The 57245-nt window shown below is 56.5% G+C and carries 58 protein-coding genes (1 of these 58 only partly in view); 36 read left to right on the top strand and 22 right to left on the bottom strand.

Annotation, left to right across the window (positions count from 1 at the left end):
• The first annotated feature begins 144 nt into the window (after positions 1-144).
• Entirely contained in the window at positions 145-1482 is a 1338-nt protein-coding gene (locus A6F49_RS03025; RefSeq protein WP_067605530.1) for a PhoH family protein, read from the top strand.
• Positions 1483-1722: 240 nt separating this feature from the next.
• On the opposite strand, the gene A6F49_RS03020 is transcribed toward A6F49_RS03025, so the two are convergent.
• The 5 genes from A6F49_RS03020 to A6F49_RS03000 all read right to left on the bottom strand — a co-directional run bounded on the left by A6F49_RS03020 (position 1723) and on the right by A6F49_RS03000 (position 6799).
• Positions 1723-2229 carry a DUF2071 domain-containing protein gene (locus A6F49_RS03020; RefSeq protein WP_052499931.1) on the bottom strand — a complete coding sequence of 169 codons (507 nt, stop codon included), beginning with the start codon at positions 2227-2229 and terminating at the stop codon, positions 1723-1725.
• Positions 2230-2300: 71 nt separating this feature from the next.
• A complete protein-coding gene (locus tag A6F49_RS03015) occupies positions 2301-2843 on the bottom strand; it encodes a hypothetical protein (RefSeq protein WP_150119368.1) in 543 nt (180 codons plus the stop codon).
• Between the two features lie 71 nt (positions 2844-2914).
• Complete coding sequence (locus A6F49_RS03010; protein ID WP_150119367.1) at positions 2915-3517, bottom strand: hypothetical protein; 603 nt, start codon at positions 3515-3517, stop codon at positions 2915-2917.
• The gene (locus tag A6F49_RS03005) at positions 3514-4059 is read right to left on the bottom strand and encodes a hypothetical protein (RefSeq protein WP_150119366.1); all 546 of its coding nucleotides are present in this window, start codon (positions 4057-4059) and stop codon (positions 3514-3516) included. Before A6F49_RS03005 ends, A6F49_RS03010 begins: the two co-directional genes overlap by 4 nt.
• 82 nt (positions 4060-4141) lie before the next feature.
• Positions 4142-6799 (bottom strand): alpha/beta hydrolase, encoded by a 2658-nt coding sequence (locus tag A6F49_RS03000; protein WP_043055444.1) that lies wholly within the window; start codon positions 6797-6799, stop codon positions 4142-4144.
• A 292-nt stretch (positions 6800-7091) separates the two neighbouring features.
• On the opposite strand from A6F49_RS03000, the gene rpsF reads away from it, so the two are divergent.
• The 4 genes from rpsF (at position 7092) to rplI (ending at position 8801) form a co-directional block, all read left to right on the top strand.
• Positions 7092-7394 carry a 30S ribosomal protein S6 gene (rpsF, locus tag A6F49_RS02995; protein ID WP_043055445.1) on the top strand — a complete coding sequence of 101 codons (303 nt, stop codon included), beginning with the start codon at positions 7092-7094 and terminating at the stop codon, positions 7392-7394.
• Between the two features lie 41 nt (positions 7395-7435).
• Positions 7436-8002 carry a single-stranded DNA-binding protein gene (locus tag A6F49_RS02990; RefSeq protein ID WP_043055446.1) on the top strand — a complete coding sequence of 189 codons (567 nt, stop codon included), beginning with the start codon at positions 7436-7438 and terminating at the stop codon, positions 8000-8002.
• Positions 8003-8076: 74 nt separating this feature from the next.
• Positions 8077-8313, top strand: coding sequence for a 30S ribosomal protein S18 (gene rpsR, locus A6F49_RS02985; protein WP_043055447.1), 237 nt, complete (start codon positions 8077-8079; stop codon positions 8311-8313).
• 23 nt (positions 8314-8336) lie between these two features.
• Positions 8337-8801 (top strand): 50S ribosomal protein L9, encoded by a 465-nt coding sequence (gene rplI, locus A6F49_RS02980; RefSeq protein WP_043055448.1) that lies wholly within the window; start codon positions 8337-8339, stop codon positions 8799-8801.
• A gap of 215 nt (positions 8802-9016) precedes the next feature.
• Here rplI and A6F49_RS02975 read toward each other — a convergent pair whose 3' ends face one another.
• The 3 genes from A6F49_RS02975 to A6F49_RS02965 all read right to left on the bottom strand — a co-directional run bounded on the left by A6F49_RS02975 (position 9017) and on the right by A6F49_RS02965 (position 11714).
• Positions 9017-9220 (bottom strand): cold-shock protein, encoded by a 204-nt coding sequence (locus A6F49_RS02975; RefSeq protein WP_043055449.1) that lies wholly within the window; start codon positions 9218-9220, stop codon positions 9017-9019.
• A 528-nt stretch (positions 9221-9748) separates the two neighbouring features.
• Positions 9749-10654, bottom strand: coding sequence for a LysR family transcriptional regulator (locus A6F49_RS02970; protein WP_043055450.1), 906 nt, complete (start codon positions 10652-10654; stop codon positions 9749-9751).
• Positions 10605-11714 (bottom strand): MBL fold metallo-hydrolase, encoded by a 1110-nt coding sequence (locus tag A6F49_RS02965; RefSeq protein WP_201120218.1) that lies wholly within the window; start codon positions 11712-11714, stop codon positions 10605-10607. The genes A6F49_RS02970 and A6F49_RS02965 overlap by 50 nt, the downstream gene beginning before the upstream one ends.
• Positions 11715-11891: 177 nt before the next feature.
• On the opposite strand from A6F49_RS02965, the gene A6F49_RS02960 reads away from it, so the two are divergent.
• Genes A6F49_RS02960 through A6F49_RS02945 form a run of 4 tightly spaced genes read left to right on the top strand, consistent with a single transcriptional unit; the run spans position 11892 to position 15326 of the window.
• Positions 11892-12887, top strand: coding sequence for an ABC transporter substrate-binding protein (locus A6F49_RS02960; protein ID WP_043055451.1), 996 nt, complete (start codon positions 11892-11894; stop codon positions 12885-12887).
• Positions 12888-12930: 43 nt separating this feature from the next.
• Positions 12931-13695: an ABC transporter permease gene (locus A6F49_RS02955; RefSeq protein WP_043055452.1), complete on the top strand. Its 765-nt coding sequence runs from the start codon at positions 12931-12933 to the stop codon at positions 13693-13695.
• Entirely contained in the window at positions 13696-14502 is an 807-nt protein-coding gene (locus A6F49_RS02950; RefSeq protein WP_043055453.1) for an ABC transporter permease, read from the top strand.
• Between the two features lie 29 nt (positions 14503-14531).
• Positions 14532-15326 carry an ABC transporter ATP-binding protein gene (locus A6F49_RS02945; RefSeq protein ID WP_043055454.1) on the top strand — a complete coding sequence of 265 codons (795 nt, stop codon included), beginning with the start codon at positions 14532-14534 and terminating at the stop codon, positions 15324-15326.
• Between the two features lie 28 nt (positions 15327-15354).
• On the opposite strand, the gene A6F49_RS02940 is transcribed toward A6F49_RS02945, so the two are convergent.
• Entirely contained in the window at positions 15355-16689 is a 1335-nt protein-coding gene (locus A6F49_RS02940; RefSeq protein ID WP_052499934.1) for an aminotransferase class I/II-fold pyridoxal phosphate-dependent enzyme, read from the bottom strand.
• 73 nt (positions 16690-16762) lie between these two features.
• Here A6F49_RS02940 and A6F49_RS02935 point away from each other — a divergent pair, with 73 nt between their 5' ends.
• The 11 genes from A6F49_RS02935 to A6F49_RS02885 all read left to right on the top strand — a co-directional run bounded on the left by A6F49_RS02935 (position 16763) and on the right by A6F49_RS02885 (position 29692).
• The gene (locus tag A6F49_RS02935; RefSeq protein WP_043055458.1) at positions 16763-17503 is read left to right on the top strand and encodes a YggS family pyridoxal phosphate-dependent enzyme; all 741 of its coding nucleotides are present in this window, start codon (positions 16763-16765) and stop codon (positions 17501-17503) included.
• Between the two features lie 1107 nt (positions 17504-18610).
• Entirely contained in the window at positions 18611-19966 is a 1356-nt protein-coding gene (dnaB, locus tag A6F49_RS02930) for a replicative DNA helicase (RefSeq protein WP_235604837.1), read from the top strand.
• A 33-nt stretch (positions 19967-19999) separates the two neighbouring features.
• The gene (locus A6F49_RS02925) at positions 20000-21199 is read left to right on the top strand and encodes a pyridoxal phosphate-dependent aminotransferase (protein ID WP_043056869.1); all 1200 of its coding nucleotides are present in this window, start codon (positions 20000-20002) and stop codon (positions 21197-21199) included.
• Between the two features lie 113 nt (positions 21200-21312).
• Positions 21313-21531 carry a CsbD family protein gene (locus A6F49_RS02920; protein WP_043056870.1) on the top strand — a complete coding sequence of 73 codons (219 nt, stop codon included), beginning with the start codon at positions 21313-21315 and terminating at the stop codon, positions 21529-21531.
• Between the two features lie 120 nt (positions 21532-21651).
• The gene (locus A6F49_RS02915) at positions 21652-22215 is read left to right on the top strand and encodes a YbhB/YbcL family Raf kinase inhibitor-like protein (protein ID WP_043056871.1); all 564 of its coding nucleotides are present in this window, start codon (positions 21652-21654) and stop codon (positions 22213-22215) included.
• A 38-nt stretch (positions 22216-22253) separates the two neighbouring features.
• Positions 22254-22970, top strand: a complete 717-nt coding sequence (locus tag A6F49_RS02910) for a ubiquinone/menaquinone biosynthesis methyltransferase (protein WP_235604836.1) — start codon at positions 22254-22256, stop codon at positions 22968-22970.
• 19 nt (positions 22971-22989) lie between these two features.
• On the top strand, positions 22990-23550 hold the full coding sequence (locus A6F49_RS02905; RefSeq protein WP_043056873.1) for a 2'-5' RNA ligase family protein: 561 nt from the start codon (positions 22990-22992) through the stop codon (positions 23548-23550).
• 293 nt (positions 23551-23843) lie between these two features.
• Positions 23844-25622, top strand: a complete 1779-nt coding sequence (locus tag A6F49_RS02900; protein ID WP_052504676.1) for an N-acetylglutaminylglutamine amidotransferase — start codon at positions 23844-23846, stop codon at positions 25620-25622.
• Positions 25623-25660: 38 nt separating this feature from the next.
• Complete coding sequence (locus tag A6F49_RS02895; protein WP_235604835.1) at positions 25661-26788, top strand: glutamate--cysteine ligase; 1128 nt, start codon at positions 25661-25663, stop codon at positions 26786-26788.
• Between the two features lie 240 nt (positions 26789-27028).
• Positions 27029-28831, top strand: coding sequence for an RNA-binding domain-containing protein (locus A6F49_RS02890; RefSeq protein ID WP_043056874.1), 1803 nt, complete (start codon positions 27029-27031; stop codon positions 28829-28831).
• Positions 28832-28948: 117 nt separating this feature from the next.
• Positions 28949-29692: a helix-turn-helix domain-containing protein gene (locus A6F49_RS02885; RefSeq protein ID WP_043056875.1), complete on the top strand. Its 744-nt coding sequence runs from the start codon at positions 28949-28951 to the stop codon at positions 29690-29692.
• 2 nt (positions 29693-29694) lie between these two features.
• On the opposite strand, the gene A6F49_RS02880 is transcribed toward A6F49_RS02885, so the two are convergent.
• From A6F49_RS02880 to A6F49_RS02870, 3 genes are all read right to left on the bottom strand, one after another.
• Positions 29695-29958, bottom strand: coding sequence for a hypothetical protein (locus A6F49_RS02880; protein ID WP_043056876.1), 264 nt, complete (start codon positions 29956-29958; stop codon positions 29695-29697).
• Positions 29959-30123: 165 nt separating this feature from the next.
• Positions 30124-31338, bottom strand: a complete 1215-nt coding sequence (locus tag A6F49_RS02875) for a globin domain-containing protein (protein WP_043056877.1) — start codon at positions 31336-31338, stop codon at positions 30124-30126.
• Between the two features lie 220 nt (positions 31339-31558).
• Complete coding sequence (locus A6F49_RS02870; protein ID WP_043056878.1) at positions 31559-32686, bottom strand: hypothetical protein; 1128 nt, start codon at positions 32684-32686, stop codon at positions 31559-31561.
• Positions 32687-33432: 746 nt separating this feature from the next.
• Between A6F49_RS02870 and A6F49_RS02865 the strand changes: the two genes are divergently transcribed.
• Positions 33433-33717 (top strand): hypothetical protein, encoded by a 285-nt coding sequence (locus A6F49_RS02865; protein ID WP_043056879.1) that lies wholly within the window; start codon positions 33433-33435, stop codon positions 33715-33717.
• A gap of 90 nt (positions 33718-33807) precedes the next feature.
• Here the strand turns inward: A6F49_RS02865 and A6F49_RS02860 are convergent, their stop codons facing one another.
• Positions 33808-34395, bottom strand: a complete 588-nt coding sequence (locus A6F49_RS02860; RefSeq protein ID WP_043056880.1) for a TetR/AcrR family transcriptional regulator — start codon at positions 34393-34395, stop codon at positions 33808-33810.
• Between the two features lie 142 nt (positions 34396-34537).
• On the opposite strand from A6F49_RS02860, the gene A6F49_RS02855 reads away from it, so the two are divergent.
• From A6F49_RS02855 to A6F49_RS02830, 6 genes are all read left to right on the top strand, one after another.
• Positions 34538-35308: an electron transfer flavoprotein subunit beta/FixA family protein gene (locus tag A6F49_RS02855; RefSeq protein WP_043056881.1), complete on the top strand. Its 771-nt coding sequence runs from the start codon at positions 34538-34540 to the stop codon at positions 35306-35308.
• 14 nt (positions 35309-35322) lie between these two features.
• Positions 35323-36270, top strand: coding sequence for an electron transfer flavoprotein subunit alpha/FixB family protein (locus tag A6F49_RS02850; protein ID WP_052504677.1), 948 nt, complete (start codon positions 35323-35325; stop codon positions 36268-36270).
• Positions 36271-36275: 5 nt separating this feature from the next.
• Positions 36276-38099 (top strand): cytochrome b/b6 domain-containing protein, encoded by a 1824-nt coding sequence (locus tag A6F49_RS18380; RefSeq protein WP_235604834.1) that lies wholly within the window; start codon positions 36276-36278, stop codon positions 38097-38099.
• 9 nt (positions 38100-38108) lie between these two features.
• Positions 38109-39269, top strand: coding sequence for an acyl-CoA dehydrogenase family protein (locus A6F49_RS02840; protein WP_043056883.1), 1161 nt, complete (start codon positions 38109-38111; stop codon positions 39267-39269).
• A 122-nt stretch (positions 39270-39391) separates the two neighbouring features.
• The gene (locus tag A6F49_RS02835; protein WP_067605510.1) at positions 39392-39829 is read left to right on the top strand and encodes a hypothetical protein; all 438 of its coding nucleotides are present in this window, start codon (positions 39392-39394) and stop codon (positions 39827-39829) included.
• Positions 39826-41526 (top strand): DUF5671 domain-containing protein, encoded by a 1701-nt coding sequence (locus A6F49_RS02830; RefSeq protein ID WP_043056885.1) that lies wholly within the window; start codon positions 39826-39828, stop codon positions 41524-41526. Before A6F49_RS02835 ends, A6F49_RS02830 begins: the two co-directional genes overlap by 4 nt.
• A gap of 503 nt (positions 41527-42029) precedes the next feature.
• Here A6F49_RS02830 and A6F49_RS02825 read toward each other — a convergent pair.
• Positions 42030-42710 carry an Abi family protein gene (locus tag A6F49_RS02825; RefSeq protein WP_043056886.1) on the bottom strand — a complete coding sequence of 227 codons (681 nt, stop codon included), beginning with the start codon at positions 42708-42710 and terminating at the stop codon, positions 42030-42032.
• A gap of 347 nt (positions 42711-43057) precedes the next feature.
• On the opposite strand from A6F49_RS02825, the gene A6F49_RS02820 reads away from it, so the two are divergent.
• Positions 43058-44704, top strand: a complete 1647-nt coding sequence (locus tag A6F49_RS02820; protein ID WP_043056887.1) for a long-chain-fatty-acid--CoA ligase — start codon at positions 43058-43060, stop codon at positions 44702-44704.
• Between the two features lie 6 nt (positions 44705-44710).
• Here the strand turns inward: A6F49_RS02820 and A6F49_RS02815 are convergent, their stop codons facing one another.
• The 3 genes from A6F49_RS02815 to A6F49_RS02805 form a co-directional block, all read right to left on the bottom strand.
• Entirely contained in the window at positions 44711-45196 is a 486-nt protein-coding gene (locus A6F49_RS02815) for a GNAT family N-acetyltransferase (RefSeq protein WP_043056888.1), read from the bottom strand.
• 127 nt (positions 45197-45323) lie between these two features.
• Positions 45324-45503 (bottom strand): dodecin, encoded by a 180-nt coding sequence (locus A6F49_RS02810; RefSeq protein WP_235604843.1) that lies wholly within the window; start codon positions 45501-45503, stop codon positions 45324-45326.
• A 150-nt stretch (positions 45504-45653) separates the two neighbouring features.
• Positions 45654-45956, bottom strand: a complete 303-nt coding sequence (locus A6F49_RS02805; RefSeq protein WP_043056889.1) for a Dabb family protein — start codon at positions 45954-45956, stop codon at positions 45654-45656.
• 258 nt (positions 45957-46214) lie between these two features.
• On the opposite strand from A6F49_RS02805, the gene A6F49_RS02795 reads away from it, so the two are divergent.
• Positions 46215-46703: a Gmad2 immunoglobulin-like domain-containing protein gene (locus tag A6F49_RS02795; RefSeq protein WP_043056890.1), complete on the top strand. Its 489-nt coding sequence runs from the start codon at positions 46215-46217 to the stop codon at positions 46701-46703.
• Here A6F49_RS02795 and A6F49_RS02790 read toward each other — a convergent pair.
• The 4 genes from A6F49_RS02790 to A6F49_RS02775 are packed head-to-tail and all read right to left on the bottom strand — an operon-like array spanning position 46700 to position 49863.
• Positions 46700-47491 (bottom strand): oxygenase MpaB family protein, encoded by a 792-nt coding sequence (locus A6F49_RS02790; RefSeq protein ID WP_235604833.1) that lies wholly within the window; start codon positions 47489-47491, stop codon positions 46700-46702. The genes A6F49_RS02795 and A6F49_RS02790 overlap by 4 nt on opposite strands.
• Positions 47482-47853 carry an iron chaperone gene (locus A6F49_RS02785; protein WP_043056891.1) on the bottom strand — a complete coding sequence of 124 codons (372 nt, stop codon included), beginning with the start codon at positions 47851-47853 and terminating at the stop codon, positions 47482-47484. Before A6F49_RS02785 ends, A6F49_RS02790 begins: the two co-directional genes overlap by 10 nt.
• Positions 47831-49030: a hypothetical protein gene (locus tag A6F49_RS02780; protein ID WP_043056892.1), complete on the bottom strand. Its 1200-nt coding sequence runs from the start codon at positions 49028-49030 to the stop codon at positions 47831-47833. The genes A6F49_RS02785 and A6F49_RS02780 overlap by 23 nt, the downstream gene beginning before the upstream one ends.
• Before the next feature lie 53 nt (positions 49031-49083).
• Positions 49084-49863 (bottom strand): aspartate dehydrogenase domain-containing protein, encoded by a 780-nt coding sequence (locus A6F49_RS02775; RefSeq protein ID WP_043056893.1) that lies wholly within the window; start codon positions 49861-49863, stop codon positions 49084-49086.
• Positions 49864-49981: 118 nt separating this feature from the next.
• Between A6F49_RS02775 and A6F49_RS02770 the strand changes: the two genes are divergently transcribed.
• Complete coding sequence (locus tag A6F49_RS02770; protein WP_052504678.1) at positions 49982-50590, top strand: cysteine hydrolase family protein; 609 nt, start codon at positions 49982-49984, stop codon at positions 50588-50590.
• A 119-nt stretch (positions 50591-50709) separates the two neighbouring features.
• A complete protein-coding gene (locus A6F49_RS02765) occupies positions 50710-51663 on the top strand; it encodes a LysR family transcriptional regulator (protein ID WP_043056894.1) in 954 nt (317 codons plus the stop codon).
• 122 nt (positions 51664-51785) lie between these two features.
• On the opposite strand, the gene A6F49_RS02760 is transcribed toward A6F49_RS02765, so the two are convergent.
• A complete protein-coding gene (locus A6F49_RS02760; RefSeq protein ID WP_067605522.1) occupies positions 51786-52697 on the bottom strand; it encodes a LysR family transcriptional regulator in 912 nt (303 codons plus the stop codon).
• A gap of 214 nt (positions 52698-52911) precedes the next feature.
• Here A6F49_RS02760 and A6F49_RS02755 point away from each other — a divergent pair, with 214 nt between their 5' ends.
• The 5 genes from A6F49_RS02755 to A6F49_RS02735 form a co-directional block, all read left to right on the top strand.
• Positions 52912-53139, top strand: a complete 228-nt coding sequence (locus tag A6F49_RS02755; protein WP_043056895.1) for a hypothetical protein — start codon at positions 52912-52914, stop codon at positions 53137-53139.
• Positions 53132-54706 carry a sodium:solute symporter family protein gene (locus A6F49_RS02750; protein WP_067605503.1) on the top strand — a complete coding sequence of 525 codons (1575 nt, stop codon included), beginning with the start codon at positions 53132-53134 and terminating at the stop codon, positions 54704-54706. The genes A6F49_RS02755 and A6F49_RS02750 overlap by 8 nt, the downstream gene beginning before the upstream one ends.
• Before the next feature lie 75 nt (positions 54707-54781).
• Positions 54782-56374, top strand: coding sequence for a 4-hydroxyphenylacetate 3-hydroxylase family protein (locus A6F49_RS02745; RefSeq protein ID WP_067605500.1), 1593 nt, complete (start codon positions 54782-54784; stop codon positions 56372-56374).
• 28 nt (positions 56375-56402) lie between these two features.
• Entirely contained in the window at positions 56403-56819 is a 417-nt protein-coding gene (locus tag A6F49_RS02740) for a RidA family protein (protein WP_043056896.1), read from the top strand.
• Positions 56820-56826: 7 nt separating this feature from the next.
• Positions 56827-57245: the 5' portion of a DUF1028 domain-containing protein gene (locus A6F49_RS02735; RefSeq protein ID WP_043056897.1), read on the top strand. 253 nt of this gene lie beyond the right edge of the window; 419 of the gene's 672 nt are visible here — the first part of the coding sequence; it begins with the start codon at positions 56827-56829; its stop codon lies off the right edge, out of view.

The raw sequence follows: 57245 nt of genomic DNA, 5'->3' as shown, positions 1-57245 counted from the left end.
GCTCCAAAACCACTGGGCGCTGACGCTGAATTCGACCTTGGGGAAGAGTTTCGAATCCGATGCACTCGTCCACAGTTTTGGCACCGGACCTGCCGCCGTCTTCGGTCTGGAGACACCGTGGCCCCGCTCAATACACCAACTGGCATTCCTGAAGACGAAGTTGACGCCGCCGTAAAAACGGCCGTGGCGCAAAAGTCTTATGTCATCGACACTTCCGTGCTGTTATCGGACCCCAAGGCCATCCTGCGCTTTGCCGAACACGAAGTGATCATCCCCATCGTCGTCATCACCGAGTTAGAAAAGAAACGCCACGACTCAGAACTGGGCTACTACGCCCGCTCCGCGCTGCGCCTACTCGACGATCTGCGCATCCGCCACGGCTCGCTGAACCAGCCGATCTCACTGAACGACGACGGCGGCCACCTCCTAGTGGAACTGAACCACATCACCGAAACCGTGCTGCCGGCAGGCTTCCGCCAGGGCGACAACGACTCGCGCATTCTGGCGGTGGCCAAGAACTTCGCCGACGAAGGCCGCACCGTCACCGTGGTTTCCAAGGACCTGCCCATGCGCGTCAAGGCCGCAGCCATGGGTCTGGACGCCGATGAGTACCGCAACGAGTGGGTCACCGATTCCGGATGGACCGGCCTGGCCGAGATTGAAGCCACCGAAGAGCAGGTCGCCAATCTCTACGATGGCGAGCACATTGAGCTCGACGACGCCACCGACCTGCCCACCAACACGGGGCTGATCATCTCATCGTCCAAAGGATCGGCCCTGGGCCGGGTCAAAACGGATGCAACGTCGAACAAATATGTTGAGGTTGTGCGTGGCAACCGAGAAGTCTTCGGTGTCCACGGCAGGTCGGCCGAACAGCGCCTAGCCATCGACATGCTGCTAGACCGCAACATCGACATCGTGTCCATGGGTGGTCGCGCCGGGACCGGCAAATCCGCACTGGCCCTGTGCGCCGGCCTGGAAACCGTGCTGGAACGCCGCGAACACAAGAAAATTATCGTGTTCCGCCCGCTCTACGCCGTCGGGGGTCAAGAACTCGGCTACCTGCCCGGCACCGAAGAAGAAAAAATGAACCCCTGGGCCCAGGCGGTCTTCGATACCCTGGGTGCGTTGGTCAGCGAGAACGTGCTCAAAGAGGTCATGGCGCGAGGCCTGCTCGAAGTCCTGCCGCTTACCCACATTCGCGGCCGCAGTCTCCACGACGCCTGGGTGATCGTGGACGAAGCCCAGTCCCTGGAGAAAAACGTGCTGCTGACGGTGATGTCGCGCATGGGCCAGAACTCGAAAATTGTCCTCACCCACGACGTCGCCCAGCGCGATAACCTGCGAGTCGGTCGGCATGACGGCGTTGGTGCCGTAGTCGAAATCCTCAAGGGCAACCCGCTGTTCGGACACGTGACGCTCACCCGATCCGAGCGCAGCCGCATCGCCGCCCTGGTCACCGAACTCCTCGAAGAACCCTAAACCGCAACCGTGAACCTACGCCCACCGAGGCAACCCGAGCCGGGCGTGCACCGCATTTGCTGCGTGCACGGCCGGTTCGCCGTCGGGCTCCGGTAGGCCCGCCCAGCGCAGCGCGCAGCGGTGCGGTGAGATTTCCGACGGCGCTCGCAGAGCACAGTTCCCACGGATCGTGGTACACAGGTGTCCCCCACAGAATCCCGGCACGTTGGTGAAACGCCGTCCACCGTCCAGTTACACTTTCTAGCCACGGTGTCCGATCCGCTTCGGCCAGCCGCCCCCCACCTCGACGGAAGCCGAAAACCAGTCATGATGAGTTAGCCGCATCGGATGCGGGGTGTCGAACCGATACTTCCAGTGGGATCCGTCGGCAGAAACATGTGAGGATGACCGTTGATAGGGCAGCCCAATGCTGCGTGCTGCAGCACTGAAACTCAATCGCGGTACCAATAACCCCAGAAACCAAATGCCGTCGCGCCCGTGGGCCGTGCGCACATACGTCCGAATATTCAGCTCCGGAAACGACCGCCAACTCGGTAGCGCCGGGAGTCCAGGCAGGCGGATGTCGGTCATGCGAAATGGTGTAATACCGACCCAGGTTTTGCCGTCCCACTGTTGAACGGTGAGTCCATTGGGTACTAACGCTTGGATGGTCGCCGGAGCATAGGCCCAGTGCAGGAACGTGAGGTACTTCCAGGTTTGGAAGTTCACCGGGAACCGGACAAATCGATCGGGAATGCGTCCGCTCATCACTGGCTCCTTACCGGGTCCGAGTGGTCGTACACTACGTACCCCAGCCTAGCTAGGAGCCATTGGTACTGCTATTGATTTCTGTAGACGTCGTCGACATTTTCTTCGGGCACATACTCATCGCCGGGGAAGCGTTCACCGTCTTTGCGACCTTCGTTGGCTTCACGCTTCAGTTCGATAGCATCGCCAGGCGCACACTTAGCGATCGCTCCAATCCGATAGGTCTCACCTGCCGCATCGGTGCTGAAAGAGGCTCGTAGTACGGGTCCACCTGTGCCGTAGACGACTGGCGATCCGCCGTGGTCTACTACGCGGGTTGAAGTTCCTAGCGATTCCCAATATTCGACGATTTTTTGAGCGTCAGCCGCGGGATCATCTGAGCGTTCTGGGGACCACAACTTAAACGTGTAAGCGGCACCCTCCTCACCATTGTCCAAAGTGCACCCTTGTGGCGATGCTGTGCCAGTGTTAGCTTCCCAATTCCCAGCGGTTAATTGCTCAGTGGTATCCACCACGAAGCTGACAACAACATCGCGCTGTTCGATGACATCCATGACGGATTCTTGATTCGAAGCTGCGGTGCAACCGGTGGCCAACAGCAACGTCGTCAGCATACCCGCCCCCATAGCAGTGCAGCGCAGTGAGCTTGCAAGCAGGAGGCTTCTTGGAGAATTCTTGCGATGGGTCATTTATGTTCTTCGCTGACGTTTTCTTTAGGCACGTACTCATTGCCGGGGAACCGCTCGCCGTTTTTGCGGCGTTTATTAAATTCGGTCTTGAGTTTCGCTGCATCACCTGGGGCACAGTAGGCACTTGCTCCGACCTGATAATGGTCTTCGGCGGCATTGGTTGCAAAACTGGCGCGTTGCACCGGGCCCCCGGTGGGATATACCGCAGGATAGCCGCCGTGATCCACCACGCGGGTTTCCATCCCGAGCGATTCCCAGTATTTGACGATGCGCTGTGCGTTTTCCTGGTGCTCTGTCCCCGGTTCAGCCCACAGTGTGAATTGGTACGCTGCGCCTTCGTCCCCGTTGTCGAGGGTGCAGGCTTGAGCGCGGGCGGCACCGTGACTGGCCTTCCACCCGTCAATATCCAAGACCTCGGTGGTGTCAATGACGAATTTCACCACAGCATCACGCTGTTCGATGACGTCCACAACAGATTCCTGGCTCGTTGCGGTGCAACTCGTCGTCAAGAGCAATGTCGCCAGCAGACCAGCGCTCATAGCAGTGCGGCGCAGGGAGGTGGCTAGTAGGATTCTCGGATTCTTTCGAGTGGTCGTCACTTATATTCGTCGCTAATGTGTTCTTCGGGAACGTACTCATCGCCGGGGAACCGCTCGCCATTTTTGCGGCGTTCATTAAATTCAGTCTTGAGTTTCGCTGTATCACCCGGGGCACAGTGCGAGACGGCGAGCACGCGATAGCTTTCACCGGCAGCCATGGTGTCGAAGGTGGCGTGTTGGACGGGGCCGCCGGTGCCATACACCACGGGGTAACCACCGTGATCCTCGATACGGGTGTCCATTCCAAGGGATTCCCAGTATTCGACGATGTGCTGGGCGCTGGCTTCATGGTCTGTTCCTGAATCAGCCCACAGACTGAATTTATATGCTGCACCTTCAGTGCCGTCCATCATGGTGCATCTTTCGGAGGTGGCAGCACCGTGGCTGGCTTCCCAGCCTTCGACCTCGAGTTGGTCCGTGGTCTCAATGACGAGATTGACAACAACATCGCGGTGTTCGACGGCATCCTTGCCAGATTGTTGAGCTGTCGTCAGAGCACAGCCTGTCGCAATAAGTGCCGTCGTGATTAACGTAGTACTCAACACTGTTTTTTGACGGTAGGTTTGCAACACTCTTCTCCCCAATCGTCGACGCAGCTGGTCGCTCTGGACAGCTGGCGATTCATTACTGAGCAAGACTTTCGTCTGGTACGTACTCATCGCCTGGGAACCGCTCGCCGTTGTTGCGGCGCTCGATATACTCCATTTTGAGTTCTCCAGCATTGCCCGGGGCACAGTGTGCAACCGCCCCCACCCGGTAGGTTTCGCCGGCCGCATCGGTGGTAAAGCTGGCCCGTTCGACAGGACCGCCGGTTGCATAAACGGTGGGATACCCGCCGTGATCCACCACGCGGGCCTCCATGCCCAACGACTCCCAGTACTCCACTACCTGCTGTGCGTCTACCTCGTGTGCGGTCCCCCGGTCTGCTGACAGGTCGAAATGATATGCCGCACCTTCCTCCCCGTCCTGGCCGTTGCAACCTTGCGCACTGGCCACACCGTGACGGGCCTCCCATCCCTCGACGTCGAGTTGTTCAGTGGTGTTGATGACGAAGTTCACCACGGCATCGCGCTGTTCAATAACATCCATGACGGGCTCCTGGGTCGAAGTTGCTGTGCACCCTGTAGAGAGAAATATCGCGGAGATGAGACAACTCACGGAGATCACCAGAGGACGATAGCGTGGCTGACTTCGCGGTGACGAGTTTTTACGGGACATATAGTGCTCCTGGACCAAGCAATGACCGTTGAAACAGCGTAAGTCCCTTCTCAACGTGTTCGCTCTTTTTTCCGGTTCGCCTCGCAGAATGTAGCCGATATTGCGGAGGGATTCGGAATGCCGCTCATAATAGCCGGTGACGTCGTCGTCGCGCGCACTGTGGGTAGTCACCGGATCTCCTACCCCTTCTGCCTCAGAGTCAGTCCCGAAGGTAATCGCATCAAAATCATCATCTATGGGGTTGACACCGTGACCAGAACTGAAATCGCGTCCCATCCATGCCCACTGATCACCCCCGTCGCTATCGATGTACGGGTAGACATCTCTGGCGTGCCCGGCGTAGACCGTGTCGGCGTTCAGCTCGTCGGCATTGCGAATGTGATCTGGCAGTCCCGCAGAGCCCACCAGTATCAGGTTGTCAACGGCAATGTCGGGTTGCGACATGGCGAAAGCTGCCGTCGTCGTCCCATATGAATGTGCCATAACGTTTACTTGGGGATCATCCGGGCCTCGGACGGCGTCCAGCCCCCGAAGCGCCTTGGTCAGGTTATCTCCCCCGGCTTGGCCCTTGTCATTGTGTAAAACACCCAACGAGCCTGGTGGAGACACCGGGGCTTCATAGCCTATCCAAGCCACAGTGGCCGCGTCGCCTCCGGCATGAACTTCATCGTGAATGTTCTGGGTGGAGTCCGTCCAGCTTTCCATAGTTTTTGTACTGCTGTTTATACCTGCAACCGAGTACGTGACATTCGTAGAGGTGTCTAGATCACCGATGGAGACTGCAGCGAGTGGAGGGTGATCATTCGTCAACGAGATCAATTGTCGTGGCGCCTGACCACCCTCAGCCTGAGCCGAGCGATAGATTTGCTCGAGTATTTCTAATTGTGCGTTGAGTTCTCGTTCTTTGGCGAAGACTGGCAGAAGCACAGACTGCGGACGAGTCGGAGAGTGACCAGCATTCTGTAGAGCTTCTCGCCGATCGGAGGCGAGAGCGCTCAGCTGTGCGTTCAGATCCCGGATGTTTCGTTTGAGTACTCGTTCGTTCGCACTGTGACGGATGTGGTAGGGAATCCCTTCGAGATTGCCGAAGACTTCTGGCAGTGTTTCCCACAGTACTGTTTGTTGATTGGATGCAGGCGTTTCGGCTAGCCGGTGCCACCATGCATTAATGGTCCCAGGGTCCATCAGCTGCAGCTGATGGGTCAAAGCCGGTGAGCTGTTCATGAGCTTTGCCAGTTGCGTACGGTCAGCGGTCGCCAGCGTTTGTAGCAGCTGGGTGTTACTCATCGCTGTGGTATGAAGTGCCGGAGCAAGTGCGTCGAGCATGTCATTGGAGAGTTCACCGGTGCCAGCCACTTCGAACGCATCGGCGATTTGGCTGATCCAACGAGCCTCCAGTCTGGCATGTTCGAGGTACTGGGCAAGCGCATCGAATAGTGTGAACGTCTCGATGATGACCCACGAACAGTTACTGAGAAAACTGGGCCACGCCGTCCGCAGGGTTTCTAGCTCTTCTTCGACGATGCCATGGCAGCGTTCGGCAATTGCCACGAAGCTACGGAGGTTTGACGGTGATGCCGAGCTGACGGCGTCAGCGCTACCCGAGCTCACGCGGTCCCGGTCCCGAACCGCCACCTCCGACTGGATCGTGGGACGCCGGGTGGGCGTCTGCGATGGTTTCGACCACATGAGCCCGCCGTATTGTGGGTCCGTGAACGACCTCCACCATGCGGGGTCAGAATCTGCATCCGCTTGCCACACGGCGTAGCGCTGCTCCCAATCAGTCACAGCGGCTAAACGTTCTTCTTCTGCTCTGGCGTCTTCCTGAGCGTACTGGACTTGTCGGAGTACATTTAGCAGGTGGAAACAGACCTCGGAGCGGTCGCGTTGTTCACTCGATGCATTGCTACTGAATAACCTTGAGTACGCGCCATCGAATTCATCCTTTGCGGTGTCGACGGCGTCAGACCACGGCATGCTTTGATGATGAACCCGCTCATCGGCAGATTCTAACGCGCTGATGAGAGCCTGAGCAGTGGCATGGTCAAAGGCTATAGATCCCACCCAGATGCACCTCGAAATACCTAGTCAACACAACTCAAAACAGTCCTATTCCACAGACTGCTCCAAGGTGGCGTCAAGGTCCTGAGGCTCGAAAGTTGAAAGTTCACGTAGTGGGAACCCGGCGTCGTCGTTGGAGATAGTGTGCAGCGGCCCACGCGAGTTTAGTTTTTGACCGGGGCTCCGCTATAATGGCGAGGTTGCTGTCTTGACTCCAGATGGGTTGAGACGCTTGCACTAAGAACCTCCTGTTACGGAAATCCCGTGACCACCAGTCCAGAGGAGGTGGGTTCGCATGCGTGCATATGAACTAATGGTGATGCTCGATCCAGAACTAGACGAGCGTACTGTTGAACCAACTTTGCGTAAATACCTTGACACCGTGATCAAGGATGGCGGAACCGTTGACGAACTCGATGTTTGGGGTCGTCGTCGCCTAGCTTACGAAATCCAGAAGAAAAACGAGGCAATCTACGCCGTCGTCAATTTCAACACTACTCCTGAGCAGGCTCAGGAACTGGATCGCCAGCTGGGTCTAAACGAGTCCGTTATGCGCACCAAGATCATCCGTCCGGAAGATCAGAAAATTACCCTCTAAGTTTTAGTACCACGACCTGCTACTTGCATTAGGAGCGCTTCATGGCCGGAGAACCATATATCACTGTGGTAGGCAACCTCGCTGGTGATCCTGAACTGCGGTTTACCGCATCGGGTCACGCGGTTGCTAACTTTACGATTGCTCAAACTCCACGATCGTTTAATCGCGAATCCAACCAGTGGGTGGACGATGAAACCCTGTGGGTGCGTGCTTCCGTATGGCGTGAAGCGGCCGAAAACGTAGCAGAAACGCTGACCAAGGGTATGCGCGTTATTGCGCACGGTCGGTTGAAGGCTCGCTCATTCGAGACCAAAGATGGTCAACAGCGGACCAACTGGGAACTCGAAGTAGACGAGATTGGCCCATCGTTGCGCTGGGCTACTGCACAGGTCAACCGTGCACCACGTTCTGGTGGTGGCGGCGGATTTGGCGGCGGTGGCGGCCAGCAGCAAGGCGGCTCCGGTGGAAACTGGGGTGGCGGCGCACCAGCCGGAGGCGGCTGGGGTGCACCAGGCGGCGGTCAGTCTGCACCGAGCAACGATCCGTGGGGTGGCGGTGGATCAGCCGGATCTTGGGATCAGGGCAACGATTCCCCACCACCGTTCTAAAACAAAAATATTCATTAACGACCATCCCGCTTATTTTAGCGGGCTCCAGGTTACAGCTATAAAGGAGCACCAAGATGGCTAAGGCAGAAGTTCGTAAGCCGAAACCAAAACCGAATCCGCTCAAAACAGCGGAAATCGAATACGTCGATTACAAAGACGTTGCTTTGCTACGCAAATTCATCTCCGACCGCGGCAAGATTCGTGCCCGCCGCGTTACCGGTGTCACCGTCCAACAGCAGCGTAAAATCGCGCAGGCTATCAAAAATGCCCGCGAAATGGCGCTGCTGCCGTACTCCGGTTCCGGCCGCTAAACGCTGATCAAGGGAGAGAGATCATGGCAAATCAAAAAGTCATTTTGACCCAGGAGATCCCGAACCTCGGTTCGGCCGGCGACGTCGTCGAAGTACGTAACGGTTACGCTCGCAACTACTTGATCCCACGCGGCGAAGCCGTTCGTTGGACCCGTGGTGCGCAGCAAGAAGTTGAAACCCTGCGCGCAGCCTCCGCTGCTCGCACGGCACGCACCCTGGAAGCCGCACAGGCCCAGGCTGCACAGCTGGCAGAAGCACCAATTTCCATTCAGATGCAGGCCGGTGACAACGGACGCCTCTTCGGTTCCGTGACCACCGCTTCCATCGCTGAAGCAATCAAAGAAGCCGGTAAGGGCGACGTTGATCGTCGTTCCATCATCGGCGCCGGTGACATCCGCGCACTGGGTACCTACCCAATCCAGATCCGTCTGCACGAAGACGTTCTGGCTGAAGCACGCGTGTCTGTCATTCCAGCACCGAAGAAATAAGCTTCTTCACGCTCATCCGGGGCGGATCCTCTTCTCTGAGGGTCCGCCCCGGATGTGTTTAACGACAATGATTACAGATGCCTACAAGGCGTTTCCGCGAGGCCAGCACTGCTAGGGAACCGGCCCCGTAAACGTTGTAGGCATACAAAAACGGCGGGGTCCGACACAATATCTGTTGATATCGTGCGGTATCCCCGCCGTTAGTGCAAAAAGTTTTAGAGGCCGCGAATGTTCGACGCCTGTGGACCTTTTTGACCCTGCTCAATGTCGAATTCGACCTTCTGATCTTCTTCCAGGTTGCGGTGACCGGAACCCTGGATAGCAGAGAAGTGTGCGAAGACATCGGCGGAGCCGTCATCTGGAGCGATGAAGCCGTAGCCCTTGTCAGAGTTGAACCATTTTACTGTGCCTGTGGCCATAACGTTATTCCTTATTTCTTAGTTCTGGACCACCGGTGTGATCCTTGTACCCGCGATGACGTTGTCAAAGCGGAATTTTTGGGGGTCAAATAGTACCCCGGCGCATTGCCGCGGGTGCGGTAACGTGCGGTAGTTGATGGAGCGGAGGAGAATACGAGAGATCGGATATCAATCAGCGGTGAATTCACGCAAGATTATGATTCGCGATGAGTGCAACACGGCCAGAAGGGCGGTGTTAGAGGTAATGCAGTGGTGAAGATAAAACCCAATTCGTTCAAAAGTCGTACGTCCCGGGGATCCGGGGCTATTCATGCGTGATCCAAGGAACACGACCGCTTATCATCGTACAGGGTAAAAACCATCTAGTGAAGATACAAGCGACTTGAATGCTAAAAGTAATCTTAGACGCTGGGCTGACAATTACCTAATCGGCCAAAATGCGCCGCCGGATGGAGGCTAAGAATAATGTAACTGTTCGCGGCGAGGCCTCTTTGGAGTGTTCGTTGCTATGGCGAGGTCAGTCTGATATCAGACGTGTGTTCGGATAAGTTTGCGTAGATAATCCGTGATAAGAGTGAGATTGCGACTGGCTTTGCCACTCTGGAGTCTTGCAAGAGTTATCTGACGGAAGCCGGTCTCAAAGTTCAGTCGACGGTGCACCATGCGATGTCCTTCGACACTTTGATCACCGTAGGGCTTGATTCCGGAAATCGCCAAGCCTAGTCCTCGGGCGACGAGTGCACGCATCGTCTCGTTTGACTTCGTCGTCAACGCAGGAGGCGAGTCGTCGCCAGCCGATTGGTAAATGCGCTCAACAAGGTGCGTCATAGGTGCCATATCAAGCAGAATATATGGATGCCCTGATAGGTCAATTGGATCGATCTCTTCCTTGTCCTGGAGTTCGTGACCTTCTGGCATGATCACGTACAGCGGCTGCGTCCCAATATCAGTGAAGACAAGATCACCCGACAGATACTCCTGGTAACCAAGAATCGCCTCAACCTCCCCGCGTCTTAGCGAGGCGTCGATTTCAACGTAGTTGCCTTCTATAACCCGCAGTTCGATCTCAGGATATTCGTCCTTGAGATACTGCGCTAATGGCGGCAGTAATGGAACGGACAAAGCGTGAAGGCACCCGATAGTTACCTCACCGCCGATGGTGTCTCCCATATTCTTGGCGTTGTTTTCGAGTTCACGCAATTGCCGTAAGACCTTATTGATCGTTTCATTCACGCTCCGACCAGCGTTTGAGAGAACAAGATTCTTTGCTTTTTCCCGAACAAAGAGTTGCACGCCTAATGAGTCTTCCAACTGGCGGATTGCAGAAGAGAGTCCTGCTTGAGATACGTGACAAGCGCGAGCAGCTTCGGTCGCGCTCCCATGCTCAACGATCGCTTGAAAATACTCCAGCTGACGAATTGTCAGGTTGATCATCCAACAATGATCCTCTCGAATTATTCATAGGTGACGGCCGTACAGCATCGACAGCGATCTCGTCTAAATCACGAGCAATAATGAGCTCCCCTTCGAAGTGTACGCCAGCTTCCATCCAATCGGTGCGAGGGGCGGAAGCCGGAGCAAAATGGTGCAGAACCAATTTGTTAACACCAGCCCGCTGAGCAATCAGACCCGCGTCGGCAGGCGTGGTATGTGCTCGCTCGTGATGGTCCATAATGGCTTGAACAAGTTGAGGGTCGCCCACTTCCTTCTCAGTTCTGGCGCGAATTGGCTCGAGACTGATGACTTCGTGGAACAGAATATCGCACCCTTGAGCAATCCGAATGGTGTTGTCGCAGTACCCGGTATCTCCCGAAATGACGACCGAGCCATATTGGGAATCAAACCGAAATGCAAATGCAGGAGCGGTGGGATGATGATTGACCAAAATCGCCGATACCACCACGCGCTCATCTTCGTAGACCTTAAACGGTTCCATGGGTGGCGCAACGTTGGTGTCAGGATCGAAACCGATGTCTGTTGGAATTTCGATGTCGAAAGCCGGGAACTTCGCGGTTTGAGGCTGGGAGCCATAATCTCGAGCCCGGTCATTCAGATCGTGTGCGTAGGCTGAAAAAAGCCTGCGAATAGTTTCTTTGATGCCGGGGGTGGGGTCATGCGGATCGATGACCTCTGGCTCAGTGTCTGCCTGGTCCGTCAGGGGAGCAAGTTTTCCACGGTCTCCAGGGCCGTAGATTTCTATACGTTCGATATCGCGATGGGAAAATAGCAGCAGGCCAGGTAGATCCACTGTGTGGTCGGAATGCATGTGCGTTACAAATAGTGCGCGAACATTCGAGAAATCCAGCCCGGCTTTACGCACCTGCCTACCAGCCCCATAGCCAAAATCGACGAGATAAACCGCCCCATCGACGACGACGGCTGTCGCAGTACCGGCGTCAAAGCCGCTTCGCCCCCACCACTTAGGGCCACCAGCTGTGCCAAGTGCAACAGCATACATACCTGGTGAGTCGTTTTCTCGTCTCTGCACAGTCACCGACAACCTCCCGAATCAAAATGTGTGTTCCAACACATCATGGCTGACAGGAAGGGCATGCTCAATCAGCAAAAAGTTATGGCAAGCATAACTATTATGTGATTTTCAATAGTTGATGAATTCCATAACATCGAGACAAGTGAGATTCGCATCACAACTTTGAAGGTGGATAATAAAATGAAGTCGTATTTGCATAAGAGCCTATGGGTAACAGCTCTAACAGGGGCGCTCGCCTTGACCGCCTGTGGTGACGGCGACGGAGATGCCGCAGATACTGCAGCGGCAGATACCATGACAATTCGGATGGCCACCGATGGTACCGCCACCGGCTCAGCTGTTTCATTAGGGGTAGAGCAAGGTTTCTTTGAAGAAGAAGGTCTAAACGTTGAGCTCTCCGCAAGTGCTAACCCTCCAGCAGCTGTCGCAGCATTGCAAAGTAACGAACTGGACGTTGCTTCTATTCCGGTGATCCCTGCCCTGAACGCCCAAAGCCAATCGATCAACATTAAGTCCATCGCGCCAGCAGCCGGATTCCCAGATGACCCAGAAACCGCTCATGATTATGATGTCCAAGCAGTCATGGTCATGCCCGATAGTGGGATTGAATCCCCCGCAGACCTGGAAGGCAAAAATGTCGGCGTTCCAGCACGTCAGGCAATTTTTGAAGCCTTCATTATCGATGCAATGAAAAGCGAAGGCGCCGATCCAGACAAGGTTGAATGGATCGCACTGGATTTCACCTCACAGATTGAGTCACTGCGAACGGGACGAATTGACGCAGCAGCTGTACCGCTGCCATTTACCGTCGAAGCTGAAGAAAACGGGGCAACTGTCTTGTGGCGTCCAGGTTTGGAGTTCTACGAAAGTGGCCAGACCAGTACCTGGTTGGTCAGCCCTGAAGTACAAGAAAACACCGAGCTGGTGGCGAAACTGCAGCGTGCCATCCGGAAGTCGAATGAGTATGCCAATGAGAACACAGACGCTGCTATTGATGCTGGGTCTGAACTGACCGGAATTGATCCAGAATTGTTGCGCGCAAGCGAACAATTCAATTATTTCCCCTCAGAAGTCGACGTTGATGCACTGAAACTGGCCAACGACAAGCTCGTCGACATGGACTTCATCAACCAATCGGTCAATGTCGACGACTTTGTCATACTCCCAACGGAGTGACTCACAATTTAGTTCTGAAGCAACGTGATGGTGGTGGATTTCTATGCGTAAATATGTGCTTGGCATTGTCGGAATAGTCGGTGCCGTGTTGACCTGGCAGTTACTCTATGTCGGGCCGTTGCGCGACACACCACTCCCAGCACCAACTGAAACCGCTCAAGCCGCACTCGCTTTACTAGCTAGCGGTGCCTTCTGGTCGGCTCTGTGGGTCACTATTGAAATTGCAGTCGTTGGATTCGTTGCGGCAGCGATCGTCGGCATCATTATCGGTTTGCTGTGTGGCTGGTACCCGACAATTGGCAACGCGTTTAAGATCATCGTGGAGTTTCTCAAACCAATTCCCCCTATCGTCATCTTGCCACTAGCAATCCTGGTATTTGGACCAACCGAAGAAATGGGCAGATTCTTGGTCTTCTACGGCTGTGTCCTGCCTATCCTGTATCAAACCACCAACGGTGTTCGTGAAACCGATCCGATAGCCATTGAAACCAGTCGGTCCTACAGCATTCCTCAATACGACATTTTGTTGCGGGTCGTGCTGCCTTCCACATCAGCCTTCATTGCCACTGCTATCCGAATTGCCATACCTGTGTCGCTTATCGTCACGGTTGTGGCAGGTCTAGTCGGTGGGGGACCAGGTTTGGGGCAATTGATCCAACAGTCCTCGCAAAGTACAGCATCCGCGTCCACGCTTTACGCACTAGTTATTCTGCTGGGTCTGGTGGGACTTGCTGCTCAGCTGCTGAGCGAAAAAGTCGAGAATGCTGTGTTGCACTGGCACCCGTCACATCGAAAGGTAGCGAACTAGATGACCGTACAGACAAAAAAGTCGGCGAATGGTTCGAAGCGTTCACTCGGCTGGCTCATCCAGATCGGTGTGCCGGTCCTGTTGCTAATCGCCTGGTGGTTCTGGTCAGATGCTCAAAATAGTGCTTTCTTTCCATCGCTGCGTGATATTTTGGTCGAGTTCCAAGCGTTGTGGCTATTTGACCATTTCTTGAGCGACGTCGTGCCAAGCCTCGTGACCCTGGCGGTTGGCTTTTCGATCGCAGTCGTATTGGGGGTGGTCACAGGTCTTTTGTTTGCGCTATTCCCGCCGCTTGCGGAATTATTTTCGCCAGCGATTCATCTCTACCGCGCGATCCCATCGGTCGCCGTCGTGCCGGTTTTCATCAGCTTATTTGGTTTTGGCGATGAGGTGCGTTTGATGATCATTGTGCTGGCAGCGTTTCCACCAACCTGGATTGCAACCATTGACGGTGTGCGAGCAGTAGAGCCGCAGCTTCTCGAGATGGCACGCGTGTACCGTATTACCCCACTGGAACGGGTTTTAGGCATCCAATTGCCCGGAGCTCTGCCACAGATCTTTTCGGGTTTGCAGGTGAGTCTGCAGTTCTCCTTCGTGGTGCTTATTGCTACAGAAATGCTTGGCGCCTCCCGGGGAATCGGTGCGATGACCATTCTGGCCCAACAAAGTTTCATGAGCGTCAGCATGTGGGCGGGCATCATTTTGCTTGGCATTATTGGCTTCGGTGCGAATTTTATCCTCGAGATGATTCGCAAGCCGTTACTGCGTTGGTATGACAAGTCTCGGGCAGTCCAGCTGGCTGAATAGGCTGTTCGTTTTAATTCTTAGGAGTTTCCATGAGTGAAAATACCCCATTACTGGCTGTGCGAGACGTTTCGAAACGTTATGGTTCCGGCCCAGAAATCATCACGGACTTGAATTTGGACGTCTATGACGGGGAGATCGTCTGTCTTGTTGGTCCTTCCGGCGTCGGAAAAACTACCCTGTTAAAATCTCTGGCCGGGCTGCACCCGATCACGACAGGCACCATCCACATCGGTGATCGCATAGTGAATGGGCCGCCCGAAGAACTGGCCCTAGTATTTCAGGATTACAGCAGGTCCCTTATGCCGTGGCTGACGGTGCGGAAGAATATTGCTTTCCCGCTACGACACCTCAAATTGTCTAAAAACGAGATACGACGCCGTATCACTGCAGCACTGACAGAAGTGGGATTGCCGGACGCTGGTGACAAATATCCGTGGGAACTGTCCGGTGGGATGCAACAGCGCGTAGCGATAGCACGTGCTCTAGCGTATAAGCCCGGCATCTTGATCATGGACGAACCATTTGCTTCCGTTGATGCTCAGACGCGTTTTGAACTTGAAGACCTGACACGAAAGATTCGTAATGATCTTGGTATGACCATCGTGGTTGTTACGCACGACATTGACGAGGCCGTGTATTTGGCCGATCGGGTCGTGGTATTGGGCGGTAAACCAGCAAGTGTCATCACAACACTGGACGTTCCGCTGTGTAGAAATCGCGACCAGGTTGCTACGCGCAATGAGTCCCAGTTTGCCGAGTTGCGTACAGAGGTCTTGCAATTGATCCGCACAGCTACAGAACAGATGACGCAGCCGGTTGCGTGAGGTGTGTGAGGGGCATGATATTACGCAGTTAGACGTCTAGGGCAGCTACCAAGTCGGAGACAAATTCGTCTCGCTGGGCAGGTGTTAACTGATGAATTGTGACTCGAATGTGGTTTACGGCGTCGTCGGTACTGTCGAGAGAGAATTCGGCACCATCTCGCACTAACCAGCCGCGTGCGGCCAAGGCCTCAACCACTGGAGCTGCCTTTTCATGAAGGTTGATCCAGACATTGACCCCGTCAGCGGAGGTGGCTGATATTTTCGACGTTGCTAGCGCCTCAATGAGCTGCGCATTGGCGCGAGCATATTCCTGCGAGGCATGCGCTAACTGTGCGGGAGTATCGGGGTGGGTTGTCAACAGGTAGGTGAGGCGTTGTAAGAGGTGGGAGACCCACATGGCCCCGGAGCGAATGTGTGAGGCAAGGCGGGATGCGGTGAGTTTGTCCGATCCGACAATGCCCACACGCAGATCTGGTCCAAGCGACTTCGACACCGAACGCACAAGCGCCCATCGGGGGTGGTTTGCGGGGATGATCGAGCGATAGGAGTGGTTGGAAACCTGCCAGAAATGGTCATCTTCGATAATCAAGACGTGTGGATGATCCGCCAGTAATGCCGACAGGTCTTGAGCGCGCGCTGCTGAGATCACAGCTCCGGTGGGGTTGTGGGCTCGCGGTGTAACCACGAGTGCACGGATACCCTCGTCCAATGCGTTCTGGAGCCCTTCAACGGTGAGCCCTTCTGCATCGACTGGCATAGGTATTGGACGGTAGCCGGCGGCTTGGGCCGTTTGAATAGTGGTGAGGAAGCAGGGCTGTTCAAAACCCACAGCATCTCCGATGGTTAATGAGTCCGCCAGGAGTCGTTGGACTGCATCAGCCGAGCCGGCAGTGATGGTGAGTTCGGCTTCGCCAACGTCCTGTACGAGCATCTCGCGCGCCCACTGCGCCAAATCTGGGTCGATGACGGGTTGACCATAAAGCACCGGTTCGTCGGCTGCTAATTGCGCTAACGCTTGGCCTGCAGCAGGTAGCAGTGCTGGGTCTGGGTTCCCCGAAGCGATATCGACGAGTCCGGTTACATTTGAAAAGCCTTCTTGGGGGAGTGGCTGTAGGTCAACGATTTTTGTTCCGGCACGTCCGCGTGTCACGGCCACCCCGGCTTGGACGAGTAATCCATATGCGGCGACGACGGTATTTCGGTTTACCTCTAGGTGCTCCGCTAGGGCGCGTACCGGTGGAAGGCTGGCCCCAGGTGCGAGCTGGCCGGCATCCACCAGGTCTCGAACCGCTTCAGCGATCTCGGCGGCTGTTTTAGCGGTGATGGATGCGATCTGATCCGATATGGCAGACGACTGGGGCACTAAAACTCCTGAATACCCTCCGATAAGAAGGATGAAAGGCTTACAGAATCTCTTCTTATGTTACATTTTGGTCATGTCCACGCTTGAGAATACGCCACGCGTAGCTGTTACTGCAGAAGACTTCCGCCAAGCTCTCGCAGAGATTCACGACAAGATTCGTGCCGCTGCACAACGTGCCGGTCGAGATCCCAGTGAGATACGGCTACTGCCGGTCTCTAAAACCGTTTCCGAAGAACGGATCCGAGCCGCCCATGCTGCAGGCATGCAACAATTTGGCGAAAACAAGGTGCAAGAAGCCCAACATAAAGCCACCGATATGGCAGATTTGGGCATCCACTGGGCAATCATTGGCCCGCTGCAGTCCAATAAGACCCGTGATGTCGCGGAATTCGCGCATGAGTTTCAGGCGTTAGATCGCATTCGGATTGCTCGGCGTCTAAACACCCAGCTCAAAGAGAACGACCGTACGTTAGATGTTTACGTACAGGTCAACGTTTCAGGTGAAGAGACGAAATCAGGCCTTGAGCTCGGGGAAGTCGAAAATTTCCTGGAGCAACTCCTCGAATTCGACGCCCTCAATGTCAAAGGGCTGATGACGATGGCTATTCATACCGGAGACGAGGCAGTCATTCGTCACAATTTTTCAGTGCTGCGCCGACTACGGGATGACCTGTTGGAACGTCGACCCGAGCTCATCGGCGAGGCCGGCTTATCGATGGGGATGACGAACGACTATGAGATCGCCATCGAAGAAGGCGCGACAGTCGTACGGGTCGGAACGGCTATCTTCGGCGAACGCGATTACTCGGAATAGGCTACTTATCCACAAGCCTTTCCACACGTGTGCACAAGTTACACACATGTAATTTGAGGTTATCCACGAGACGCGAGTCACAGTTTGCGCCTGTGAAGGTGAGTTTTCCTTGACCAGAGTCGAGAGATTGCCATGACGGTGCAGTGATTGATTTCTGGAGTTCCCTTGACTTTAGGGTCGGGCTCGCGTGCCGTCTGGAGTGGCGGCGCGGCGTACTGCTCGAGTGCCATGATGGACCTGGAGCGTCGTGCCGTCGCCACTGTCCGCATACGGAGAGCAGGCAGCAGCTCTCACAACCACTCAAGGCGCTTCCCTGCAGTCGCTTGAGTCTTCAGCGTTGCTTGAGGGCTTGGTAGTCCGTGAAAAACTGCCTGCACCGTGAGCCGCGGGGAGGTGTGCCGGTTTGGCGTCGCACGCTCTTGCTGCGGTAGCCTCCCCACCCAGCATTTGAGCTGAATTCGATTTAATCGTGATCGGTGAACAATCTTGTGACGGCATTTTGACGTCTCGTGAGCAATTTTTTCTTCTATTCAACTCGGTTTAATCGCGCAAAATTTGCTCCGATTTTCATGTGATCGATCGAACCACGAGCTACTTGCAATTTTCGAAATAACTCTATTTTAAACTCCGGCTTTTGCGACATGCCGGAAATCATGCCGAAGTGTTCAGGAATGACATGAATGTAATTTACCCACAAGATGTGCATAACTTGTGGATAACTTTTGTTGCAGGTGTGAAAGGAGTTAGAATCTCTTAAATTTTGCGTTGTCAAATCCCAAATAATAGGGGTAAAAAACTTCCTATCCACAGGCTGTGGGTGTTAAACATCCAAGTCAGAGCAGGGTTTGTGGATACTGTTGATAAGTATTCCACGGCTCATCCACATCCTGTGCAAAGTAATCCACAAGTTATCCACAGCAGGGGAGTTATCCCCAGTTGATACACGCGAATCTGGGAGGTAGCGTCATCCGGTACTAGCTCGTAACAGCCGATATTGGCATCAGGGCAAGAATGCGTGCATCGGCTGTTCACGAGCTTGAGTTGCAGCATTCTGCTGCCGGGGCAGGGGAGGGTACTTTAAACGGAACGATGGCACACTTTAATGCGATGGAAACTGTAAATGGTGTCTCAGCCAATCCCCGAACTCCGCCTCAAGACCTTGACGCGGAGCGTTCTGTACTGGGCGCAATGATGTTGTCGACCGATGCGATCGCTGAAGTATCGGAAATTCTGCGTCCAAATGATTTTTATTCACCGGGTCATGAACTGATCTACACAGCAATTACCGACCTCTTTGCTGCTGGTGAGCCGGCGGATGCGATTACCGTGACGTCGATGTTGGACCGGCGCAAAGAATTGTCCCGGGCAGGGGGAGCCGCCGAGATCCACACCCTGGTGCAGGCAGTTCCCACCGCAGCGAATGCGTCCTTCTATGCCGAAATCGTCGCGGAGAAAGCCATTTTGCGTCGTATCGTCAACGTGGGCGCAAAAATCTCGCAGATGGGCTTTAATGCCGAAGGCGAGGTCGAAGACATCGTCAATGAGGCCCAGGCCGAGATCTATAAGGTGGGCGAGAACCGCACCGGTGACGATTACGTCGCTCTCGGGGATATCCTGGCCGAAACGATTGACGAAATTGAAGCCGCCTCCACCGCAGGGGACGGCATTTCCGGCGTGCCAACAAACTTTGATGAATTCGATGAGCTGACCCAGGGCCTGCACGGCGGCCAGATGATCGTCATCGCTGCCCGCCCGGCCGTCGGTAAATCGACACTTGGGCTGGACTTTGCTCGTGCCGCAGCCGTGGGGCACGGGATGACCTCGGCATTCTTCTCATTGGAAATGGGCAAGACCGAGATTGCTATGCGCTTACTGTCGGCCGAGGCCACTATCTCGCTGCAGGATCTGCGCAAAGGCACCTTGGACGAAGGGCAGTGGCGAAAGATGGCGTTGACTCTGCAAAGACTCAACGAAGCCCCGTTTTTCATTGACGACTCCCCGAACATGTCGATGATGGAAATCCGTGCCAAATGTCGTCGTCTCAAACAACAGCACAACCTCAAATTAGTTGTGCTGGACTACCTGCAGCTGATGAGCTCAGGCAAACGCGTGGAATCCCGACAGCAAGAAGTGGCGGAGTTCTCCCGTGCCCTGAAACTGTTGGCCAAAGAACTCGAGGTGCCCGTCATTGCACTATCGCAGCTGAACCGTGGTTCCGAGCAGCGTACCGATAAGCGTCCTCAGGTTTCGGACTTGCGCGAATCTGGTTCGATTGAACAGGACGCTGACATGGTCATCCTGTTGCACCGTGAGGATATGTACGACAAGGAATCCCCACGCGCTGGAGAAGCTGACCTGATCGTGGCCAAACACCGCAACGGTCCAACCAAGACCATCGAGCTGGCCTTCCAAGGTCACTACTCGCGCTTTGCCAATATGGCACCATCCGACGGCGGCTTCTAACCGTACACCGGTGTGATTTGGCATACTGGGGGCATGGCAGCTTCACAGTTCTCCCCCAGTCGTCGTTCTGCAGTCGCTCGTTTTCAAGTCATGGATATCGTCGGCGACGTCGATGCAATGAAAGCCCAAGGCATCGACGTCATTTCACTTGGTGCCGGTGAACCCAGCGGGGGAGCGCCCGCGGCAGTCAACCGGGAAGCCGCCCGGTTGCATAACCTCCAAGCCCCGGTATTCAACTACACCCCGTCACTGGGGATTAAAAAACTGCGCCAGGCCATCGCCGATCACTATCGGCGCTGGTATGACCTCGACATCGGGTACGAATCCGTGGCCGTGACCACCGGTTCCTCCGGAGCTTTCGTGGCCAGCTTTATCGCGGCTTTCGACGTTGGCGATCGTGTCGGTCTGGCTCGACCGGGGTATCCGGCCTACCGAAACATCCTCAGTGCGCTCGACGTCGACGTCGTCGATTTGCCCGCCGGACTGGAGACAAATTTCCGGTTCAATGTGGAGAAGTTAGCCGAATTTCACGCCGAACAACCCCTCGACGGGCTGATCCTAGCCTCTCCAAATAACCCGACCGGCACGATGGTGACTCGCGACGACATGCGCCAGTTAGCCACCTGGTGTGGCGAAAACGGGGTGCGGTTGGTCTCGGATGAGATCTACCACGGCATTACTTACGGCCAAGACCGCGGGACGTCGGCGTGGGAGTTTGATCGCAATTCGATCGTGATTTCCTCGTTTTCTAAATACTGGGGGATGCCCGGGTGGCGTTTGGGCTGGATGCTCATGCCTGAAGATCTGGAGCCGGCCGTCTCCGGGCTGGCCGGCTCAATTTCTCTGTGCCCGCCTGCCGCCGGGCAGCACGCTGCGATCGAAGCATTTAGCGCCGATGCCTACACAGAATCTGACGCCGAGGTTGCCGAATTTGCGCGCACCCGTCAGCTGGTGTTGGACAATGTTGACCGGCTGGGCTGGCGCAATGCGGCTCCTGCCGACGGCGCGTTCTATTATTACGCGCAACCTTCCGAACAAGTCCTGGCGCGCTACGGCAATACCGTGGCCTATGCTGCTGCGGTGCTGGAACACGCTCATGTCGCCTTGGTTCCCGGCGTTGACTTCGATGGTGTGGACGGCGGTCAGTACATTCGGATCTCGTTTGCCGCAGGCTACGACAACGTGGCCCGAGCCATTGAGCGCATTGTGGAGTTCAACGCGACCATCGGTTAACGGCCAAAGGATTGCTGGTAGTTGGCTCAGAGTTCACTGAAATTGGGTGACATTTCAACCAAATCCCGTTAGCGTCGTTAACGAACCTGTCCCCGATGAACCGAGGTGAATGCATGGGTTTCAATGAAAAAGCAGATGCCATGAAAGATAAAGTCGTTGGCAAGGTCAAAGAAGGTGCCGGTAAGGTAACCGGTGATCCTGATACCGAAGCCGAAGGCAAGGGCCAACAGGTGCAGGGCAAAGTAAAAGAAGGTATTGAAAAAGCCAAAGACACCGCCCGCGACGCCGGCGAACGAGCCAAGGGCTTTACCGAAGGCTACAAAAAAGACTAGCTAATCAATTCTTAACCTCAGAACCCGGAACGGTTGCGCACCAGCGTAGATCGGTCCGGGTTCTTTGTTGTGCACCTCCGCTAGGCTGAAGGATGCATCCCCGTGAATTTAAGGAGCAACATGGTTGATATCCAAGAACTCGCCCGCATCGGCAACGACAAATTCGCCCGCTTAGAAGAAGTCCCAGAATTTACCGTCACCTCCAATACCGTGCGCCACGGCCAAGAATGGCCGCTCGCCCAGTACTCGGGCGCCATGGGGGTCCCCGGGGGCCAAGACATTTCCCCGCACTTGGAATGGGCCGGCGCTCCAGAGGGCACCAAATCCTATGCGGTCACCATCTTTGATCCAGATGCGCCAACCGGCTCCGGTTTCTGGCACTGGTCGGTCGGTAATATCCCGGCCAACGTGACCGAACTGGCCGAAAATGCCGGGGCACCCGATGGCTCTGGCCTGCCTGCAGGCGCCTTCCAGCTCAAGCACGACGGCGGCGGCCGCGGCTTCATCGGTGCCGCCCCTCCCGCCGGACACGGCGCGCACCGCTACGTCATCACCATCCACGCCCTGGGTGTGGAAAAACTCGACATCCCCGAAGATGCCTCCAACGCATTCTTCGGGTTCAACCGCTTCGGCAACACCGTTGGCCGAGCCAGCCTGACCGTCTACGGCCTCATCGAAGACTAGAATCCGCGCGGTGCCCGTGGGTGTTAGGCTTAGAGATTGTGACGACACATCATGCAGCCGTAGACGCCCACGGTGCCACCGTGGCGGATATGTTCGACAATATCGCCGACCGTTATGACCTCATGAACCTGGTCATGACCTGGGGCCAAGAACCCCGTTTTATCCGCGATACCATTGACGCCGTCAAACTCGGTCCGACCCCCAAAGTCCTAGACATCGCCACCGGTACCGGCGACTTAGCATTCGAGGCCGCCAATCAGCGCTACGGCGCCGAAGTCCACGGCCTCGACATTTCCACGCAAATGCTCGACGTCGCACGCCTGCGCCCCGGCGGCAGAAATATTCACTGGGCCACCGGCGACGCTATGGACCTGCCCTATGCGGACAACACGTTCGACGCCGTGACCCACGGGTATCTGCTGCGCAACGTCACCGACATTGCCAAAACCCTTGAAGAACAATTCCGGGTGCTCAAACCCGGCGGCATGATGGCCAGCCTGGAGATGTCCCCGGCCCCGCGCAACGTCGTCAAACCATTTTCCACCGCATACATCAAATATGTGGTGCCGCGCCTGGCCAACACCATCACCCAAAACCCCGACGCCTACGAGTACCTATCGCGTACCTCACGCGCCTTCCACACCGCCGACCGCATCGAAGCCATGATGCAAGAAGCCGGCTTCGTTGCCACCGGATACCGAACCTACATGTTCGGCACCATGGCCATTCACTGGGCACAAAAACCCGCCGACTAACGGATCAGGCCCCAGGAGCATGACACGCTATTTCATCGGGCTCATGCTCCCGCCGCCCGTCCAGGCTCACCTCACCGGCCTGGTCAACACCATCCGGGCCGCCCTGCCAGCGCAGCGCCCGTTGAAGGTTTCCTGGAATCATCCAGCTGACCTGCATTGCACGCTGGTATTTATCGGACATTCCCACGACGAACACCGCCTTGTCATCTCGATGACCGAAGTCGCCGCCCAGCTACCGGCCACCACGTTGACACTTGCAGGCGCCACCCACTGGTTGGGCCGAAACAGCCTCGCGGTGCCCGTCAAGGGCGCGGACGAGCTGGGGACGGCGTTCATTGAACGCATGGGCCAGCTCTCGTCTGACCGCTGGGCTGGTCGGAGACCGTTTCACGGCCACGTGACCATCGGCCGGGTACGCCCTAGACCCCGCCCGGCCGAGGATCTCTTCACCCAGCACATAGTAGAGCCGGTGGCTTGGCAGGCCACGCAGGTTCAGCTTGTGCGTGGTACCGATGCCAGCAGCGGGCCACGCTACCGCGTCGTTGCACATGCGCCCTTGGCAGGGCCCCTGAATATTTAACGGTTCCTTTTGCAGCTTCTGCCAGCAGATTCTCAGGGCGGATCAATACCGTGAAATGAAAGACGCAGATGCAGTGCACTTGAGCCGCCCTTCAGAAGACACCCTGCCTGCAGGGACTGGTTCTTTCCGTTTTGGCAGCGGTAGCCACGAGTCATAGTCCACCGGTTGGCAACTGGTTGCCACGTTCGGTCACTGTGAGGGTCGGTGACCACAAAACCCTTGGACCTGGCTCGTAGATTAAGCACAAAGGAAGAACAGAACACCAAAATATTCATGAGGACGTTAGATCATTTATGTTGACTGCTATTGCAGGAGAAGTTGCATTCAAAACAACCCGAGCCGAAGAACAACCAGTGTCCGCCATGCTGGAACACCTGGCGAAGGCCTCGACCCACGAGCCCGTGGTCAGGCACCAAGGATGGCTCACCTTCGGGCAAGTGCGTCTGGACGACGACGCCGAGGACGCCCCGAAACCGATCATAGATACCGAACGAGAACTTGCCGTGCTGTTCGACGGGCGCCTATTCAACCGCGACGAACTCCACGCTCAACTCGCCCCGCACTACCGTTTCCGCACCGGCTCACCGGCCGAAATGGTCCTGGCAGCCTATAGTCACTGGGGCCAAGATTTTGTCACCCACCTGCACGGAAACTTCGCCATTATCGTGGCAGATGAACGACGAAACCGCCTCATCCTGTGCCGGGACCGATTGGGCATCAAACCGCTCTACCTGGCCGAACTCAACGGCCGGCTGCGTTTCGCGTCAACGCTTCCCGCCCTGGTGGCCAGCGGTGGCATCGATACTTCGTTGGACAAGGTCGGGTTGCACCACTATATGAGTTGGCATTCCATCGTGCCAGCGCCCCGCACCTTACTGGCCGGGATCACCAAACTGCCCCCAGCCACCATGCGCATTCTTGAAGCCGATGGCCAATCCCACGATCGAGTGTATTGGCAACCCGATTACGCTCGCGATACAGCGCGTCAGCATTGGAGCGCCAGCCAGTGGCAAGAGGCGATCCAGCAACAATTAGCGGCCGCCGTCCAACGAGGCATCGTCTCCAAGGAACGAATGGGCGTACTGTTATCCGGTGGCCTGGATTCAAGCCTGCTGGTGGCGCTGATGGCGGACGCCGGTGTCAAAGATATTGCCACCTACAGCGTCGGCTTCGAGTCCGTGGGCTCCCACACCGGCAACGAATTTGAATACTCCGATCGTGTGGCCCAAGAATTCGGCACCGATCATCACACGCTGCAGTTGCGCAGCACCGACCTCTATGCGGCGGTCGGCGATGCGATCACCGCAATGCCCGAGCCGATGGCCAGTCACGACGTCGTCGCCTTTTACCTGCACTCCCTGGCGGTCGCGGACTGTTCCAGTGTGGTGCAGTGCGGTCAAGGTGCCGACGAGATTTTCGCTGGATATAACTACCACCGCCAAGCCGAGGATGTCTCGCGCGACGCCGCACTAGCGCCATTCCTGGAGGCTTTCGAAGACCGCAACCACCAGGATTTAGCAGCGGTGCTGGCCAAAGAATGGATGACCGAGACCAATGTCAGCCGCGAGCTGTTGGACGGTTATGTGAACGCACCCGGGGCAGAGACTGCCGTGGACGCCGTCTTGAGGCTTGAAACCCAACTAATTCTGGCCGACGATCCAGTCAAACGGGTCAGCAGCATGTCGATGCCCGCCGGGCTCGAGTCGGTTTTACCGTTTCTGGATCACGAGTTCGTTGAATTTGTGGTGACCTGCCCGCCAGAGCTGCGAACCGCGCAAAACGGGAAAGGCATTTTGAAAAACATTGGACGCCAGCTGCTCCCGACACAAGTTGTAGATCGCGCAAAGGGCTACTTCCCGGTGCCAGCGCTCCAACATCTCGAAGATCCCATTCTTTCTCGGGTTACCGAGGCACTCCGAGCCCCTGAAGCACGCGAACGCGGCCTGTTTCGTGATGATTTTGTTGACGAGCTGTTAGCTCATCCCAACGATCATTATGTTCCCACCGGGGGCAACGTGCTGTGGCAAGTCGGGCTGCTGGAAATGTGGCTACAACAGCACGGTGTTGGATAACCAAACTCAGAATACTTTTTGGATAAGAAAAGGACGTGATGATGCGTACATTCGGGGTGGAAGAGGAACTCCTGTTGGTTGACGCCGAGTCGCTGGAGCCACTGCCACGGGGAATGTTGGTGGTTGCAGCCCAAGGCAACACTGTTCCCAGCGGCCACAGCCTGACCACGGAATTTAAACAGGAGCAGGTGGAGGTGAACTCGCCACCCCAGTACACACTGGCTGAGCAATTGGAAGCCATCCGAACCGGGCGAACGCTAGCGGAAGAGGCCGCTGCGCTCGCGGGCGGAACAGTTGTGGCACTGCCTGTGGACCCCGGGAATCACTCCACGCATATCGTGCAGGGGGAGCGCAATCAGCAGATCACGGAACGCTTTGGTGCTACCGCCTTTGCTCAGCTGACCAATGGGTTTCACATCCACGTGGCCATCAACTCCCTTGAAGAAGCCGTGATCGCGGTGGATCGCATCCGTGTCTGGCTGCCGGTATTGCTGGCCTTGAGTGGTAACTCCCCGTTTGCCAAAGGGGTCGATAGTGGCTTTGCTTCGTATCGGTATCAAAAGTGGACCCGTTGGCCGAACTCTGGACCCACAGAGATTTACGGTAGCGCGGCAGCCTATAAGGCCCAGTGCCAAGCGCTCTTCAATAGTGGAGTGCCGCTGGATGCTGGCATGTTGTACTTTGACGCTCGCCCCAGTGATCATCAGCCGACCCTAGAAGTCCGAGTCGCAGATGTCTGTTTGAAGGCTGAGCATGCCGCCGTCATCGCTGCCATCACCCGTGCACTGGTGGAAACGGCCATCAGAAATCAGGATCAAGAGCCACTGCCGGTTCCGGTGACTGTCCTGCGATCCTGGACGTGGCACGCAAGCAGATATGGGGTGGAGTCAGAGCTCATTCAGCCGCACACGGGCAAGCCCGCACCGGCTGCAGAGGTAGTGGCCCAACTCTTGGATGGTGTCCGTGAAGTTCTCACGGAGTATAACGAACTCAGCACCGTTGAGACTGTGGTGGCTGATATTTTGCAAGCTGGCTCTGGTGCACGCATCCAACGGGCCGCCTATGCGCAGCGCCACAATTTTTATGACGTGATGCGAGCTGCACTGGATGCCACGCATGAGCATCGAGATCCCAAATCCATCGTCCAGGGGTCGCCAGTAGAGTGAGACATGTCTTTGCTCTGAGGCTGAGTGCGTCGGGTGGGGCGCACCGCGTCTAGTTCACGTAGCAGGGCACCAGTCCCCTTAGAAGTTTTTATGGATACGTTTGAACTCTGAGAGTTTCGCTTTGCTTATCGTTAGGATGCATGCTGCGCTTAGATTCCTGATGATTACAGGGCTAGAAAGAACATTCAAAGTTAGTTTGCCAAAGTAGATGTCTAACTACTTGAGATAGACTCTGGAACTATGATTACTTCGGCTTCAGAGTTTCATCATGTCCTCCAGGCGTTGCAAACTGGGACCGGTTCACCGCTGACCGTTGCCCTCTGTGACACCGTAGACGAGACGCTGGTTGAGACACTGTGTGCTTTCGCAAATATGCCAAGTGGTGGGTCCATCCTGATCAACCTGCACGATCGAAGTGCATCACAATCCAATGACGGCATCCAGACGGAAACACTTGAAGCCGAGATCCAAGCGTTGGCTCAGCATCGAATCAACCCAGCTGTCCCGGTACAGCTCTTTCGGGCCAGCTTCGAAGACCAAAGCATGCTGGTGGTCAATGTTCCCGGACCGGACACGACCGTTCTTCCATGTCGGGTAACGGCAACACATCAGGCGTACGTGCGGTCCGAATATGGCAATCACCCGCTTGGTGTCTCAGAGATTCAACAACTCCAAGATGCCCACCAGGCAACGCCACACGATCGTCACGTCATTTCCGGATCAGGGCTAGAGCACCTCGATCAGACGCTAGTTCAAGAATTTGTCGAAGCCGTTCGACAGGAGTCCGAGTACCTACATCAAGCCAGCGACGCAGACATCCTCCAAGCAAAAAGTGTCACGTCGCACGACGGTCTGCTGACGCTCGCCGGGCTCTACGCACTGGGGCGGTATCCACAACAGTTCTTCCCCAACCTCCGGATCACCGCCGGCTTGCGAGCCGCAGGAAATGATCCAGATGTTGAGCAGCAGCGTTTTGAAGGTCCCGTGCCTGTGATATTGGAGGACGCCGTCCGCTGGGTCATGCGCCAAGCAAGGCAGTCACGGCCAAGCCCTGAACAGCAGGCTCATCCGCGAAGCAGTACCATCCCAATCGTCGTCATCCGAGAAATCCTCACCAATGCGCTTGTCCATAGAGATTTGAGCCCGCATACCGCTGGGCAGAGCGTGCATTTGGAACTGCACGAAGACGAGCTGACTGTAAGGAGCCCCGGCGGGTTACAACGGATCAACCTGGACCAGCTTGGTCGTGAGCCTCGTGAAACGGCCGTGAATACTTCGCTATATGAAATCTGCCGATTCGTCTCGGTCAGCGGCGGCCACAGAATCGTCGATCCAGCGCGCCATACGCTTCGAGACGTGCAATGGGCGCTCCGCCGAGCAGGGCTATATGCGCCGACCTATACCGATTCCGGACTGCATTTCACCGTCGGTGTCGGCCGGCGCTATGCATTGGCCGACACCGACCAACAGTGGCTGGCCAGCTTGCCGTCACATGAGCATTTCACAACCCAGCAGCGCTACCTGCTGGTGTCGATGAGCGACGGTACGCGATGGAGCCCAGAAGCTTTGCAGCGCGAATACGGTCCAACGGGTGCTAAAAGTGCGCTCCGTCAGTTAGATCGCCTTGCCGATCTGGGCCTGGTGCGGGCTCTGGTCAGTCTCAACTCGACGAGCTACCGACTCGACGACGCATGGCTCCGTACGGATACACAACGATTCGGTCGAACTGTCGAGTTTCAGCCCGCCCCCGACGCGGGTGCGCCAGTTCAACCCGTGCACACCGTTGAGGCCGGTGCGCCGGAGCCACGCGGTAATGACGATCATGACCTTGCTGTCCGGGCAGCCGCAGCGAGTAAACACGGGGCCACATTGTGGAACGTTCTGGGGGAGGAAACCATGAACATCCACGACATTGCTGAGGCCGCGAATTTGAGTCTGTCCCAAACCCGCTACGGAATCCAACGCCTGGTATCGGAAAGCATTGTGAATCGTCAAGGCGGGCAGGGACATCGCGAGACTGTATATCGGCGCGCACAAGGCTGAAATGTGCTGCGGCATTTAACCGCTCAGGGACCAAAGAGTCTGAGGTATCACGAGCCCGGTCCCGCCCATCGCGAAGTAACTGGCCAGTAACGTAGCGGGTGTCCCTAAGATAAAGGCATGCCTCGCAGAGTTACCGATTACCGGGGACTGACGGAAGGCAGCAGACTGAAACTGCTCCACGCCATCCAACGGCAGCCCGGCCAGACCCTTAAAGCGCTCGCCGCAGCCGCCGAGATTCACGTCAACACCGCACGTGATCACCTGCGAGTGCTCGAAGACGAAGGGTTCATCACCGCAAGGCCCATCGATACCGGCCGCCGCGGTCGACCTCCCATGGAATATCATCCGGTCGAAGACGCCGACCACAGCCCCACCGCCCGGGAACGCGCCGAAGAGGCTGGCGCTCGCGGCCAACTGCTACGTCGGCTGAGCCCCGAACTGGATCATGGCCAAGACCTGTCTGACGACGCGCGGCACCAGTTAGATGTGCTCTATGAACACCTCGACGACGTCGGCATGGAACCCGTGATCGATAACGACCAGCTGACCGTCGACGTCAAACCGTGTATCTATCAGGAACTGTTAGAAGCAGACCGTCCGGCGGTGTGCTCGGTGCACGCCAAGCTCGTGCGCCAGCAACTTGAACAGGTCGACGGTCCGCTGAAGCTGCGTCGTCTGCACCCATTTACCACCGCACACAGTTGCTTACTGGTGCTGGGGTTAGAGGATGAGAAACCAGCGGTTAACGCAACAGTGCCCGGCATCGATGGTCACCGCACCGATGCCGAGCTTGCGGAATTCGCTCTTGCCGCCCAGCAGCGCGTGGCTGCTGAAGCAACCGAAACTGACTGCCCTGTCTAGGGTTAGTACTTTTCCTTCCCCGTGGAAATCCTGACGATGCGCCGAACGGCAAGAATGACGCATACTCCAGCCAGCGCAAAGGCTCCGTAGGCCCACACGGCTGACTGGTCAGGAATGCTCAAAAAAGTGACCCCAATACCAATGAGGATCACGGCGCCAAAGAAGAACACCAGAACCATAAAAAATCCCATACGGGTTGCCGAACGGCCCTGTTCCGGATCAGGGCGTTGCGGATGCTGGTCGGGTGGAATGTTGCCACGCCCCATGACTGCCACCTTTCGCTGGTCATGGCCACCAAGAAAACTTGGTCCTCGTGGTTCTTACGCTACCCCCTGAGGCCTCTGCTCGCTATGGTGATTCCTGGCTGCCTGAGCTTTCGGCCGCCCCAGCAGCGTGCTGCCGAGGCGGCCGAAACCGCGAGCTTGCCAGGTCTAAGCGTTGGCTGGGTTCTGGGCCCACATATCCGGGCCGAACACCTCGTAGTGAATCGATTCAGACGGCACACCCTGGTCCATCAGGGTCTTGCGTGCGATCTGCATGAACGGTAGCGGACCGCACATGAACACCTCGGCGTTCTCGGGCAGTTCGACGTCGGATAAATCCATGAATCCGGGACGCGCAGGGTGCAGGGTCGGAGCCTCTTCTGCGCCCTCCTCGTACCAGTTCTGCGCGCGAGCATCCGGCATCGCAAGCACCTGACGGCGCAGCCCGTCATACAGTGCGTGGTGAGCGTGCGTTTTATCCGCGTGGAATAACCGGACCGTGCGCTCGGGTTGACGGCGCGACAAATCCTCCATGATCGCCGCAACCGGCGTAATACCAATCCCCGCCGAGACCAGCACGAGTGGCTTGTCGGTTTCATCCAAAATGACGTCGCCGGCCGGCTGGGAGACATCCAGAATCGTGCCGGGGGTCGCGTTTTCATGCAGCCACCCCGACACTCGACCATCGGGAGCACCGTTGACGCCGCGCACGCGTTTGATGGTGACGCGCAGGGAGTCGCCGCGCGGACCGGAAGAGATCGTGTACTGGCGCGGTTGACGACGACCGTCTGGCAGATCCACAGCAATCGAAACATACTGTCCCGTGTAGTGGCCAGGCACAACGCCGTCGACGGGGGAGAGCAGCAGTGAAAAGACCTCATCGGATTCCTCAAAGCGCTCCACCACACGATACGGGCGGTAGGGAACCTTCGGATCGGTTCCGGCATTGGCATACAGGCGGGCCTCTTCGGCAATCAGGGCGGTGGCAAACAGCCAATAGACCTCATCCCAAGCGGCGGCAATTTCTGGGGTTGCGGCGTCGCCGAGTACTTTGGCCACGGCACCCAGCAGGTAGTGCCCAACGATCAGATATTGTTCGGGGCTGATGCCCAGCGAGACGTGTTTGTGGGCAATGCGCTGCATGATCGGCGTGAAATCCGGGGCATCCGGGTTAATGAGGTGCACCGCAAACGCCACCACCGAAGCCGCCAGGGCCTTGGGCTGCTCGCCGATCGCTTGGTTGGCTACGTTGAAGACATTGAGCAGTTCGGGGTGTGCCTCGAACATGTCGCGATAGAAAATCACGGTGGCATCATCGGCAATTTCTGCGACGACGCCGGCGGTTTCTTTGACCACTGCTTCAGATTCTGGTGACAGTTTCATGGTCGGTTCAGCTCCTTTTGGACAATGACCCGTGGTGCGGGGTTCGAACGTAAGATCATTGTCATCCAGGAGCCGGTTTCCTTGCAGCCGTTTCCACCGTGTTTAATCCCGCGGTTCTCAAACCGCGATGTCAGCTCAGGCTTGGGTTTCCTGCGTTCTTCGACAATCTTCGAAAAATGCTGGCACAGTCTGCCCCGCCCAGCTGGTAGCTCTACCGCGGTCAGCTGATGGATTCCACGTAGATTGACGGGGCAATCGAATGATTGCAGCCCGGTTCTGGATCTCCGGGACAGGAGGCCAGCCAGGATTCACCGTCACGCTCCCAGGAGAAGTTGGGTTTGCCCAATACGCGTTGGAGAGCCTCTTGCGATGTTGGCAGGTTCTCGATGATGAGGCGATGAAGAAGCCACTGGGGGATGTCGGGGTCTTGGAGATATTCGGTCAGTATGTCCAGGTCGGAAGTTGTTGCCGCGTTGCCGTCGTGTAGTGCGCGGTTCACGTCGTCAAGCCTGACATAGAACCCGAACCCTGCAATCGGGTGGCTGACTAACGTGACCTGGGGTTCGTCAACAAGGTGTGATTCTGTGATCGTGCGACGCGACATGTCCCGAGCGGCAGCCAGGGCGTCTTCGTCGGCAATACCGTCTATGACACTTGCCTCAGCATAGAGTTCCGCTAATTCCTGGCCGGTCGTTGACACCATGTCCGAGGCGTGCAGGTCGATAAACCGTTGGTGCAACTGTTCCGTGTGCTCGAGTGCCTTGCGATATCGCTCCGGATTGCGGTAAGTCTTCCAGGGTTGCTCAACTGCTAATTGAAGGGCTGCTTCTGCCATCTCAGGGCGTGCCGAAGCCGGTAGCAAGGCCGTGTCACCACTGGGTGTCCACAGATCAGTGCCAGCAACGGGGTTGAGTCGTCCGACTAAGAATGTGCCAGGGGCAAGGTTCTGCATGGCGTCTTCTAGCGTTGGGGCAACCCGATGCTCCAAATCGGAGACACAGCACCGAACGGTGAAATCCCGCGGACTCTGTGAACGGTCAGGCAGCACTTCATAGATGCTGTCAACACCTGCAGCGAAGCCCTGGATCATCTCGCGCTTGCTGTCATTGAGCGAACTTTCCTGAAGAAAACGATCGATGACGGTCGTGCCATCGTCAAATTCATATTCAAATAACAGCTGCTCCATCGCCGCGACACCGAGTTGATCTGGGGAGGTGTACTGACCGGCCACGCTCCGAAGGCACTTGCGTAAGTGTCTAGCCAATTTGTCAGAGAGACCGAATTCGACGAGGTCGTGCTTAACGGCGGCTGCGAGGTCTAGTGCAGCATTTTCCTCGGCAGTTATCACATTGGCCTTTCATCAGCATTCTGCGTGTCCTGTGGGCTATTTTCTCACAGTGACGGCTCGCTCACGATCATCAATCACTAAGATTTCCCTTGAGATCCAAGGTTAAGTCTTGCAACGACTCGAACATCCAGTTTTCATATGCGCTCAAAGTTGCCAGCTAACTCATGATCTGTCGTTTTAGCGCCTACGCTACCCTTGCCAAGCTCCTACGCTACCATTTGCCGGATGTTATGAGATGGTATGAATATTTATGTGCTGTTTCTTCATGTTTTAGCCAGCAGGCTCAGTGACCGGTGTCGTTATCTACGCGCTCTGCGACCTCGAGGTCATGCTGAGATAGTGCCGAGCATGTGTGCGGTGAGGCAACCGAAAACAGCTTTCCGGCTTGAGGTCACGCTAGATGCGCCCTGTGAACAGGGTGCACGAAACTTCCGCGCAGTACATAGTGCATCGCCCGGAAGTGGGCAGATGTACCGAAGCCTTCATAGGCGTAGCGGGATTTGCGACGAACAATGAACAGTTCTACTTAGCTCCGGGTCTTGGGCGAAATCGGGGGCCTCCGGGTTCATGAGGTGCACCGCAAGCGAGACCACCGATGCTGCCAGGACCTTGGGGTGCAGGGTCTTCTGGCCATATTTACTCCACTGTCAAGAGGTGTGCACAACGTTCTGCACAGACCTCTTCACACAGTTGGCCATACCCGTTAGCGTGGGGCCAAGGGCATCCATTGTCTGGAGGTGAGACCTATGAGTTCCCATGAAGAAGAAGACACAGTATCGCCCCATGACAACACCACATCACCCCAAGATCCCGAGCGCGGGCTATCCGCCACCAGATTAGGGTATTTCGGCATCCTGGCCGAAACAGTTGGATTTCTCCTGGTGCTATTTGTCGGCGTCAGGTTTCTGATAGCCGGGGGCCAACCTGATTTCATTGCCTGGATATCGTTTGCCATCGCAGTAGTGCTCCTTGCGGATCTGCTGCGCCGCATCATTCGTGCAATGCGCCGAGACCGCAGAGCCCGGGCCTAATGCAACCTCGAGCGCGAGATGCCGCGCGTAACAAAGTGTTGATGCGAAACCCAGTGGAATAACCACAGTTGTACTGTTTCAGCGGTAAGTTTATGCGCTGCGGGTCTTGCGCAAACTGAGTTGATAGCGCTGCGGATCGCGATCTAAATTCCCGGCAATCTGATCAACAAACGGTTGCATTAGCACCTGGCCGAGTTGCACGAGCATGACCTGCATGACTTGGTCTTCCGGTTCGCGCGACGTCGAAGCAATCCCACGACGTCGCAAATCCTGAATCTGTCGCAGTGCCAGCCGGGTGAAGCGTTCGGTCAGATCTGATCCGGCCCCATTGCCCTCGATGAGCATCATGCGGCGCAGATATGCGGCAACCAGTGGGTTGTCGTCAATGTGGTCTAGTAGTCGTTGGTCGAGTTTTCTGACGACGCCGTCCACACTTTCATCGGATTCTTGATAGGCGATCGCGTTGGCAATACCATCCAGAAGATCGTCCTCGACGGCTTGAATGAGTCCAGCTTTGGTCCCGAAGTGGTGGGTAATGAGCCCCACGGTCACCCCTGCCCGTGATGAAATGGCTCGCATAGAGGTTCCGTCAGAACCGTTGAGCGCAAATAATTCGAGGGCGACCTGGCGAATGCGAGCTTTGGCCGTCAGATCTGCGTTGATAGCGGGATTGGACATGCGGAGACCTTTGTAAGATGGGTGTTGGGAGTCACGCGGAAGGTAACTCTCGAGCTCTTCTGGACGTCTAAATTGTACGGTATATTGTACGAATATACAGTCCCAGTGAACGTCGTCACTCTGTCATCATGATGAGGTGTAAATGAAAGTTGTAGTGCTCGTCAAGCAGGTGCCGGACACCTATGAGAAGCGTCAGATCGCGTTGGATACCGGCATGTTGGCTCGGGAAGCTTCTGAGAATGTCGTAGATGAGATTGATGAACGGGTCGCTGCAGTGGCTGCCGAGCTGAAGAAGGATGGCACGGCTACCGAGGTGGTGTCGGTGACGATGGGTCCGGCCGGTGCGGATAAGGCGATTCGTAAGGTCTTGGCGCTGGCTGCTGATCGGGCGGTGCATATTGTGGATGATGCTCTGGCGGGGTCGGATATGGTCCAGACCGCGCGCGTGCTGGCCGCAGCAGTCAAGGATGCTGATCTGGTGTTGTCCGGTGCGGCTTCCACGGATGGCGCCGGTGGGATGGTCCCGGCGATGATGGCCGAGATGCTGGGGCGCCCGCATATTGTGGCGGCTGATTCGCTGGAAGTGACTGACGGTACGGTGACGGCGGTGGCTAATACCGAAGCGGAAAAGCTGACCCTGTCGGCGCCTACGCCGGTGATTGTGTCGCTGACGGAAAAGGCCGGGGAGCCCAAGCTGCCAAACTTCAAAGCGATTCGTGAGGCCAAGAAGAAAGACATTACCGTGACCACGGCCGAACAGCTGGGCTTGGCTGCGGGTCCCGAGGCGGCCTATGTGCGCAATGTGATGGTTTCGGCCGCGGAGCGTCCGCCGCGGGAAGCCGGACAAAAGGTGTCCGGCGAGACTGCCGCTACCGAATTAGTCGATTTCCTCGCCGCCCGGCATCTGATCTAAGGAGAGTCTGTATCGTGTCGAAAGTGCTAGCGCTTGTAGCCAACACTGATCCTGCCGAAATACTGGGTGCCGCCGCTACCATTGGTGACCCGGTCGCTGTGGTGACTGCCACCCCGGATGCCGAGACCGTTGCCGCCCTGGGGGCGGCCGGTGCTACCGAAATTTTTGTTCACCAAGGCCCGGCCGATCAGCTGGGTACGGCTGATGTTGCTGCTGGTGTTGCCGCGGTGCAGCACTATGGTGCCTCGCTGCTGCTCACCTCGCATACCCCGGTCAATGCCGCGATTGCTGGGCGGCTTGCCATTGCTGCCAAGGGCGCGGTGGCCGCCGATGCCACCGGGCTGTACTGGGACGCTGACGGCCAAGAACCCGTGGTGCAACATGCGGTATTCGGTGGCGATTACAACACCGAATCCACCGTGGAAGGCGGGCTGATGATCGCCACGATCCGTCCGGGGGCGATCGCTGATCGCGCCCAAGCTGTGGAGAGCCCACAGGTGGTGACCTCGGATGCGCAAGTGACCACTGGACCAGGGGCGTCGATCGTGTCGATCGAAGCAACCGATGCCGCATCTGATCGTCCGGCATTGACGGCTGCTTCGGTGGTGGTCTCGGGTGGTCGTGGGGTGGGATCGGAAGAGAACTTCCAGCTCATTGAAGACTTGGCCGATCAGTTCAATGCGGCCATCGGGGCTTCGCGTGCCGCGGTGGATTCCGGGTATGTGCCGCATAACCTGCAGGTCGGCCAGACTGGGGTCTCGGTGTCCCCGGACTTGTATATTGCCGTGGGCATTTCTGGTGCCATCCAGCACCTCGCCGGGATGCAAACGGCCAAAACCATTATTGCGATCAACAAGGACACTGATGCGCCCATCTTTGATGTGGCCGACTTCGGTGTGGTCGGTGACCTCTTTGAGGTCCTGCCCAAAGTTGTTGACGAACTCAAAGCCCGTAAAAGCTGATACCCATGGCAAAACGTCGCATGCTTGGATGGCAGCCACTGGCCGTCGAAAACACCGACGCCCCAGCGCAGCCCACGCCCGCAGTTGAACCTGAACCCGTTACCTCGGCTGCCACACCTGTCGCAGAACAACCTGTCGTCGAACAGCCAACCGCGGCACCACCACAAGCTGCTGTGCCCCGGGCCGAACCAGTCCAGACCAACGGTGTCATCCAGGATGAACATATCCCGCGACGTCGCATGGCCGGCTGGCAACCGCTGACCGTCGCCAACACGGCAGCTCCAGTAGCTGCTGCGCCGGCGCTAACTCCTACAGCTCAGACGTTCGATCCAACGACACCGAGTGCGCCAGCAGTCGCCGACGCCGACGTTGCCGCCTCGTCCGAGACGGTTGCACCTGTCCCAGCGGCCGCGCCAACGGGTCCGATTCAGGATCCGAATGTGCCACGTCGTCGGATGGCTGGTTGGCAGCCGTTGACCGTTGCACACGACACTGCCGTGACACCTGCTGCGGTGAGTGCCGCTCCAGCAGAAGCCATTGAACAGCCTGTTGCTGCTGTGGGTGAGCCGACAGCACCGGTAGCCGCTGCACAGGCGGCGCCTGCTCCGGTGACCGAGGATCTGCCGCGTCGTCGCATGGACGGTTGGGAACCCCTGAAAGTCGGTCACCCAGCCACTGCACCTGCCGTGGCGCAAGCGCCAGCACCCGAACCAGAGGCAGTACCCGATGCTGCCGCGGTTGCTGAACCCGTTGCCGAGCAGCCCGCTCCCAAACGCATGGGCGCACCAGCTGCCTCAGCGCCGAAACGTATGGGGGAACCCGCTGCAGCACCAGCGCAGCCGCAAGTCAAAATGCCAGAACCGGTAGCCCCGGCGGCCAAGACTGCCGAACCGGCCGCTGCCAAGCCTGCGAAGAAGGAACTGTCGAAGGTCACCAAAGTGGTGCTGACGTTGTTGGGCGTTGCGGTGGTGGCCGCCGGCCTGGTCCTGCTCGCCCAGTGGCTGCGCACCTTGGATCCTGTCGCGGAATTTATTGCCACCTACGAAGGTACACCGACCCATCCGGACGGGGTTCAGGCCGGGATTCCCGGTTGGGTGGGGTGGCAGCACTTCTTTAACTTTTTCATTATCGTGATGGTCATCCGCTCCGGATTGTTGATCCGCAACCAGGAACGCCCCGAGGCCTACTGGACAGCCAACCAGGGCGGATTCTACTCGCCGAACAAAAAGAACACCCCGGCCAAGGTGTCCATCCAGCAATGGATCCACCAGTCGTTCAACGTCTTGTGGGTGCTCAACGGGCTGATCTTCTATGTGATGGTGTTTGCCACCGGGCACTGGATGCGCATTGTGCCCACCAACTGGGATATTTTCCCCAACCTGGTCTCGGCAGGCATCCAGTACGTGTCATTGGACTGGCCGGCCGAAAACGCCTGGATCTATTACAACGCGCTCCAGATCATGACGTATTTTGTCACGGTATTCATTGCCGCCCCGATCGCGGTGCTCACCGGATTGCGCATGTCGACCTGGTGGCCACAACAAGCCCAAGGCATTAATAAGGCCTTCCCATTACCCGTGGCCCGCACCATCCACTTTGCCACCATGGTCTACTTCATCCTGTTCATCATCGTGCACCTATTCTTGGTGTTCACCACCGGAGTGCTACGCAACCTGAACATGATGTTCACCGCCCGCGACGCCGGCGACTGGATCGGCATTGCCGTGTTCGCCGTGTCGGTCGCGGTCACCGTCGGAGTCGCTTGGCTGATCAAACCGATTGTTATCTCCCCAATAGCCGAAAAGACCGGAACGGTCTCAACCCGCTAAGGAACAGTTATGATATTGGACAACTACAATCCGATTTGGGAAACCGAAGAACACTCCGATCTGCGCGAAATGGCCCACGAATTCATGGCCACCGAAATCACACCGCACGCTGAACGCTTCGCCGAAAACCACCAGGTCGACCGGGACCTATGGAATAAGGCCGGCGACAACGGCCTGTTATGCATCTCCGTACCGGAAGAATACGGCGGCGGTGGCGGCGACTTCAGCCACGAAGCCGTCGTCTTATACGAACAAGGCCTGGCGGGCGATGACTCCTGGGGTTATGCGATTCACTCGACCATTGTGGCCCCGTACATTGTGGAATACGGCACCGAAGAACAAAAACAGCGCTGGCTACCCAAACTGGCCTCCGGGGAAATGGTCGGTGCGATTGCTATGACCGAACCGACCACCGGCTCGGACCTGAAAGCTATCCGTACCAACGCGACCCGCGACGGCGATGGCCTGATCATCAACGGCTCCAAGACCTTCATTACCAACGGCACCCAAGCCGGGCTGGTCATCATCGTGACCCGCACCAGCGATGCGCCGGGTGCCCGCGGTATCTCATTGGTCGTAGCAGAAGTCGACGGTCTGGAAGGTTTCGAACGCGGTCGCGTGCTGGCCAAACTCGGTGCACACGGCCAAGACACCCGCGAACTGTCCTTTACCAACATGCGAGTGCCAGCCGCCAATATTCTGGGTGGCGAAGCCGGTGAAGGCCAAGGTTTTATCCAACTGATGCAGCAGTTGCCGCAAGAACGTTTGGCCGTGGCGATTTCCGGCGTCGGACAGGCAGAAGCTGCCGTTCGCCAGACCATCGCCTACACCAAAGAGCGTCAACTGTTCGGGCACACAGTCATGGATTTTCAGAACACCAAATTCGTGCTGGCCGAATGCGCCACCGAAACCCTGGCCGCCAAGACGTTCATTGACTACTGCATCAAAGAACACGACGCCGGCCGGTTGACCAGCGAACAGGCCTCGGCCGCAAAGTACTGGGCCACGGACGTTCAAAACAGCGTCATCGACCGCTGCTTGCAGCTGTGGGGCGGCTATGGATTCATGATGGAATATCCGATCGCCCGCATGTACGCTGGCGCCCGCGTCCAACAGATCTACGCCGGCACCAACGAGGTTATGAAAGACCTCATCTCCCGCGAATTCTAATCCTAGTCAACGACCCATCCCGGCCCTGGGCAACCCCACCGTTGCCGGAGCCGGGATGCGGCGCTTAAACCGTGACCTTCATACCCTTGCCAACCGGCTCTCACAGGCTGATACTTAATGTTATGAAGCAGGTGTCCAACGTAGTGCTCGCCGTCATCACGGGCCTGATCGTGATCGTGGCGATTCTTGCTGCGATCTTTGCCAATCGCGACCAAACCGCCCGGTGGGCACCTGACTCACCAGAAGCCACCGTACAAAGCTACGTTCAGGCTGTCGTCGACCAAGACTATCCGGCAGCCCTGCGCCACCTAGATCCCGCCCTGATGTGCAACGTCAGCCATTTTGAGCAGTCCTACTACCCGCAGGACACCGCGATCTCGCTCTTCCAAGCAAACATCGACGGCGACCGCGCGACCGTATCTGTGGAAATCGGCAGCTACGGCGAACCATTTTTTGATACCTTTGTGCACCAAGAACAATTTGACCTGGTCCAAGCCGAGAGCGGCTGGTTGATCACCGGTAGCCCATGGCCCGTCTACATTTGTGCAGGCATGCTATGAGCATCACGATCCTACTGCTCGCCCTGTTGGTCGGGGCCATCGGATTCATCGTCGTCGCCGCACGGCGTATGCAGGGCCAAAGCCTCACCGGCCAAATGTTCCGCCGCGCCTTCCAATACATGCTGCTCTATGCCATGCTCCTCGTGGTAGCCAACGGCGCCGCCGCCCTGTTGGCTCGCGCATTTGGCAGCACACCTGACTTCGACGAACCCCTGCTATTTGCCCAGTCCGTAACCGCCGTCGTCATTGGACTACCGATCACCGCGTTGTTGATCTGGTGGATCGTGCGGGCCCACCGCAAGGAGCCGGAAGAACGCGAATCACTGATCTTTCAGGCATATTTGACCACCTCGGCACTGACCGGTGCGGCCATGACAGCGGCCAAACTTACTGAAGGTCTCACCTCGGCGCTAGGGTCACAAATTTTCGACGGCGACGCCCTAGGACACCTGATCATGTGGCTGATCGTGTGGGTTGTCCACTGGCGCGTCATTCGACGAACCCTGGGACAAACCAATGCGGTGGCACACCTGCTGCTGGGCTCCACCATCGGACTGGTCCTGGCAGCCGGCGGGCTCATAGACCTGTTGGCGACGTCGTTGGAGATGCTCACGGGCACCCAGATTCTGGTCGGGTCCTTCGTCCCGCTGGGTTCGGCAGCCGGACTGTTCGTTAGCGGTGCGCTGCTGTGGATTGTCTACTGGTTGATCTCGGCCAGCAAACTGCCGCGCGGCACCACCTGGCACGCCTACGTTCTGTTGCTCGGAGTCGCAGGCGGCCTGCTGACCGGACTGGTCGGGGCCCAAGCCCTGCTGTGGCGCGGGCTGGTCAACTTGCTGGGCGACCCAATGCCCTTTGTCACCTGGTTTGAATGGCCGCAGGCCCTTGCTGCCCTGATTATTGGCGCGATGATCTGGTGGTATCACCGCGACCTGCTCGATGCGGCCACTCATACTCCGTTGCACCGGGTGTATCAGTACCTGGTGTCGGGCATCGGGGCAATTGCCGCGGCCGCCGGCGTCGGGCTGCTGGTCGTGGCCCTGGTGGATTCGATCACACCGGCCCAACTGTCCCACGAGCCGATCAATACCCTGCTGGGAGGCCTAACGCTGATCATCGTGGGTGCCCCGCTGTGGTGGTCGCACTGGCGGTTGGTCCAGCGCGCGGCAGCCGAAGACCCCGGGGTTGAACTCACCGCGACCCCACGCCGGATTTATCTGATCGTGCTGGTGGGAGCCGCCGTCATCACAGTGGTTATCGCCCTGATCGCCGCGGTTGCTGCGCTGATGGCTGATGCCATCGAAAACCAGCTGAGCCTCACCACGCTGTACGATGTGCGCACCGAACTGGGGTATCTGACTGCCGGCCTGACCATCATCGCTTATCACGCTGCCGTGCTACGCCAAGATAGTCGCAACGCGCCCGCCAAAACTGAGACCACTACGCCCGATGTCTCCTCAACGAAAGCCGGACGGCTGATCCTGGTGGGACCGCTCGATCCGACCCTGGCAACCACGGTGCACAAACGTTTCGACCGGCCCGTGGAGTTTTTAGCCAGTAACACCGGCGAGACGTGGAATGCCGACGCCGTCCTGGCGCAAATCGAGGCCCACAATGCCGACGACGACCTGCTGATTATCGCGCGGGAACAAGGTCTGGAAACTCGTCCGATCAGCGAAGTGCGCAACCTGCAATAGCCCTGTCAGGTCTACTTCACTGTGGATAGGCTTGACGAAACTGTTTATCCGGGATGACGTCTCGACGGTTATTGTGCGCATCTCGGGCGATTCGATGGAGGGTACTGGGGTCTACGATGGCAATTAGCTGATTGTGATCGTTCGATTGAACCACGTGACGAGCAGGTGGTCACTGTCATCGAACTCTGGCCGTAGCGTGCTTCATCATCCACTGAGGCTACGACGACCGAAAGCGTGCTGTAAAAGCAGGCTTGAGTCTAGAGGTCCTATTAACGCAGTTTTGCATTCGTGAGACCACGTTAAAGATCTGACTGGACACATAGTGGCCCAAGATCGAGGGCTGGGATACCTTGATAGCAACCTTGCTTGCTAGGTTGCTATTTGACGGCAGGGATTGTCAGATCCAGCGAGGGCTAGGGTTCTTCGCTTTCGAGGAGACGCCAGCTAGAGAAGTGATTGGCGGGAAAAACAGGCCGACACGCTATGGAATTAGGCTCTAGGTTTCAGGGCTTAGTTTCAAGTGCTGTACGAGCCTTGGACTTGCCGGCCACGTAGGTATGCACTGGTGGGGCGATCAGTTCAAGGCAGTGCATTAAAGCTTCGTGAGCTTGTGTGGGATCAAGCGTTGCGGTGAATAAGGGCTCGTGGTGGGCAATGCGATTGCGCAGATCATTGATAGTTTTGATTTGCGCATCGACAACACTGCGGTCGGTCCCATGGGGAAACGCTTTATGCAGGTAGGGCACCCACATGCTTTTTTCCATGGCTTTGGTGGTCAGCTGCCGCCAGAACCCGAACGAGAGCTCCGCGATGACCTTGCCAGAGGTGGCGTGTTTATAGCCGCTGCGCTTGATCGCATCATCGACATTCTTGCGGGTGAGGAAATTGACGTCGGCGCCGCGTTTGATGCCATTGATGGTTTTCGTCCGCCAGATCGGCATGACTGCGGGGGATTCTGGGTGTAACAACCAGTGGGTTTCATGGGGCCAGTTGGCGGAGATCGCGGCATCGTAGGTATTACGGAGGGCCACTTCAAAATGTGCGATATCGTGCATGAGGATCTGACTGGTCTCGACGTTCCATTCGTACAGGGCCAGCGCGCGTACTCGGTCCCCATCAGCGGCATTGAGGTATCGCTGAAAACGCGCTTCGCCCAGCCAAGCTTCGACCCAGGTATCAGACATAGGATTCAGCATGTCAAAAAAAACAATGCCCCGGCGACATGGTCGAGACCAGCGGTCCACACGGGGCTTACAGCTCACACTCTACGGGAGAACTCATCGAGTCGCAAACATCATTTAAGTTCGATGCGACCCTGCGCAGGTCGGAGCCTGAGCCTCAACGATTAGCCCTTTAATATCGCATATACCAGCGGTTATGTTGCTGCGAAGAGTAGGCGTACTTGTGCCGTCTTGTGGATGTGTGCCATCCACTTCACAGCGCTAGGCAACTTCGATAATGTGACCTATAACACCCTCATGGGGGGTGTTCACCCTCGAGCTCCGTTCACTCCGCCAAGCGAAGGACCATCATGGCTAGTGTCGTACACGGTTATCCATCCACCATGCAAGACGATTACCAACTCACGATGGGCCAGCTGATCCGCCAAGCGGTGCGTTCGTTTGGCGATACCGAAATTGTCCACCGCAACTCGCACGGCACATGGGGCCGCACCACGTATCAAGAAAACTTTGACCGCATCGAGCGTGCCGCCGCCGCCTTCAACAAGCTCGGCGTTGGCCTCGGCGACCGGATCGGTGTCATGGACTGGAACTCGCTGCGCCACTACGAGCTCTACTGGGCTATCCCGGCCATCGGGGCCGTGTTCACCCAGTTGAATCTGCGCCTGGCACCCGAAGATCTGCTGTATGTCATCAACGATTCCCAGGCCTCCGTCATCGTCATCGATGAGACGCTGGTGCCCGCCATCCAACCGCTGGCCGAGCGCACCAAGGGGGTCAAAACCTGGGTCATCTTGTCCGAGGGCGAGATCGAGCACGACCTGCCCAACGCCGTCTACTATGAAGAGCTCATTGCCGACGCCGAACCGCTGGCGGACTGGCCCAATATTTCCGAAACCTCGGCCTTCGCCGCCGGGTACACGACCGGAACCACTGGGCGTCCCAAAGGCGTGTTCTACTCGCACCGCTCGCAGTATCTGCACGCGTATAACACTGTCAAAGACCTAGCCGTCAGTGTCGAAGACGTCGTCATGCCGATCACCCCGATGTTCCACGTGCTGAGCTGGGGCATGGTCCAGGTTGCGGTCATGGTCGGGGCCAAACTCGTGCTGCCCGGCATGTTCTCCGCCGAAACCCTGGGCGACATTACCGACGCACTCACTGACGAGGGCGTGACCGTGACCAACGGCGTGCCCGCAATCTTCACCCCGATGTTTGAGGTGCTGAAATCTAAGGGTGTCAAAGATCTGACCGGGCTGCGCATGCTGTGCGGCGGCAGTGAGCCGCCCATCTCGATGATCAACGCGTACCGCGACACCTTCAACGCCGAAGTTGTGCATGGGTGGGGTGCCAGTGAAACATCGCCGATTGTCACGGTCAACCGCATGCGCCCAACACTGCGTGCGCGTATGACGGAGGAGGAAATCAGATCCTACGGGTCTAAACAGGGCAGCTTCCCAGTCAATGTCGACTACAAAATTGTCGACGGCGTCGGCAACCAAGTACCTGCGGACGGCGAGACCGCCGGAGAGGTACTGCTCAAAGGGCCGTGGATCACCGCAAGCTATCACGGCATGCCATCAGAGGCGCTAGCCGACCGGTTTGTCGACGGCTACTGGCGATCCGGCGATGTGGCCACCATTGATGAAAACGGGTTTATCAAGATCACCGACCGACTCAAAGACGTCATCAAATCCGGTGGCGAATGGATCTCATCCATCGACATGGAAAACCTGATGGTTTCTCACCCAAAGGTCGCCCAGGCGGCGGTCGTCGGCCTGGAGCACCCCAAATGGGATGAACGTCCCTTCATGCTGTTGGTGCTCAAAGACGGCGAGGACATCACGCGCGAAGAAATTGATGAACACCTGCTGCAACGCTTCGCTAAATGGCAGCTCCCCGAAGAATTCAAAGTCGTCGATGAAATTCCTGCGACGTCGGTCGGCAAGATCGACAAGAAGGTTATCCGCAGTCAATATCAGGATCTCTATACATAAGGACTGTCATGCTCGCCGCCACACCATCACACCTTCGGCGGTTTTCTCCTCGACATCCTCAAAGCCCTCTTTGCGATACAGGTCGCGTGCCGGGTTGTCGGGAGCGACAGAAAGACTTAGGCCGGGAAGATCCCGTATCCGGGCTACGTGCTGAGCTGCTCTCAAGAGTGCGCGTCCGACTCCTCGGCGTCGAAACGTAGCTTCAACCCACAGGCTGACTTCGGGGATTTCATGTTCGACGAAACCCCAGCCGCGGCGTTCGTGCGGCAGAAACAGCGCCCAGGCGATGCCCACTGGAGTTTCCTCATACCAGGCGACAAAGCCGAAGTCGCCGCGTTTTGGAATGAATTCGGTATAGCGCACCATGTCGGGTGAGGCCAGCACATCGTGGGAGGTGAAGCGTTCGACGTCCCAGTTGAAATTGTCGACGGCAGCACGCATCAGCAATTCGGTTTCTTCGGGCTGCAGCGCTCTGATAGTTACTGAGACCATATTCTGATCGTAGCCTTCTTGGTGCGAAATCGTCAGGGGAGCTGAAGGAGGAGTGCACCGAAGGCCCGTAAACCTTTCGGTGCCGCTCCTACTCAATATTGAGATGTGCAAGCCGAGGGTGAGGCTCTTATGGTTCGTGACGGAAGCCAATCTTGACGGTGACTTGCCAGTCGATAACGTTTCCTTCATTCAGATGGCCCCGAACTGAGCGCACTTCAAACCAATCAAGATTCCGCAAGGTTTTCGATGCTTCTTGCACAGCGTTGGTAATGGCTGCGTCGATACCATCGGGTGAAGTGCCAACGATTTAGGTGATGTTGTAGACGTTGTTCGCCATGATGACCTCCTGCTGGTCGGCCCAGGGGCCGGTTGCCTCGAGGGCCTGGTCTAGCCAACGCTACGACGCTGACTGCCACAGGTCTACCCCCGTGGAGTGTTAGCGCAGAAGGTGTGCCGGTTATACCGTGAAATCTACGGCGACGCGATCTGAGACCATACCTTTAATCATGTCGACGACGGGCACATGTTCGGGGTGGTCGGCGTAGACGGCCAGGGCGTCGGCGTCGTCAAAATCTGCGATGACGGTGAGATCAAAGTTTTCGCCCTCGTGGAGTTCATTGCGGTAGACGTTGAGGTCACGAATTTCTGGGATGCGATCTCGCAGGGCTTCTAGCGCCTCGGCAATTTTTGCGGCTTGACCATTGCGTGCGGCAAAGGTTTCACCATTGAGTTTCCAACTGACAATATGTCGAAGCGTCATGGCCTGTCCTTGAAGAGTGTGAGCTGATGTGTTTATCGTATCGGTCATGCGCGTTGGTGAGTAGGTTTAATCGTGGGGAAACATCGCGGCGTCAGCGGAATGTGGCCACCATTTTGGACCGTTGACGGCCCTGAGGCTGCGTGTGATGATTGCTTCACCATCTGAAGTGATGGCCAGTTCGCAACCGCCTTGACGGGAGTGGCGAGCCAAGGGGGGTGGCCATGGATGACACTCCCACAGCAGTGCAGGAGGAGCAACGTGAGCATCAATGTTCAACAGCTCCAGCGCTGCGACATCGTCAGTAATTCCATCATGATTGCCGGAACGGCTGGCGGAGCGTTCGAAGCCAACTTTAACTACCGAATTAGCGAAGGCCACGACGAAGTTGACGGCAATTTCATGGCCGGCGACGGCATCGGTGGACACGGCCAGTTCCAGGTGGTCGCTGATGTTGCCTCGGCCGCGTTCAAACACGTAGTGGCCTATGTGGAGGTTTTCCACGAGTCGCCCAAAGATGGTTCGCCGCGCGATCTGGTGGTGGTTCCGGTGATCCTCGGGGCAGAGATTGTGCCCGGGTACACCAACTACTTGGAACACGAGGTGGAGTCCGGCGAAACTCTATGGGGCATTGCCCAGCAGCACTATGGCAACGGCAACCTGTATCACCGGCTGCTAGCGGCCAACCCCGACATCACCAATCCCAACCTGATCCACGCAGGCGACATCATCCGCGTACTGCGCGCCTAATGTTCAGGCGCACTTGGCAGCCCGGCGACCACGAATCGTGCCGGTGACTGCCGGACTCCATTGGGAAGACGCGGATAAGTGTTGCGAAGTATGCGCCACAGGCGGTCTTCGCGTCGTGAGTGCTCACCATTCCAGTCCAGGCCAAGTTTCGATCGAATGTCAGCGGGCAACAGCCCGGCGGTCAGGAACTTGGCCTGTGGCATGAGTGTGCGCAGCCACCACGGCGCGCTGCGAGCGGCAAAGAGGTCGCTCATGATTTGGCGGGCGGCTGCGGTGACTTCCAGTTTGGCGACTTGCTGTTGCCAATACCGGTAGAACGCTGCACGGTTGTGCGGCCAGGAGGTTTCGGGCATGCCCAATGCGGTGCCTAGCACGGCGTAGCTGCGGTAAATCTGCTCGGCGTCCTCGGGCTGCTGATGGCCCCAGATGCGCCAGCGGATTTCCTCGGCCGTCCAATATAGTGTGGCCGTCACCCAGCGTTGGGTATCCGGGTCGGCGGCGCTGTACTGTGCGCCGTCGAGCATGCCCTCGACTGGCTGGTGGGCGCGGGCCACCCAGTCAGTGACCATGCTGCGCGCGGGTTGGGCTTCAGGCAGGACGACGGCGAAAATGTACTGCAGGGTGCGGCGCAGGCGGCCTAGCGGGTCGGCGGTGAAATTGGAATGTTGGGCCACCCCGGCGGCCACGGAGCGGTGGGCAACTTGTAGGCCAATGGCCGCGCCGGCTCCGGCCAGCACGATACCTTCGCGTGCCAGCTGCATGCCAGTGCGCGGGGATTTCACATCCACAGTACGCCGTCCTGTTCATGTTCACGGATCCGGTAGGCCACCATGCGTTGCAGCAAGTGGCAGGGAACAGTCTCGGTATAAGGAATTTTGACCGAGCCTTTGCCCGTCTGGAAGGTCGCGAGTTCGTCGTCGAATGCTTGGCGGGTGCTGGGGGTAAAGACCACGTTGGCATGATGCTTGAACCCATCGACGATAAACAGGATGGTCCCGGATGCATGGATCCACGCCGGCGAACCCCACTTCAGTGCGGTGTGCGTATCCGGTGCGGCTTGGTCGGCGATGGCTCGCAGTTGGTTCAGGGTACTGCGGGCGGGGTCGTGAAATTGCTCGAAGAATTCATCAACGGTCTTGGGTTTGCTCATGGTCAAAGAACGCTCCTTCGGTTGCTGCTGAGGTGGGGTCATTGGGCGGTGTGACTTGGGTTTTGGCCTCGTGCACGTCGGAGATCATGGCGTCCAGGGTCCGGATCAGCACCACTAGCCAGGCGAAAATGATCCCCGCAAAGGCCAGTTCGAGAGCGGTGAGGTTGTAGTAGCCCAGCGGATCCCACAGGGCTACCGCGAAGACCCCGAATCCCAGCATCAGATAGCTGATGACATACATTGCCGCCGGGGCGCCGGGCAGCCAGATCGGCACGCTGAGCAACATGATCCCAAAGGTGACCGCCAGGATCTGTACAAAGCCGGTGTGGATTGGGTCGCTGATGTGGATGGTGATCCACGACAATCCGATCAGGCAGATGCCCATCACGATCATGCCGATTCGCAACACCTGCACCAGGGCGCGGCGTTTGCCCTGACGTTGGCGGTGCGATGCCCAGGCGGTGAGGTCCTGGCTGATGAAATTTGCCAATGTGGTCAACACGATGCCGGATACGGTGATGGTGGTGTTGAACGTCCAAAATGAGAGTACCCCGGCCTGGCGTGTGCCCAATTCGGAGAAGAACTGGTGCCACCAATACGGGTTCTCGGCCAGCAGCATTGACGCCAGCACACCGGCGGCCATGAATAGGGCCAGCAGGGTAGAGATAGACGACGACGAGGCGCGCGAGGCGGAACTGAATCCGAAATACGACGTCGCAGCGGTCACCAGGCACAGCATTGCGGTTGCGGCGATCGCATCAACGATCAGCCCTTGAAAGGCCTGCTGGAAGAGCCGAAAAATACTGAGCGACGCCATGGTCGCGATGGCGCCGTGCAGGATGAATAAGCCAATAAAATCAATCAGCCACCAACCCCAAAACCGGCGGCGCATCCAGCGCAGACTGCCGCGACGGGATTCGGTGGCAATGACCAAACCGATGATCGCCGAGGTTCCGGCGGCCACGCCCGTCATCACCCCGGCTATGGTGCCCACCGAGTAGCCGCCCGACAGCGGAGTGAGTCTGCCGGTGAATGCGATGAGGCCGGCGACCAGGGCGATGGCCGTGAAACTAATCGCAATCCAGATTGCCCGGGATGCGAGATGGGCGGCCGATTTGCCCGTGCCGTCAGTATCTGGGACCACACGATTGTCGAGTTCTGGGGCTACCTGTTCCACGCCCCCATTCTAAATGTGGCGGAGACTGGGCGGAGTTTCGGGTCGTTGGGCGGTTAGTCGCGGTGAATATGCGGTGCGATGCGTCGGATGGTTGCGGCCAAGGACAGTGCGGTGGTGCCGGAGGTGGCCGGGTTGATGGGGCTGGGGGAGGAGACGAATTCGAATTTGAACCGCCCGGCGTCTCCGGCGGCTTCGATCACGTGGGCTGACTCGGGGTGTAACGGGTCGGCAACCAGTTGCACCTGGACGCGTTGGAGGGATTCGTTCAAGGGTTTCGCGCCGCGGGTGGCATAAGCCAGGGCTACCGAGACATTCACATTGCCGGGAAATTTTTCGATCGCCTCGATGGGGTTGCCCGAAAACAAAACTTCTGGTTCGGTGAGTTCTTCTAGGCGGGTGGCCTCGGCTTCTGACATCCACGGTTGAATGAGTCCGGCCGGGTCTTTCGACGTCGTAATGGACACCCGATCTAGCTGATCGGCAACGGCTTCGAGTAGATCAAAACCGCCGATGGCCCCGTTGGTCACGTGCAAATGCGGAGTCATGAGCGCATCGGCGATGGCCGGATCTGCCAGGGCGCCGACCGAGGTGAGCACAAAGGGTTTGTGCACGCGTGGCAAAAATTTCTTGGCCGCGGCCACTCCAGCCGCCTCGACCACCAGATCGGCCTGGGCGAGCGCGTCGTCGAAACTCTCTTCGGTTATGAGTCGCACGCCAAGGGTCCCGCGCTCGCGGTGGGCGGCAAGGTCTCGGACCATGGCGGTGAAATCATAGTCCAGCAGGCGCACGATGTGACGACCAATGGATCCGAAACCCAACAGCAAAATCTTCATGGTCTCAACTGTAGTGAATCGGGTGCTGGCGTGGGTAAGTGGGTATGAATAATCCTTATATCCTGTGCGGTGGCCTTCTCGCTTAGACTCGATACGTTGACGAAGGAGGAACCCCCCTATGTGGCAGTTTGACGTGGATTCAAGCGCTCTTATCGTCATCGATATGCAACGGGATTTTGTTGAAGCAGGCCGTCCCATGGAAGTGCCTATGGCCCGCGAGCGGTTGCCGCAGGTGCGTGAGCTCATCGATTGCGCACGTGTTGCGAAGGTCCCGATCATTTTCACCCAGCATGTCTTATACGATCAGTTCAATGTCTCGCCCCTAGAAAGCAGCAATGATCCGCGCCTGCTGAGCAAAGGCATGCGCGCAGGGACCGATGGCATTGAGATCGTTGCCCAGTTGGATCCCGGCCCGTGCGATTACTACGTGCAAAAGCACCGTTACGATGCGTTCTACAACACGAACCTCGAGGTGCTGCTGCACACCTTGCGCGGTTATCGCATGATCGACACCGTGATTATTGCCGGTACCCTGACGGAAGTATGCTGTGACTCCACCGCACGCAGCGCATTTATGCGCGACTTCAAAGTCGTCTTCGCCCAAGACGCCACCGGCGGCGCAAGCCAGGCCGCTCACAACGCAACCCTGAACGCCATCGACACATATTTTGGACGAGTATTAACGAATGAACAAATTCTGCAAGCTTTCGCGGGGACGCTGGTCTAGGCACGCCCGTTGGGTCGCCCGAGAAGCCCTCCTACTTCCATATTGTGTCCACACGCAGCATCATAGTGGTAGAGCGTTACAGTAACGCTTGATCTGCGGAATTCCAGGAGCATAGGCCAGTGGATCTTGAATCGATGCGGACCTTTCTGAGCGTGGCCCGAAATCGCAGTATTTCTCGCGCCGCCCAGGAGCTCTATGCCACCCAGCCCACAGTGAGTTTGCGGATCAAACGCATTGAACAAAAACTTGGCTTCCCGGTGTTTTTACGCAGCTGGCAGGGCGTAGACCTGACCCCTGAAGGCAGGCACATTCTGCCGACGATCGCCGATTACTTCTTTCGTCTGCAAACCGCCAAGCAGATGCCCCAGGAGGCCATCGCCCACAGCGGGATCAGCAGCATCATGGATGCACATGCCACACAAGAAACGATCGCCGTCGACGAATGGTTAGTGGGCGAGGGGATCTACGCGTTGATGTCGGCATTAGAAGAAGTCCCCGATACGCACGTGCGCACGACCAGCTCGGCACAGCTGCACTCTATGGTGGCTCACGGTATCTGCACCCGCGGCATAACCTATACGGATGGCATCCCAAAAGCGTGGTCGAACCGCGAAACCCCGCTGTGGTCTGAACCGTTAGCCCTCGTGTATCCGACGGCGGATCAGACAGTTCCCAACCCCACGGTTGCGGACCTGAAAGAATACTTCGCCACCAGAACGTTCATCCTCATGGATGACCCCATCTTTACCGATCACTCCGGGGTCACCGGACCGCTCCTTGAAGACCTCATGCCACAGGCCACCCGGGTCGTCGATCACGTCGGTATTATGGCGTACCTCTGCCGCGAACCCGGCAACGCGACGCTGATTCCATCTGGCTTATGTCAGCGTCGTCCGGCGTTTAACCAACCGGGAATCATCTGGACGGCGATGGATTGTCCATGGGGTCCGGTTTCGGTGGTACTGGTGGAAAATGACTTCGACCAATTGGACTTCGACGACGAAATTCATGACGCCATCACCGGTTGGGCCACTCGAGAACGCGCCCGGCACGCTGGGACCGAACAGCGGTAGCGCAACTGCATTCTGCTGATGTCAGCACGATGCACATCACGGACCGTCAACATCCGAATCCAACGGTCGCGCTGTAGACTTTAAAGAACATTTTTATCGACCAGTATTCTCATTTACGGTCCCTATGAGCCCATCTGATCCTTGACGTGAGTAATGAATGCTTCTGCTCTCTGTGTTCGTCGAACTCCGGCAGCTGATAGCGCCACAATTGGTAACGGCTCTAGATTGTTCGAAAGCGGTTTAACGGCGACATCGCGAAATGGCGCCGTTCCGCTCGGGGTCAGGACCTGAGTCAGGATAGAGATCCCCATCCCTCGGGCAACAAGACCGAAAATCAGTTGATGGCTCTTTGTCCGAAATCTTATTTGCGGGGATAGGCCGAAACTATCGAAAATTTGTAGAAAATATTCAGGGGCGGGAGCAAGATCCAATAATATGAGAGGCTCAGTTGCAAGGTCAGCTAAATCGATTGTTTTACTTCTTGCTAAAGGATGACCTGTAGGTACGACCGCATACGGCGCGGCGGCAGATAGATCCTCCCGATGAAGAGCTCGATGAGGGAAGAACCGGTCTAAGCGGTAGTCATATGTTAATACAAATTCGCAATGGCCTTGATGAAGGGCTTCAACTAACTCGTCATCCGAGCCTTCAATAAAGCGCAGGTCGATCTTAGGATAGGTTGCCAGAAAAGACGTGATGATCGGCGGCATTAGCGACGGGGCCAGCGTGCTGTAGCACCCCACAACCAGCGGGCCGTGTAGCTCTTTATCTAATTCGTGCGCTGTGCTCTGAAGCTCACGAACATCGTCAACAAGCTGCCGTGCTTTTCTTAGTAGTGCGTGCCCTGCTGGAGTGAGGTTCACGCCTCGGTGTGAGCGCTGAAAAACTGCTGTTCCCAGCGCTTTCTCTAGTCCGTTTAGTGACGTAGACATTGCAGACTGTGAGACATGAGATTGTGCTGCACCAGCGGTTATATTGCCGGCTTGAGCCACGCTGAGGAAATGTTCCAGCTGTCGAAAAGTTACATCGTTCATGGCAGTGAGGATACATCGAGCCATCGGAAAAATCGATGGATGAACACTAATTTATCGCTTTTACAAAGGGCTCAGGTTTTCATAACGTAGAACTCGACCAGCTCAATGTGATGTGCGGCACATAAGGTGCCGGGTGTTCGGAGCTACGCAGGCGAGGCCGTAAACATAATATGCGGCTTCCACCAGCAAGAGATTCCTTGAAAGGAGGCCCGCTATGGAACGTCGTGTTTTTGGTGTTGTTTGGGTCACTTATTTCACGATCTGCATGTTGGCATTTATTTGGCCGGCAGCAGGATTTGCAAATTCTGTAGAACCTACCATCGGCGGATTCCCACTGTTCTTTGCGTGGTTTATGTTGTGGGTCGTTCTCATTTTTCTAGGCTGCGTCGTCATGTATTTCTGGGATGAACGTTTAAATCGAGGAGTGAGTGACTTTGAGTGACTGGATTATCATTTCATCGGTCACGGGTATTTATCTTCTAATTGTGTTGATTGTTGGTATTGCTGCTCGGCGGGGCCAAAAATCTACCCTTGAAGGTTATATAACCGGCGGTCGAAGCGTAGGCATTGTCGTCTTGTTTTTCATCCTCGGTGCAGAGATTTTTTCTGCTTTCACATTCCTCGGTGCTCCCGGTCAAGCGTTTACCACTGGCGCACCGGCCTTATATATCCTGGCCTACTTGTCACTGGCTCTTATTCTCTGGTGGGTTATCGGGCCAAGAGTGGCCACATTAGGGCGACGGTATGGCTACCTGTCACAAGCAGATCTATTTGCAGACCGATTTTCAAGTAAATCGGTACCGGTTGTAATGTCGATTATGAGCGTTGTCGCCCTCATCCCATATCTGACAATCCAGATTACTGGTGCTGGTCTCTTATTTACGTTTGCTACCGACGGGCAGGTGCCATTTTGGCTGGGCTCCCTCGTTGCTTTCGCCATCTGTACTATTTATGTCTTTGTGAGCGGCCTTAAGGGGATTGGCTGGACGAATCTTCTGCAAGGGATCCTAATGCTCGTTGTAGCCTGGGCTATTGGGATCGCGGCGGTGTTTCAACTCTTCGGTACCGTCGATAATATGTTCAGCGATATCCGCGAGGTCTCACCGGAATATTTGATCATGCCGGGTGGCGGTGACGGCTGGACTTGGGCTGCGTTTTCTTCAGCAATTGTCTTGAGCGTTCTCGGTTTCGTCATGTGGCCCCATGTATTCAATAAATCATATTCTGCTGAGAGTAATCGCCACATTAAAAGAACCGTTGTTCTTTATCCACTGTATGCGTTGCTAGTCGTGCCGATTTTGCTCGCAGGGTTTGCTGCCATTACCACGGTGCAAGAAGGAGACATTGAACGGCCTGATGCGGTGATGTCACATCTAATCGTGAACCTGCTCGACTTGCCACCAATTGTCATCGGACTCATGTTGGCAGGCGCTGTGGCAGCGGCGATGTCTACGGGAGCAAACCTGGCCCACACAGCGGCAAGTATCGTTGTTCGAGATTTCATATCGCACGTCAAGAAAGAGGCGCTCAAAGATTCTGTTGCTGTGTCCATCACTAAATGGTGCGTAGTAATCATCTCAGCGCTCGCTTTCATTCTGGCGGTCCTAAACGTCCAAACGATTGTCCAGCTCTTCTTAATCGCGTACGGCATTGTGATTCAATTTCTGCCGATCACGTTCGCCACACTTTTCTGGCGAAGGGCAACCTTTGCGGGTGTTATGTCAGGCATGTTGGCGGGTCTCGGTGTCACAATCTATTTCACATTCGTTCAACCAACACCATTCGATATAGAACCAGGTTTGTGGGGCGTCGCAGTCAACACGATCTGCCTGGTAATGATTTCACTCTTTACAAAACCCATGGCTCGTGAACACACGGAACGTTTCGTGCGGCCCAAAGCATCAACAGAAATAGCGGCACAACCGGAGTTGTCTCGTCCGGTGACGGTGCACCGGGTGAATGAGCACGAGAAACAGAGTCAGACAGAAGTATCTTCTCCGGCGCCCTAAGGCCCGAATTAGTTCACGCACACTTCAACGATTAGCGGTGTCCTATCCGGGCACGCAACAGAACGGAGCAAAAAAATGTTACGTACAGGTCAAGAATACATCGACTCCATCCGAGATGGTAGACAAGTTTGGATTGATGGCGAACGTGTCGAGGATGTGGCTACCCACCCTGCTTTCAAACCGATAGTTGATATCCGGGCGCGAATCTATGACATGGGTCATGATCCGGATACTAGAAACATCATGACCTATACCGATGCTGAAACTGGTCAACAATGCTCCGTAGGGGCCAAGCCACCTATGGAAAAATCAGACTGGTATGACAAGAAAGTCGCTGTTGAAACAGTACTCAGTGACGTGGGTGGTGTCGTTACTCGAGTAGGTGACGAAACTGTGGGGGAAATGTGGTCGTTGCTTGACGGTCAAGAAGTTCTCAATAAAATTGATCCGCAGTTCTCTGAAAATATAACTAGACACGTACGTCGGGCTACCTTAGAAGATCCGTTCCATGTTTCAGCCAATACGGATGCAAAAGGTGACAGATCGCGTTGGCCGCAAGACCAAGACCCGGACGTCCTATTGCGGGTAGTACGTGAAACTGACAACGGCATCATTGTTCGCGGCGCGAAATTCGAAACGGCAGCGGCTTATGCGAACCAAGCGTTTGTGAAACCTACAATCGCGGATTGGGGGAACGCACCTGAGTCGGAATATGCGGTTGGGTTCATTGCACCAATGGGTGCCCCCGGGATGAAGCATATATGCCGGAGTGGTTTCGCAGGTACGCATCCTGCTGAGGACTATCCACTCACAAACCGTTTCGATGAGATCGACACAATGTTGATCTTCGACGACGTAGAGATTCCGTGGGAAGACGTGCTATTTTACCGGCACACTGAGGCTGCCGCATTCATACGTTCAACTCTCCATCGCTACAGCATCTTTCCATTCCTACAGCGCCACTTGCGTTATTCCGAGTACCTACTTGGCGCGGCATATCTCAGTATTCAGCAAACTGGCGTGAAGATGCACCAAGGAGTGCGCGAAAAAATCGCTCGACTTGCTGCATACAGAGAAATGATCAATGCACACTTAATCGCAGCTATCGAAACTTCAAGTCGTAGTCCCGAAGGCATGCTCATGCCTAACCCACAGATTATGTATGGCGCTCGCATGCAAGCAGCTGAGCAGTTGCCAGAAATGATGCACTTGGTCAGAGATCTAAGTGGATGTCAGATCAGCTTAGTCCCCAGCGCTTCGAGCTTCGAGAACCCGGAAATTGCAGATACGCTAAATAAATATTTTACAGTCGGAGATGATGACGGCCACGAGCGACGCAAAATGCTGACGTTTGCGCGTGACTTATTGAATTCTCACTATGCCGGCCATCGGCTGACTTTCCAGCTTTTTGCTCAGTCGCCGCCATTCTCGCACCAGCTGGCCATGTACAACAACTATGACTTCGGTGCGGTCGCGGATCTCGTTCATCAAGCGGCGAATTTGGGCACAAACCTAGATGTCGACTATGCGAAAAAAGCCGATTTCATCGAGGAAGCCGGTGACTTTGCGATGCGTCCTGGGATCGCGAAAGAAGCTGAGCGTCGTGCAAGTTTTGACGATCCACTGCACCAAGCTTCGGAGCTCGCCCAGCAAGTTAGCCAACCGTAAACCGTTACGAGAAAGGACTAGTTACACAATGAAACATACGCGGATCAGGCCGTTCAATACGAAAGATACTTATCCAGAGCAGAACTTGGATAACGATCTGGCCCAAGCAGTCGTCGCCAATGGGGTGGTCTATATGCGTGGTCAGATCGGGCAGAACCTGGAAACCAACGAAGTGGTAGGTGTTGGTGATGTAGTTGCTCAGACCAATCAAGCGATGGCAAACATTAAGGAATTGCTGGAAGAGGCTGGTAGCAGTTTGGAAGACATCGTGAAAACGGTGGTGTATATGACTGACATTCGCTATCGAGAACCTGTCTATCGCGTGATGGGAAGCTGGCTAAAAGGCGTACATCCTTGTTCGACAGGCATTGTGGTTTCAGGTTTTGCTCGTCCAGAGTGGGTCGTTGAGATTGATGCGACCGCAGTTATTTCAGAGAAGGAATGAGCTATCCATGACTTTTTCGATTGTAGGTCGCGATCCAGTTACAGGTGCACTCGGAATGGCAGTGACATCGTCGTCACCATCCGTGGGCGCACGATGCATACACCTGCGTTCTGAAGTTGGCGCAGTGGCTTCACAAAATGTCACCGATCCACGTTTAGGCTCAGCCATACTGGACCTTCTTGAACAGGGAGCGAACGCGAGTCAAGCGCTTGAAACAGTTCTGGCAGATTATCCAACAAAAGACTTTCGCCAGCTGAGCGTAGTGGACTCTGAGGGAGCAACAGCACACCACAGTGGTAAAGGGACCCTTGGTGCTCATAAAGTTGTGGTGGGAGATCAAGTAGTTGCTGCAGGGAACTTGCTGTCCTCAGAAGTCGTGCCTGACAAGATGGTTGAGGCATTCAATGCTACAGAAGGCGAGCTAGA

The sequence above is a fragment of the Enteractinococcus helveticum genome (assembly GCF_001657475.1).
GTDB lineage: Bacteria > Actinomycetota > Actinomycetes > Actinomycetales > Micrococcaceae > Yaniella > Yaniella helvetica.
This window is presented reverse-complemented; position numbering and strand designations above follow the sequence as displayed.

What these genes read in the sequence shown, in the direction of transcription:
- A6F49_RS03020 (WP_052499931.1), bottom strand. Translation starts at nt 2,229, where the DNA reads ATGAGCGGACGCATTCCCGATCGATTTGTCCGGTTCCCGGTGAACTTC.
- A6F49_RS03015 (WP_150119368.1), bottom strand. Translation starts at nt 2,843, where the DNA reads ATGCTGACGACGTTGCTGTTGGCCACCGGTTGCACCGCAGCTTCGAAT.
- rpsF (WP_043055445.1), top strand. Translation starts at nt 7,092, where the DNA reads ATGCGTGCATATGAACTAATGGTGATGCTCGATCCAGAACTAGACGAG.
- A6F49_RS02990 (WP_043055446.1), top strand. Translation starts at nt 7,436, where the DNA reads ATGGCCGGAGAACCATATATCACTGTGGTAGGCAACCTCGCTGGTGAT.
- rpsR (WP_043055447.1), top strand. Translation starts at nt 8,077, where the DNA reads ATGGCTAAGGCAGAAGTTCGTAAGCCGAAACCAAAACCGAATCCGCTC.
- rplI (WP_043055448.1), top strand. Translation starts at nt 8,337, where the DNA reads ATGGCAAATCAAAAAGTCATTTTGACCCAGGAGATCCCGAACCTCGGT.
- A6F49_RS02975 (WP_043055449.1), bottom strand. Translation starts at nt 9,220, where the DNA reads ATGGCCACAGGCACAGTAAAATGGTTCAACTCTGACAAGGGCTACGGC.
- A6F49_RS02970 (WP_043055450.1), bottom strand. Translation starts at nt 10,654, where the DNA reads ATGATCAACCTGACAATTCGTCAGCTGGAGTATTTTCAAGCGATCGTT.
- A6F49_RS02960 (WP_043055451.1), top strand. Translation starts at nt 11,892, where the DNA reads ATGAAGTCGTATTTGCATAAGAGCCTATGGGTAACAGCTCTAACAGGG.
- A6F49_RS02955 (WP_043055452.1), top strand. Translation starts at nt 12,931, where the DNA reads ATGCGTAAATATGTGCTTGGCATTGTCGGAATAGTCGGTGCCGTGTTG.
- A6F49_RS02950 (WP_043055453.1), top strand. Translation starts at nt 13,696, where the DNA reads ATGACCGTACAGACAAAAAAGTCGGCGAATGGTTCGAAGCGTTCACTC.
- A6F49_RS02945 (WP_043055454.1), top strand. Translation starts at nt 14,532, where the DNA reads ATGAGTGAAAATACCCCATTACTGGCTGTGCGAGACGTTTCGAAACGT.
- A6F49_RS02935 (WP_043055458.1), top strand. Translation starts at nt 16,763, where the DNA reads ATGTCCACGCTTGAGAATACGCCACGCGTAGCTGTTACTGCAGAAGAC.
- dnaB (WP_235604837.1), top strand. Translation starts at nt 18,611, where the DNA reads ATGGAAACTGTAAATGGTGTCTCAGCCAATCCCCGAACTCCGCCTCAA.
- A6F49_RS02925 (WP_043056869.1), top strand. Translation starts at nt 20,000, where the DNA reads ATGGCAGCTTCACAGTTCTCCCCCAGTCGTCGTTCTGCAGTCGCTCGT.
- A6F49_RS02920 (WP_043056870.1), top strand. Translation starts at nt 21,313, where the DNA reads ATGGGTTTCAATGAAAAAGCAGATGCCATGAAAGATAAAGTCGTTGGC.
- A6F49_RS02915 (WP_043056871.1), top strand. Translation starts at nt 21,652, where the DNA reads ATGGTTGATATCCAAGAACTCGCCCGCATCGGCAACGACAAATTCGCC.
- A6F49_RS02905 (WP_043056873.1), top strand. Translation starts at nt 22,990, where the DNA reads ATGACACGCTATTTCATCGGGCTCATGCTCCCGCCGCCCGTCCAGGCT.
- A6F49_RS02900 (WP_052504676.1), top strand. Translation starts at nt 23,844, where the DNA reads ATGTTGACTGCTATTGCAGGAGAAGTTGCATTCAAAACAACCCGAGCC.
- A6F49_RS02895 (WP_235604835.1), top strand. Translation starts at nt 25,661, where the DNA reads ATGATGCGTACATTCGGGGTGGAAGAGGAACTCCTGTTGGTTGACGCC.
- A6F49_RS02890 (WP_043056874.1), top strand. Translation starts at nt 27,029, where the DNA reads ATGATTACTTCGGCTTCAGAGTTTCATCATGTCCTCCAGGCGTTGCAA.
- A6F49_RS02885 (WP_043056875.1), top strand. Translation starts at nt 28,949, where the DNA reads ATGCCTCGCAGAGTTACCGATTACCGGGGACTGACGGAAGGCAGCAGA.
- A6F49_RS02880 (WP_043056876.1), bottom strand. Translation starts at nt 29,958, where the DNA reads ATGGGGCGTGGCAACATTCCACCCGACCAGCATCCGCAACGCCCTGAT.
- A6F49_RS02875 (WP_043056877.1), bottom strand. Translation starts at nt 31,338, where the DNA reads ATGAAACTGTCACCAGAATCTGAAGCAGTGGTCAAAGAAACCGCCGGC.
- A6F49_RS02865 (WP_043056879.1), top strand. Translation starts at nt 33,433, where the DNA reads ATGAGTTCCCATGAAGAAGAAGACACAGTATCGCCCCATGACAACACC.
- A6F49_RS02860 (WP_043056880.1), bottom strand. Translation starts at nt 34,395, where the DNA reads ATGTCCAATCCCGCTATCAACGCAGATCTGACGGCCAAAGCTCGCATT.
- A6F49_RS02855 (WP_043056881.1), top strand. Translation starts at nt 34,538, where the DNA reads ATGAAAGTTGTAGTGCTCGTCAAGCAGGTGCCGGACACCTATGAGAAG.
- A6F49_RS18380 (WP_235604834.1), top strand. Translation starts at nt 36,276, where the DNA reads ATGGCAAAACGTCGCATGCTTGGATGGCAGCCACTGGCCGTCGAAAAC.
- A6F49_RS02840 (WP_043056883.1), top strand. Translation starts at nt 38,109, where the DNA reads ATGATATTGGACAACTACAATCCGATTTGGGAAACCGAAGAACACTCC.
- A6F49_RS02835 (WP_067605510.1), top strand. Translation starts at nt 39,392, where the DNA reads ATGAAGCAGGTGTCCAACGTAGTGCTCGCCGTCATCACGGGCCTGATC.
- A6F49_RS02830 (WP_043056885.1), top strand. Translation starts at nt 39,826, where the DNA reads ATGAGCATCACGATCCTACTGCTCGCCCTGTTGGTCGGGGCCATCGGA.
- A6F49_RS02825 (WP_043056886.1), bottom strand. Translation starts at nt 42,710, where the DNA reads ATGTCTGATACCTGGGTCGAAGCTTGGCTGGGCGAAGCGCGTTTTCAG.
- A6F49_RS02820 (WP_043056887.1), top strand. Translation starts at nt 43,058, where the DNA reads ATGGCTAGTGTCGTACACGGTTATCCATCCACCATGCAAGACGATTAC.
- A6F49_RS02815 (WP_043056888.1), bottom strand. Translation starts at nt 45,196, where the DNA reads ATGGTCTCAGTAACTATCAGAGCGCTGCAGCCCGAAGAAACCGAATTG.
- A6F49_RS02805 (WP_043056889.1), bottom strand. Translation starts at nt 45,956, where the DNA reads ATGACGCTTCGACATATTGTCAGTTGGAAACTCAATGGTGAAACCTTT.
- A6F49_RS02785 (WP_043056891.1), bottom strand. Translation starts at nt 47,853, where the DNA reads ATGAGCAAACCCAAGACCGTTGATGAATTCTTCGAGCAATTTCACGAC.
- A6F49_RS02775 (WP_043056893.1), bottom strand. Translation starts at nt 49,863, where the DNA reads ATGAAGATTTTGCTGTTGGGTTTCGGATCCATTGGTCGTCACATCGTG.
- A6F49_RS02770 (WP_052504678.1), top strand. Translation starts at nt 49,982, where the DNA reads ATGTGGCAGTTTGACGTGGATTCAAGCGCTCTTATCGTCATCGATATG.
- A6F49_RS02760 (WP_067605522.1), bottom strand. Translation starts at nt 52,697, where the DNA reads ATGAACGATGTAACTTTTCGACAGCTGGAACATTTCCTCAGCGTGGCT.
- A6F49_RS02755 (WP_043056895.1), top strand. Translation starts at nt 52,912, where the DNA reads ATGGAACGTCGTGTTTTTGGTGTTGTTTGGGTCACTTATTTCACGATC.
- A6F49_RS02745 (WP_067605500.1), top strand. Translation starts at nt 54,782, where the DNA reads ATGTTACGTACAGGTCAAGAATACATCGACTCCATCCGAGATGGTAGA.
- A6F49_RS02740 (WP_043056896.1), top strand. Translation starts at nt 56,403, where the DNA reads ATGAAACATACGCGGATCAGGCCGTTCAATACGAAAGATACTTATCCA.